The 57,671-nt window shown below is 45.8% G+C and carries 48 protein-coding genes (2 of these 48 running past the window's edge); 21 read left to right on the forward strand and 27 right to left on the reverse strand.

Annotated elements, in window-relative coordinates:
* The 5 genes in view from BEL04_RS16545 to mtaB are tightly spaced (at most 40 nt apart) and all read right to left on the reverse strand, a layout consistent with a single transcriptional unit that may run on beyond the window.
* Positions 1-378, reverse strand: the 5' portion of a protein-coding gene (locus BEL04_RS16545; protein ID WP_066005896.1) for an FISUMP domain-containing protein. 306 nt of this gene lie to the left of the window's left edge; only the first 378 of its 684 coding nucleotides appear in the window; it begins with the start codon at positions 376-378; its stop codon lies beyond the left edge, outside the window.
* A gap of 40 nt (positions 379-418) precedes the next feature.
* Complete coding sequence (locus BEL04_RS16550; RefSeq protein ID WP_066005897.1) at positions 419-1,222, reverse strand: inositol monophosphatase family protein; 804 nt, start codon at positions 1,220-1,222, stop codon at positions 419-421.
* Complete coding sequence (locus tag BEL04_RS16555) at positions 1,212-1,679, reverse strand: GtrA family protein (RefSeq protein ID WP_066005898.1); 468 nt, start codon at positions 1,677-1,679, stop codon at positions 1,212-1,214. The genes BEL04_RS16550 and BEL04_RS16555 overlap by 11 nt, the downstream gene beginning before the upstream one ends.
* Positions 1,672-2,853 carry a prolipoprotein diacylglyceryl transferase gene (locus BEL04_RS16560; RefSeq protein ID WP_066005899.1) on the reverse strand — a complete coding sequence of 394 codons (1,182 nt, stop codon included), beginning with the start codon at positions 2,851-2,853 and terminating at the stop codon, positions 1,672-1,674. Before BEL04_RS16560 ends, BEL04_RS16555 begins: the two co-directional genes overlap by 8 nt.
* A gap of 30 nt (positions 2,854-2,883) precedes the next feature.
* Positions 2,884-4,203, reverse strand: coding sequence for a tRNA (N(6)-L-threonylcarbamoyladenosine(37)-C(2))-methylthiotransferase MtaB (gene mtaB, locus BEL04_RS16565; protein WP_066005900.1), 1,320 nt, complete (start codon positions 4,201-4,203; stop codon positions 2,884-2,886).
* 210 nt (positions 4,204-4,413) lie between these two features.
* On the opposite strand from mtaB, the gene BEL04_RS16570 reads away from it, so the two are divergent.
* The gene (locus BEL04_RS16570; RefSeq protein WP_066005901.1) at positions 4,414-5,199 is read left to right on the forward strand and encodes a tetratricopeptide repeat protein; all 786 of its coding nucleotides are present in this window, start codon (positions 4,414-4,416) and stop codon (positions 5,197-5,199) included.
* Between the two features lie 69 nt (positions 5,200-5,268).
* Here BEL04_RS16570 and BEL04_RS16575 read toward each other — a convergent pair whose 3' ends face one another.
* From BEL04_RS16575 to BEL04_RS16590, 4 genes are all read right to left on the reverse strand, one after another.
* Positions 5,269-5,853, reverse strand: a complete 585-nt coding sequence (locus BEL04_RS16575) for a UbiX family flavin prenyltransferase (RefSeq protein ID WP_066005902.1) — start codon at positions 5,851-5,853, stop codon at positions 5,269-5,271.
* A 192-nt stretch (positions 5,854-6,045) separates the two neighbouring features.
* Positions 6,046-6,930, reverse strand: coding sequence for a hypothetical protein (locus tag BEL04_RS16580; RefSeq protein ID WP_066005903.1), 885 nt, complete (start codon positions 6,928-6,930; stop codon positions 6,046-6,048).
* A gap of 5 nt (positions 6,931-6,935) precedes the next feature.
* Positions 6,936-8,981, reverse strand: a complete 2,046-nt coding sequence (gene ppk1, locus BEL04_RS16585) for a polyphosphate kinase 1 (protein WP_066005904.1) — start codon at positions 8,979-8,981, stop codon at positions 6,936-6,938.
* Positions 8,982-9,074: 93 nt separating this feature from the next.
* Positions 9,075-9,632: a hypothetical protein gene (locus BEL04_RS16590; RefSeq protein WP_066005905.1), complete on the reverse strand. Its 558-nt coding sequence runs from the start codon at positions 9,630-9,632 to the stop codon at positions 9,075-9,077.
* A gap of 162 nt (positions 9,633-9,794) precedes the next feature.
* On the opposite strand from BEL04_RS16590, the gene BEL04_RS16595 reads away from it, so the two are divergent.
* From BEL04_RS16595 to BEL04_RS16605, 3 genes are read left to right on the forward strand one after another with little or no spacing between them, the layout of a single operon-like run.
* Positions 9,795-10,286: a YajQ family cyclic di-GMP-binding protein gene (locus tag BEL04_RS16595; protein WP_066005906.1), complete on the forward strand. Its 492-nt coding sequence runs from the start codon at positions 9,795-9,797 to the stop codon at positions 10,284-10,286.
* Positions 10,287-10,335: 49 nt separating this feature from the next.
* Positions 10,336-11,313, forward strand: a complete 978-nt coding sequence (locus BEL04_RS16600; protein WP_066005907.1) for a hypothetical protein — start codon at positions 10,336-10,338, stop codon at positions 11,311-11,313.
* A gap of 10 nt (positions 11,314-11,323) precedes the next feature.
* The gene (locus BEL04_RS16605) at positions 11,324-11,839 is read left to right on the forward strand and encodes a hypothetical protein (RefSeq protein ID WP_066005908.1); all 516 of its coding nucleotides are present in this window, start codon (positions 11,324-11,326) and stop codon (positions 11,837-11,839) included.
* Positions 11,840-12,110: 271 nt separating this feature from the next.
* Here the strand turns inward: BEL04_RS16605 and BEL04_RS16610 are convergent, their stop codons facing one another.
* Positions 12,111-12,548, reverse strand: a complete 438-nt coding sequence (locus BEL04_RS16610; RefSeq protein WP_066005909.1) for an Hsp20/alpha crystallin family protein — start codon at positions 12,546-12,548, stop codon at positions 12,111-12,113.
* Between the two features lie 158 nt (positions 12,549-12,706).
* Here BEL04_RS16610 and BEL04_RS16615 point away from each other — a divergent pair, with 158 nt between their 5' ends.
* A complete protein-coding gene (locus tag BEL04_RS16615) occupies positions 12,707-13,150 on the forward strand; it encodes a thioesterase family protein (protein ID WP_066005910.1) in 444 nt (147 codons plus the stop codon).
* Positions 13,151-13,237: 87 nt separating this feature from the next.
* On the opposite strand, the gene BEL04_RS16620 is transcribed toward BEL04_RS16615, so the two are convergent.
* From BEL04_RS16620 to dnaE, 3 genes are all read right to left on the reverse strand, one after another.
* Entirely contained in the window at positions 13,238-14,635 is a 1,398-nt protein-coding gene (locus tag BEL04_RS16620) for an FAD-binding oxidoreductase (protein ID WP_066005911.1), read from the reverse strand.
* The gene (gene folB, locus BEL04_RS16625; protein ID WP_066005912.1) at positions 14,625-14,993 is read right to left on the reverse strand and encodes a dihydroneopterin aldolase; all 369 of its coding nucleotides are present in this window, start codon (positions 14,991-14,993) and stop codon (positions 14,625-14,627) included. The genes BEL04_RS16620 and folB overlap by 11 nt, the downstream gene beginning before the upstream one ends.
* 108 nt (positions 14,994-15,101) lie before the next feature.
* Positions 15,102-18,692, reverse strand: coding sequence for a DNA polymerase III subunit alpha (dnaE, locus tag BEL04_RS16630; protein WP_066005913.1), 3,591 nt, complete (start codon positions 18,690-18,692; stop codon positions 15,102-15,104).
* Between the two features lie 573 nt (positions 18,693-19,265).
* On the opposite strand from dnaE, the gene BEL04_RS16635 reads away from it, so the two are divergent.
* Positions 19,266-19,955, forward strand: coding sequence for a hypothetical protein (locus BEL04_RS16635; protein ID WP_139113079.1), 690 nt, complete (start codon positions 19,266-19,268; stop codon positions 19,953-19,955).
* 75 nt (positions 19,956-20,030) lie between these two features.
* Here the strand turns inward: BEL04_RS16635 and BEL04_RS16640 are convergent, their stop codons facing one another.
* Together BEL04_RS16640 and BEL04_RS16645 are read right to left on the reverse strand one after the other, a co-directional pair.
* Positions 20,031-22,049, reverse strand: coding sequence for a tetratricopeptide repeat-containing sensor histidine kinase (locus BEL04_RS16640; RefSeq protein ID WP_175404101.1), 2,019 nt, complete (start codon positions 22,047-22,049; stop codon positions 20,031-20,033).
* 194 nt (positions 22,050-22,243) lie between these two features.
* The gene (locus BEL04_RS16645) at positions 22,244-23,410 is read right to left on the reverse strand and encodes an acyl-CoA dehydrogenase family protein (protein ID WP_371327591.1); all 1,167 of its coding nucleotides are present in this window, start codon (positions 23,408-23,410) and stop codon (positions 22,244-22,246) included.
* A 217-nt stretch (positions 23,411-23,627) separates the two neighbouring features.
* Between BEL04_RS16645 and BEL04_RS16650 the strand changes: the two genes are divergently transcribed.
* Genes BEL04_RS16650 through BEL04_RS16680 form a run of 7 tightly spaced genes read left to right on the forward strand, consistent with a single transcriptional unit; the run spans position 23,628 to position 29,041 of the window.
* Complete coding sequence (locus BEL04_RS16650; protein ID WP_066006246.1) at positions 23,628-23,966, forward strand: PadR family transcriptional regulator; 339 nt, start codon at positions 23,628-23,630, stop codon at positions 23,964-23,966.
* A complete protein-coding gene (locus BEL04_RS16655) occupies positions 23,963-24,613 on the forward strand; it encodes a hypothetical protein (RefSeq protein WP_066005917.1) in 651 nt (216 codons plus the stop codon). Before BEL04_RS16650 ends, BEL04_RS16655 begins: the two co-directional genes overlap by 4 nt.
* Positions 24,613-25,314, forward strand: coding sequence for a hypothetical protein (locus BEL04_RS16660; RefSeq protein ID WP_066005918.1), 702 nt, complete (start codon positions 24,613-24,615; stop codon positions 25,312-25,314). The genes BEL04_RS16655 and BEL04_RS16660 overlap by 1 nt, the downstream gene beginning before the upstream one ends.
* A 53-nt stretch (positions 25,315-25,367) precedes the next feature.
* Entirely contained in the window at positions 25,368-26,099 is a 732-nt protein-coding gene (gene pxpB, locus BEL04_RS16665; RefSeq protein ID WP_066006247.1) for a 5-oxoprolinase subunit PxpB, read from the forward strand.
* The gene (locus BEL04_RS16670) at positions 26,096-27,085 is read left to right on the forward strand and encodes a biotin-dependent carboxyltransferase family protein (protein WP_066005919.1); all 990 of its coding nucleotides are present in this window, start codon (positions 26,096-26,098) and stop codon (positions 27,083-27,085) included. Before pxpB ends, BEL04_RS16670 begins: the two co-directional genes overlap by 4 nt.
* Positions 27,086-27,092: 7 nt before the next feature.
* Positions 27,093-27,854, forward strand: a complete 762-nt coding sequence (locus BEL04_RS16675) for a LamB/YcsF family protein (protein ID WP_066005920.1) — start codon at positions 27,093-27,095, stop codon at positions 27,852-27,854.
* Positions 27,854-29,041 carry an NRAMP family divalent metal transporter gene (locus BEL04_RS16680; protein ID WP_066005921.1) on the forward strand — a complete coding sequence of 396 codons (1,188 nt, stop codon included), beginning with the start codon at positions 27,854-27,856 and terminating at the stop codon, positions 29,039-29,041. The genes BEL04_RS16675 and BEL04_RS16680 overlap by 1 nt, the downstream gene beginning before the upstream one ends.
* On the opposite strand, the gene BEL04_RS16685 is transcribed toward BEL04_RS16680, so the two are convergent.
* The 5 genes from BEL04_RS16685 to BEL04_RS16710 all read right to left on the reverse strand — a co-directional run bounded on the left by BEL04_RS16685 (position 29,042) and on the right by BEL04_RS16710 (position 39,012).
* Entirely contained in the window at positions 29,042-29,467 is a 426-nt protein-coding gene (locus BEL04_RS16685; protein WP_066005922.1) for an aspartyl protease family protein, read from the reverse strand. It lies immediately after the preceding gene.
* 265 nt (positions 29,468-29,732) lie between these two features.
* On the reverse strand, positions 29,733-30,671 hold the full coding sequence (gene mdh / locus BEL04_RS16695) for a malate dehydrogenase (RefSeq protein ID WP_066005924.1): 939 nt from the start codon (positions 30,669-30,671) through the stop codon (positions 29,733-29,735).
* Positions 30,672-30,840: 169 nt separating this feature from the next.
* Positions 30,841-33,141 (reverse strand): BamA/TamA family outer membrane protein, encoded by a 2,301-nt coding sequence (locus BEL04_RS16700; RefSeq protein WP_066005925.1) that lies wholly within the window; start codon positions 33,139-33,141, stop codon positions 30,841-30,843.
* Between the two features lie 3 nt (positions 33,142-33,144).
* Positions 33,145-38,238, reverse strand: a complete 5,094-nt coding sequence (locus BEL04_RS16705) for a translocation/assembly module TamB (RefSeq protein WP_083227963.1) — start codon at positions 38,236-38,238, stop codon at positions 33,145-33,147.
* Between the two features lie 321 nt (positions 38,239-38,559).
* Positions 38,560-39,012 carry a hypothetical protein gene (locus BEL04_RS16710; RefSeq protein ID WP_066005926.1) on the reverse strand — a complete coding sequence of 151 codons (453 nt, stop codon included), beginning with the start codon at positions 39,010-39,012 and terminating at the stop codon, positions 38,560-38,562.
* A 140-nt stretch (positions 39,013-39,152) separates the two neighbouring features.
* Here BEL04_RS16710 and BEL04_RS16715 point away from each other — a divergent pair, with 140 nt between their 5' ends.
* A complete protein-coding gene (locus BEL04_RS16715) occupies positions 39,153-41,084 on the forward strand; it encodes a heparinase II/III family protein (protein ID WP_066005927.1) in 1,932 nt (643 codons plus the stop codon).
* An 8-nt stretch (positions 41,085-41,092) separates the two neighbouring features.
* Positions 41,093-41,503 carry a hypothetical protein gene (locus BEL04_RS16720; protein WP_066005928.1) on the forward strand — a complete coding sequence of 137 codons (411 nt, stop codon included), beginning with the start codon at positions 41,093-41,095 and terminating at the stop codon, positions 41,501-41,503.
* Between the two features lie 31 nt (positions 41,504-41,534).
* Here BEL04_RS16720 and BEL04_RS16725 read toward each other — a convergent pair whose 3' ends face one another.
* Positions 41,535-42,056 (reverse strand): hypothetical protein, encoded by a 522-nt coding sequence (locus tag BEL04_RS16725; protein WP_066005929.1) that lies wholly within the window; start codon positions 42,054-42,056, stop codon positions 41,535-41,537.
* 341 nt (positions 42,057-42,397) lie between these two features.
* Between BEL04_RS16725 and BEL04_RS16730 the strand changes: the two genes are divergently transcribed.
* The gene (locus BEL04_RS16730; protein ID WP_066005930.1) at positions 42,398-42,778 is read left to right on the forward strand and encodes a VOC family protein; all 381 of its coding nucleotides are present in this window, start codon (positions 42,398-42,400) and stop codon (positions 42,776-42,778) included.
* A 167-nt stretch (positions 42,779-42,945) separates the two neighbouring features.
* Complete coding sequence (locus BEL04_RS16740; protein ID WP_139113080.1) at positions 42,946-44,583, forward strand: kelch repeat-containing protein; 1,638 nt, start codon at positions 42,946-42,948, stop codon at positions 44,581-44,583.
* Positions 44,584-44,615: 32 nt separating this feature from the next.
* On the opposite strand, the gene recQ is transcribed toward BEL04_RS16740, so the two are convergent.
* Positions 44,616-46,811 carry a DNA helicase RecQ gene (recQ, locus tag BEL04_RS16745; RefSeq protein WP_066006249.1) on the reverse strand — a complete coding sequence of 732 codons (2,196 nt, stop codon included), beginning with the start codon at positions 46,809-46,811 and terminating at the stop codon, positions 44,616-44,618.
* Positions 46,812-47,053: 242 nt separating this feature from the next.
* On the opposite strand from recQ, the gene BEL04_RS16750 reads away from it, so the two are divergent.
* The gene (locus BEL04_RS16750; protein ID WP_066005933.1) at positions 47,054-48,139 is read left to right on the forward strand and encodes a mannose-1-phosphate guanylyltransferase; all 1,086 of its coding nucleotides are present in this window, start codon (positions 47,054-47,056) and stop codon (positions 48,137-48,139) included.
* Positions 48,140-48,217: 78 nt separating this feature from the next.
* On the opposite strand, the gene rlmB is transcribed toward BEL04_RS16750, so the two are convergent.
* Together rlmB and BEL04_RS16760 are read right to left on the reverse strand one after the other, a co-directional pair.
* On the reverse strand, positions 48,218-48,979 hold the full coding sequence (gene rlmB, locus BEL04_RS16755; protein WP_066005934.1) for a 23S rRNA (guanosine(2251)-2'-O)-methyltransferase RlmB: 762 nt from the start codon (positions 48,977-48,979) through the stop codon (positions 48,218-48,220).
* Between the two features lie 85 nt (positions 48,980-49,064).
* Entirely contained in the window at positions 49,065-49,763 is a 699-nt protein-coding gene (locus BEL04_RS16760) for a hypothetical protein (protein WP_066005935.1), read from the reverse strand.
* A gap of 1,041 nt (positions 49,764-50,804) precedes the next feature.
* On the opposite strand from BEL04_RS16760, the gene dnaB reads away from it, so the two are divergent.
* Positions 50,805-52,373 (forward strand): replicative DNA helicase, encoded by a 1,569-nt coding sequence (gene dnaB, locus BEL04_RS16770; RefSeq protein WP_066005937.1) that lies wholly within the window; start codon positions 50,805-50,807, stop codon positions 52,371-52,373.
* A 45-nt stretch (positions 52,374-52,418) separates the two neighbouring features.
* On the opposite strand, the gene BEL04_RS16775 is transcribed toward dnaB, so the two are convergent.
* Together BEL04_RS16775 and BEL04_RS16780 are read right to left on the reverse strand one after the other, a co-directional pair.
* Entirely contained in the window at positions 52,419-52,970 is a 552-nt protein-coding gene (locus BEL04_RS16775; protein ID WP_066005938.1) for a cupin domain-containing protein, read from the reverse strand.
* A 79-nt stretch (positions 52,971-53,049) separates the two neighbouring features.
* The gene (locus tag BEL04_RS16780; protein ID WP_066005939.1) at positions 53,050-54,225 is read right to left on the reverse strand and encodes a GAF domain-containing sensor histidine kinase; all 1,176 of its coding nucleotides are present in this window, start codon (positions 54,223-54,225) and stop codon (positions 53,050-53,052) included.
* Positions 54,226-54,378: 153 nt separating this feature from the next.
* Here BEL04_RS16780 and BEL04_RS16785 point away from each other — a divergent pair, with 153 nt between their 5' ends.
* Both BEL04_RS16785 and BEL04_RS16790 read left to right on the forward strand, forming a co-directional pair.
* On the forward strand, positions 54,379-55,062 hold the full coding sequence (locus BEL04_RS16785; protein ID WP_066005940.1) for an HAD family hydrolase: 684 nt from the start codon (positions 54,379-54,381) through the stop codon (positions 55,060-55,062).
* Between the two features lie 91 nt (positions 55,063-55,153).
* Positions 55,154-57,433, forward strand: coding sequence for a serine hydrolase (locus tag BEL04_RS16790; protein WP_066005941.1), 2,280 nt, complete (start codon positions 55,154-55,156; stop codon positions 57,431-57,433).
* On the opposite strand, the gene BEL04_RS16795 is transcribed toward BEL04_RS16790, so the two are convergent.
* Positions 57,411-57,671 carry the 3' portion of a DoxX family protein gene (locus BEL04_RS16795; protein ID WP_066005942.1) on the reverse strand. The gene runs 120 nt beyond the window's last position, so 261 of the gene's 381 nt are visible here — the last part of the coding sequence; the start codon falls outside the window, past its right edge — the gene reads right to left on this strand; the stop codon is at positions 57,411-57,413. The two genes, BEL04_RS16790 and BEL04_RS16795, sit on opposite strands and share 23 nt — an antisense overlap.

Consider the following 57,671-nt stretch of genomic DNA (forward strand, 5'->3'; position numbering starts at 1 on the left):
GGTATCGGTAGGTACATGCCAGCCTTTAGGGCAAGCCTTAAGCAAAGCGCTAAAGGTGTAAAGCCTGCCGTAAATTTGTGCGTTATATTGGTCGTTATTGTAAGCTACCGAGCCTGTTTCGGTCTGATAATTCAGGTTTTGCGCCATCCACACCTGTGAGCCTACTTTAACCCATTTATAGGTTTGTTTGTCGCGCTCATCGGTAAACTGGCCGGTGGTAACTGCAGGGAAAGAGGCGGCAGGGGCTCTATTTTGACCATTGAGGTATATTTCGGTAGTAAAGGGTGTGGAGCCGATCTTTTTGGCTTTAATAACGGCCGGATTGGTTGCACAACCGGGTATAAACAGGACAATAAGCAAAAAGATACGCTTATTCAAACCGGGAGATAATTAATTATACTAATATAAATATTCCCGGCTAATTGCTCCCGCCCGGGAAATACTTCTGTATCATATCCAGCAGTTCACTGGTAATGAGGCCATTGGTTGCCACAACTTCGCGGGTATTGAAATTATCCGGACCGCCGGAGAAATTTACAACTTCTCCGCCAGCCTGGCGTACGATCACAATACCTGCTGCCATATCGTAAGAGTTGAGGTTATACTCGTAGTAGGCATCGAACCTGCCACAAGCCGTGTAAGCCAGGTCGACAGCCGCCGAACCCAGCCTGCGGATGCCATGGCAGCTGCGCATCAGCTCGGCAAACATTTCGATATACGCACGCTGTTTTTCGAAATCATAATACGGAAAGCCGGTGGCTAACAGGGTATCGGCAATTTTTGGCGCTTTGCTCACCTTAATTTCTTTACCGTTCAAATAGGCCGGTGAGCCTTTGCAGGCGTAAAAGCATTCGTCCTGGTTAATTTCGTACACTACACCCATTACCAGTTCGTCGTATTCCTGCAAAGCAATACTTACCGAAAATACGGGCAGGCCGTGGATAAAATTGGTGGTGCCATCCAGCGGATCGATAATCCAGGTATAGCGCGGGCCGATATTGGTTCTTGTTTTTTCTTCGGTGATGAAACCTGCTTCGGGCAGTATCTTTTCCAAACCGGCAACGATCTGCTCTTCGGCGCCTTTATCAACGTAGGATACCAGGTCGTTAGTGCCTTTATATTCGATGGCATCGGCACTGAACTTTTTCCGCTCCTGGCGGATAAAATCGCCTACTTGTTTAGCTAACTCAACTACCTGACCGGTTATATCTTCAAGATGCATGATGACGTAATGATAGATTAAATGAGAACAGTTTGTGAATAAAAAAGCTTGCAAAAAACAGACTTAGAGCAGCACCCGGGCGAGCCACCGCCGGGGCTATTTTGAAATGATTGATCAATATTGCTAAAATGCCAAGATTGGCGAAATAACCGAGGATAGCAACACCAACAAAGCGAAAGAATTGCTTGCCTGGCGAAAGAGTAGAAGATGAGAAAACTAAAAATCTGGTAATTAAAAAATTAACTATGACACCCATTGCGAATGCTATAGTAAAAGCCAGCACATATTTCGAGACATCGATGCCTAAAATACTAAAGCTTTTTTGTTTAAGGATAGCATAAAAAAGGATATCAAAGGCAGCCATATCAACGGCAAAACCGACACCCGCCGAGAGTACGAAACGAACAACCTGGTTATCTAACAGTTTATGGCCCGTGGTCGGATTTGCTTTAGCCATTTTTTGCTGCTTTAGCCTTGAAAGGGTGCTTTAAGGCGTAGCTTGTTAAACCTATACCGGCGGCAATTAATATGAGTGAGATGAGTTCGGCCTGGGTGAACGAGATACCGGCAACCACATAACGCGTGTTCACACGGATCAGCTCGATTAAAAACCTTTCTGCGCCGGTCACGATGAGGTAGATACCAAACATTAAACCGGGTGCGTGCAGTTTTTTGCGTATGCTCCATAAAAAAAAGAAAAGCACCAGGCACATCAGCGTTTCGTAAAACGGCGTCGGGAAAACCGGTATGGCCAATTCGTGGCAGTATTTGCCCACACAGTTAGGTATCAGTGTATGCGGGTCGCTCATGTTTACATTATGCGGGTATTTAAAACTCCACATCCAGTCGGGCGCCCAGCTTAACCAATGTGGTTTTGGTGCGGGGTTGTTGATACCCCAATCGCCATCACCGGCCATCTGGCAGCCAATACGACCAACTGCGTAGCTCAACATCATACCGGGCCCGCCGATATCCAGCATAGTTAAAGGCTTAACACCGTTCTTATTGGCTACGTATAACACCGCCGCACCGCCGCAGATCAAGCCACCATAAAACGTTAAACCGCTAAACCCAATGAGCATACCAACCGGATCTGCCATAAATTCGCCCCAGTTCTCTAAAGCGTTGAATACCTTGGCGCCTGCAAATCCCGCAACAGCAGCCCAAAGCAAAATAACGCCCATCAGTTCGTGCGGGTGTACGATAACCTGCTTTTGTTGGGGTTCGGGATATTCGTCGGCAACTTTTTTCTTTTCGATATAGCTCCAGTAGGTCAAACCGATGGCGCCAATGATACCACCAATCCAGTTACCGCGACCTGACAACAGAAAATCCTGCGGGCTATCTACTAACGCCGAGTAATGCATCGCTGCATCGACTAATTTATAACCGATAATGAATCCGAATACGCCGTTCAGCAATACTTCGGTATAGTTTACCGGTCCGCCAATGGTAACCATTCTCTTGAAAGAATGTACGTAACCCAACTCTTCCTTACGTTTAAATTCTTTCTCAAATGCCCAGAAAGCGCACATAAATGCTATCGCCACAAAAAAACCAAAGGTTTGCACAGGCAACGGGAAATTCCAACCGGTAAGGTATCTGATAAGTTCGGTTATGGTAGGGAACATGGATGATGTTTTGTTGGCGAATATAAAGATTTAATGAACCAATGTTTCCTGAACCTCGGTTATTTCAACATCACCATCAGGTGAAATTTGGGTTAACTGCACCATTTTTAGCTCATTAACCAATACCGGATCGTATTTGGCTCTCACCTTAACGTAATTACGGCTAAAACCGTGCATATAACCATCTTTTATATCAGCTTCAAATAATATTTCTTCAAACTTGCCTAACTGGCTCTCGTAAAAAGCACGGCGCTTCTTGTCGGACAAGATGTGCAGCATTTTACTCCTGTCGGCACGCGTTGAACCGGGCACGCTTCCGGGCAATTCGGCTGCGATGGTATTTTCGCGCTCCGAATAGGTAAATACGTGCAGGTAGGAAATATCCAGCCCGTTCAGGAAATTATAGGTATCTATAAAATCCTCGCGGGTTTCGCCCGGGAAGCCAACGATGACATCCACACCGATGCAGCAATCGGGCATCAGTTGTTTTATTTTGGCCACGCGATCAGCATACAGGTCGCGGCGATAGCGGCGGCGCATCAAACCTAATATTTTATCACTGCCCGATTGCAGCGGGATATGGAAATGCGGAACGAAACGTTTTGAGCGCGATACAAATTCGATGATCTCGTCGGTCAATAGATTTGGCTCAATAGAGGAGATGCGGTAGCGGTCGATCCCTTCAACTTCATCCAAAGCTTTTACCAGGTCGAAAAACTTATCCTGGCGCTTGCCATCGCGGATACCGAAATCGCCTAAGTTAACACCCGTTAATACGATCTCTTTCACACTCGAAGCTGCTATTTGCTTAGCCTGCTCTATCACGCTTTCGATGGTATCGCTGCGGCTTGCGCCACGTGCTAACGGTATAGTACAGAAAGTACAAGAATAATCGCAGCCATCCTGTACTTTCAAAAAAGTACGGGTACGATCGCCAAAGGAATAAGAAGAGACGAACTGGTTGGCTTCGCTCACCGGCTTGTTAAATACCAGTGTTTTGGGCTGTTTGGTGAGATCGGTGATATGCTCAACGATGTTAAATTTTTCGGCAGCACCTAAAACCATGTCCACACCTTCAATTTCGGCAATCTCCTGCGGTTTTAGCTGCGCATAACAACCTACAATGGTTACATAGGCGTTAGGCGATATTTTCAATGCCTCCTTAACTACCTTTTTGCACTTTTTGTCGGCATTTTCGGTAACGGAGCAGGTGTTGATCACAAACACATCGGGCGCGTCCGTAAAATCAACCGTATCAAAACCGGCCTGGTTAAACAGGCGGCCGATGGTTGAGGTTTCGGAGTAGTTGAGCTTGCAGCCCAGCGTGTAAAATGCGACCTTCTTATTCATTTTTTTACAAGCTGCAAAGATACGAAATTGAAGTGGAGGTTAAAATAACTGTCGTTAATTGAAATTAGTATGACCAAGCAACCATTTCTCGCTGATTTATAGTATAATATCCAAAAGAAAATCACATATTTGTTTCCCCAAAATGTATAAGGCATACATTTTGCATGGATATTAACGTGCTGAACTACTAACAGTTGTACACCGTGTAATATGAAGAATTTAACCTTTACCTTATTATTATTTTTTAGTGTTTCAGCTTTCGCACAAAACGCCGATGATCTGCAAAAACAGCTGGATACGGCTAAAAACCCGTGTGTAAAGGTCAATCTATATACTGCGATAGCAGCGAATCTCATCCAGTTCGCACAGCCTAAAACGCGCGAAGTTACCTATGCCGATGCCGGTAAAGCTGTGGATTATGTATTAAAAGCCATACACATCAACTCGGGCGATGGCGACTATTTTGCCCTGCGCACCGATTACGACATGCTGAGCCAGGCTTATTTTATCCAGAAAAAATATACCCAGGCCAAATGGTTCGCCCTGCAATCCAGCAATACCTCGCGCAACCTGGGCGAAAAGGCCAATATTATTAACTCGCTGCTGCAATTGGCCACCATTAAAATGGCTATCAAAGATTATAAACTGGCCCAGCAGGACCTTGACGAGGCTATGCAAATTGCCAAGGACTCGTACAACCTCCTCTTACAGATCGAAATAGAACATAGTATGGCTGTTTTGTACGATAAGAGCGGCAATGTAAAACAGGCCATAGCCATGCAAAAGCATTACAGTATGCTCATCGCCAACCTGAAAAAGGCACAAATGCCGAGCATTACCGTTGTTGCTGCTGCCAAGACAAAACAGCAGCCTAAGCCTAAAGTTAAGGCGCAGATTGTTGCTAACACGCCAAGAAAAACACTCAGTATGCAGTACTCCAACCCTTTGGAAAGCAAGCTGAATATCGAGAATGGTATTTGGGTGGTAAAGGATTGACAGCCCCCCTCTAAATCTCCCCCGGAAGGGGAGACTTTTAGTTTATGGCCGTATAGAAAAAAGCCCTCCCTATCGGAGAGGGTTTGGGAGTGGCTCCTCTCCCCATCTATAACTTTCATTTTCCAGGCCCATCAGGTCGGTCACCCTATTTACCACAGTCAAAGCAACTTCTTCAACTGTTTGGGGTTTGCTGTAAAACGAGGGTATTGCCGGGCAGATGATGCCGCCGGCCTCGGTAACGGTTTGCATGTTGCGTAAGTGGATAAGGTTGAAAGGCGTATCGCGGGCAACCAATATCAGCTTGCGGCGCTCTTTCAATATCACATCTGCCGCGCGGGTCGTGAGGTCGTTTGATATGCCACCGGCTATGCGCCCAAGCGTGCCCATCGAGCAGGGAACAATGACCATGGTATCGTACTTTGCTGAGCCCGAAGCAAAGGGCGCCATAAAATCATTCTTATCATAAAACTTAAACGGATAATTGTTATAATCCTCATTATCAAGCTCCAGATTCCAAACCTGGCGGGCGTTGTCGCTCATAACCACCCCTATTTGGGCTACCTGGCTATGCAATTGTTGCAGCTTATTTAATAACAATTGGGCGTAAATGGCTCCGCTGGCGCCGGTAACGGCAACAACAATCTTTCGTTTCATGAAAAGCAAAGTTAGGCTAAACGATGAGGAATGCAATAAAAAAGGGTCGAATACGAATATCCGACCCTACATCTACCTATGAAAAACATGCTCTTACGAGCACTACAAATATAAATACAGATTATTTAAAATTAAACTATTTGTTAACAATTATTTTTAGCAGGATTAATAGTGCCAAACTTTGTTTGGCGGCTACTGCTGTTCCAGGTTTTTTTCGATCAAAGTTTGGACTATCCCATCCACCAGGCCCACCTTGGGTACATACATGTTTTTGATGGATGCCCACTTCATAATAGTAAGGTATATTTCGCAGGCGGGTATGATCACGTCGGCGCGGTCGTTATTGAGGCCGAGCACATTGATCCTGTCCTTTAACGAGAAGGAATTGAGATAGTTATATAATGATTTAAGTTTACCGAAGGTTAAGGGTGTATTCTCCTTTTCCTCTGATATTTTGAATATTTTATTGATGTTACCGCCTGTACCGATGGCGGTTATCGACTTGTATATCCTGGTATTTTCCTTTACAAAATCTTGCATCTCGGTCCAGGTTTCTTCTTTATCCTGGTTATCCAGTATCCTGATAGTACCGATATTGAACGATTGTGATGCCACCATTTTGCTATCCGAAAACACCGAAAGCTCGGTGCTGCCACCGCCCACGTCGATATACAGGTAGTTTTTATTCTTCTCGAGATTGCGCTCAATGTGGCTCGAATAGATAATATTGGCTTCTTTTTGCCCGTGCACGATCTCCAATTCGATATCGGCCTGGGCCAGCACTTTTTTCACAATTTCGGGGCCATTTTTTGCTTCGCGCATTGCCGAAGTAGCATAAGCCAGGTAATCGCTGCATTTGTAAACGTCCATCAGGTTGCGGAAAGCCTGCATGGTTTTTACCAGGTCGGTTATCTTTTTATCCGAAATCTGCTGATCCAGAAAGGCGTCATCGCCCAAACGCAAAGGGACACGGATAAGCGTGTTCTTTTTGAACGAATAGGTATGATCGTTTTCAACAATATCGGCTATAAGCAACCTTACAGCGTTTGATCCTATGTCAATGGCGGCGTATCTCAAGGTGATTAATTTTTATATTTTAAGTAGCTATAAATGTCGATTTGTGCGCGATAGGGTATCTTTTCGCGGGTTTTAACATATTTATTATTGTTGTGCCCGTTAATTTCGCGGGCCTTGGTATTGTCCTGCAACTGGATGTTGACGATATCGCGAACTTCTTTATGAAGCGCCTCATCGTATACCGGGAATCCAACCTCAACACGATGATCCAGGTTACGGGTCAGAAAATCGGCCGAAGTTAAAAACAACAGCTCTTTGCCCCCGTTGCAGAAGATGTGTACGCGCGCATGTTCGAGATATTTGTCAACAATGCTGATCACTTCGATATTTTCGCTGTAACCTTTAACACCTGGCACCAGGCAGCACATACCACGCACAATGAGCTGTATTTTAACACCGGCATTGCTGGCCGCGTATAATTTCAGGATCATTTGTTCGTCGGCAAGGCTGTTCATTTTCAAGATGATATAAGCCTTTTTACCTGCACGTGCGGCTTTGATCTCGGCATCGATCATTTTTAAATAAAACGGCCTTGAATCAACCGGCGACACTACGAGGTTTTTTAAATTGCTGGGCACAGTATTTTTTACCAAAGCCTTAAATACGTTCACCAGGTCGGCAGTGATGCGTTTGTCGGCAGTGAGCAGGCTGTGATCCGCGTAAAGCGAAGCTGTTTTCTCGTTAAAGTTACCGGTAGAAAGGCAGGCGTAATATTGCGTTTTGCCTTTTTCGGTACGGGCCACCAGTATAATTTTCGAATGCACCTTGTAGCCCGAAATACCATAGATCACATTAACCCCTTCTTCGGCCAGACGCCGGCTCCAGCCGATGTTTGCCTGCTCATCAAACCGCGCTTTAAGTTCGACCAGGCAATTCACCTTTTTACCATTCTTAGCGGCGTTGATAAGAGCATGGATTACCCGGGAGTTTTTTGCCAAACGATATAAAGTAATGTTAATCTCCTTAACCTTTGGGTCGATGGCTGCCTCGCGCAGGAAGTGGATCACATAGTCAAACGACTGATAAGGCGTATTGATGAGGTAATCTTTTTTTGCGATGAGCGCTATTAAACTCTTGCCGAAAGACAAGCCTTCAACCGGCAAAAAATCGTATTTAGGATATTCCAGCTCGGCACGGCCAACATTGGGGAAGGCGATAAAATCCTTAAAGTTATGGTAGCGGTTACCCGGGATGAGGCTTTCGGAGTTAACGCCCATTTTTGTAACCAGGTACGCCAGCATATCCATCGACATTTCGGTGTCGTACAGCAAACGCATAGGCCTGCCCTTCTTACGTTTTAACAAACTCCGCGAAAGCGATTCGATAAATTTATCGCTCACCTCCTTATCCAGGTCGAGCTCGGCATCGCGCGTAAGCTGTATGGAATAAGCTTCAATATTATCATGATCAAAAATGAAGAAGATATCTTCCAGGTTGTATCGAATAATATCATCAACTAAAATAATAAACTTCAGATCGTTGGTTTGGGGCAGAACGACAAAGCGCGAAAGGTTCTCAGGTATCTCGATCAGTGCGAGCTTGGTTTTGTTGTTTTTGGTAAGCTTTACAAAAAAGTAAATACCCCGGTCGCGCAGTTCGGGCAATGGCTCATTATCATTCAGCATGATGGGCACCAGTGTGGCCAGTATATTTTCGCGAAAGTAATTTTTGACGAAGGCGCCTCGTGTAACATTCAACTGCTTGTCGTTCAGGATAAAGATCTTTTCTTCGGCAAGCTGTTTAATGATAATATTTTCATACAGGTTGTTGAATTTGCGTTCCTGTTTTACCACCAGGTTACGTATCTGGTTCAACAGCTTTTTAGGATTATAGCCGAAAACCTGCTTAGCCTTTTCATTCAGATTGGATAAGCGGCTCAAGGTAGCCACACGCACCCGGTAAAATTCATCGAGGTTTGATGAGAATATAGCCAGAAACTTGATCCTGTCAATCAGCGGTACGGTCGGGTCGGCAGCTTCCTGCAAAACCCTGTCGTTAAAATAAAGCCAGCTTATTTCTCTGTTAATTAACGGGATGCGTTTGATATCCATATAATGAAAAAGTCTCCCGGCGGATGCCCGGAGACCACAAATCTGCCTATTTTATTGTTAATGTTATGTTAACAAATTAATTTATGTTCACCTTTATTTAGCCTCGCCATTATTTTTTGCAGCAGGGGCAGTTTTAGGTTTAGCCTGGGTTTTAGGTTTAGGCGTGGTTGCCGCCTTTGCCGCTACTTTTTTTACCGGGGCGGCAACCGCTGCTTTGGTATCTGTTATGGCTTTTTCAACCACGACTGGTTTGGCGGCGACCTTTTTAATGGTAGCTTTTACACCGGCTGTAGTCGTCTCTAATTTTTCTGCTGCGTTTTCTACCGGTTTGCGGATGCGCTTTTCGGCAACCTTAGCGGCTTTGGCAATGACCTTTTCAACCTTCGCAGCCTTTTTGGCGATATCCTTTTTTGCTCCGGACGCTGATTTTTCGGCTTTTTTAACAGGTTCGGCCTCCAGCTTTTGCTCAACTGCTTTCTTTACCTCTTTAAACTTGCGCTCTATCTTTTTAGCAACAAATTTGCTCGCTTTTTTTATCTCGCGTTTCAGTTTGTCTGCATCATGCCCCAGTTCGTGAACGGCAGCCATAAATTTTTCGGTTATACTTAGCTCGAGCTGTTTTTTTGCGTTTTTTTTATCCGGGTCTTTCATAATGGGAAACGGTGATGATTGAATAAATCTCAAACTAACTAAATGCGATTAGCACCCTAATTGTTTGCACTATATAAAGTTAAATAAAATCCTCAGGGTTTGATATTTAATTAAACAAATAAATAGAATAAGTTTGTAGTGTATAAACCAAATACTCCGAACATGCCTTCATTTGATATTGTTAGTAAAATTGACGCGCAAACCCTTGATAATGCCATCAATAACGCAAAAAAGGAAATTTTGAACCGCTATGATTTTCACGGCTCAAAAAGCAGCATCGAACTGGATAAAAAAACCAACATGGTGACTGTGGTTACCGAAGACGATATGCGTCTGAAAGCCATCGAAGGATCGATCATCAGCCGCATGGTTAAACAAAACCTGGACCCTAAAGCCTTGGATTTTGGCGAAGAGCAATATGCGTCGGGTAATATGATCCGCAAAGAGATCAAAATAAAAGAAGGCCTGGATAAAGAAGCTGCTAAAAAGGTGGTAAAAAAAATTAAAGACAGTGGTTTAAAGGTTGAGGCTTCGATCATGAACGACCAGGTACGCGTTACCGGTAAAAAGATCGACGATTTGCAGGCAGTAATCAGCCTGTGCCGTGGCGAAGATTTTGGCCAACCGCTGCAATATATTAACATGCGGAACTAACAGGTGTTTCCGCAGCAATGCATTAACCTGTACCCTAATTATTGAAATTATGATAAACCCTTACAAATCGTTTTTAACACGAGTTATTGCGTTTTGTTCACTGGCCATTGCGTTCGAGGCTTGTATGCCGCCCGCTCCGGGTTTCTGGAAGAACGACAAGATATCATCTGGTAAACGCGATGACTTTCACGATCTGAACAAACAACTGTTCAAGGCCATCCTATCCGGCCATGAAAAAGAAGTCGACCTGTTACTTTCGGCCGAACTGCTCGCAAGCAACTACAATGCAGATAAGGCGGCATATTATCTAAAATCGCAGGAATATAGCCTGCGCGACGAATATTACATCGTACACAAATACCGTGGCCATCAGCACCTGAAAGCCGATGCCCAATACAACCTGGACTATGCAGTTGATACTGAGGAAATGTATGCTGCCTTTTTTTTACCCAAAGGCGGCGCCGATCAACAGATGATCACTGTGGTTTATGGCAAATATAAGTACGGATGGCGGGTGAGCCAGATAGAGATCGACCCTTATACCATTAATGGCAAAACTGCCCCGCAATTATACCTGCAGGCCAGGGCCGATTATAACAAAGGTTATTTTATTAATGCTGTAACCACAATGGAGCTGGCCGTTAAATGTTTGCGGCCTGCAGAGATGTGGCAGTGGGTAGACGAAGATGAGATCAGCAAGTTTTATACAACCGCTATGGATGGCGCCAACGGGCATTGCCATTTTCCGATTAAGGTAAACGAGGTGCCTACGACGCCGGTGATATTCAGGGTATTTAACCAAAACATTGCCGAAGGTACCTACCCCGCCATCTATTACCGCTCCAAAATAAACCTGAAAGATACGGCGGCGTTAAGAAAGGAAAATACAGCCCTTAGAAAAACTATCGGGCATATTTTTCCGGGCATTACACAAAATAACAAATACCTGCTGTACTCGGCCTTTAATGAATTACCGACCGCCGCGAAATATGTAAAATCGTATGATGTGACCGACAGATTGCACTAATTGAATAACTATGAAACAGGCTCAGAACAACAAGGCTGCTAATAAGACCAAACAGACGGCTCTTGTAACTATAAGCGATGTATTGACACTGATTTTAGGTATAACCGGGTTGCTGTATGCCTACTTTGCTTATGATATAACCCTGGTTGATTATAAGTTATGCTTTGGGAGTATAATCATAACGGGTTTACTTTTCGGTTTGTTATTTAAACGGAAACACAAATTATTGCCGGCTTATGTTTTATTGTATGGCGGCATAGTGCTGGGTGCTTTATTCTTCCTGAACAATAATTTTACCGAAGGTACCACTGCCAAAATACGGCCGCGCATTATCGAGCGATCGGCATCAACTTTTAATTTATCAAAGCCGAGTGTTACTATCGATATGGATAGCTATACCAAATCGGTAAGCATCGGCGAAAGCCAGGACCGCTATATTGCGGGGGCGGCCAATATTGTACTGACAGTTGACAAGGGCCTGTTGGGCTACCAGATCATTATTGATAAGAGGTTGACGGACGATTAGTTTTTGATTTCGGATGTCGAATGTTCAATTTCGAATTTATTTTTAAAACTCTCCCCTTCCGGATAGGGTTGGAGTGGAGCTAAAAAAGGGGCACCACTTACGCGGCGCCCCTTTTCAACTAAACTAACAACCTATATATGAAAACACTCTACATTTGAGTCTCTTTTATTCATAATGTGCCTATGTGCGAATATCCTGCTCTCACGTTATTCCTGCGCTCACATTCGCACATTTAAAAACTGCACATTATTTTCAACCTGCTTATTTGCAATTATTTAACCTCAATTTCGCGTGTTTGAATTTTAGCTTCTTCCTTTTTAGCAACGTTAACCGTTAAAATACCATCAGCATATTCGGCGCTGATGTTTGCCTGATCAGCACTTTGAGGCAAGGTAAAGTTCCTTACAAAAGATGAGTAGCTGTATTCGCGTTTGCTGTATTTTTTGGTTTCTTCGGCGTTTTCGCTTTTCTTTTCAACAGCGATGCTCAAAACGTTTTTCTCAACGCTGATTTTAAAATCTTCTTTCTTTAAACCAGGGGCTGCCAGCTCAATACCATAACCGTTTTCGTTTTCGGCAATGTTTACGGCGGGGGTTTTAGCTACCAGTTTATCGCTTAAAAATGTATCGTTCAATATCGAATCAAATACATCTGTAAATAATGGGTTGAAACCATTTTTGTGTCCGTTTGCAAATTTCACAAGTGTCATTTTTATATTCTCCTTATTTTTTGTTTTTTATTAACTTCGTCGAGATATATTCAATGTGCATACCAATTAGGTATTGGTGCATATCCGGCAGGGAAATCGCAAACAAAGCAGACAAATTGACGGATTGATTTATTCCACGCAGACAACCTGACATATTAATGACTCCAAACATCGCTAACTTCAAATATTTCACTCCGATACACATCCGCTTTTCGGATATGGATGCTTTCGGCCATGTAAACAACGCAGTATATTTAACCTATTTCGAGATAGCCCGCGGCGATTACTGGCGTAACATCATTAAATGGGACTGGAACGAGATGGGCATCATCCTCGGCCGCTCTGAGATAGACTATAAAAAACCGATCACTTTAGACGATCAGATCAAGTGTTACGTGCGCACCTCGCGCGTGGGTAACAGCAGCTTTGATGTGGAGTATATTTTGGTGCGGATAAAGGATGATAAAGAAGAGATATGCACCACCGGAAAAACGGTTTGCATCAGCTACGATTACAAGGCCGGAAAATCGAGCCCGATACCCGAAAAACAGCGCACGGCCATGATCACCTATGATGAGCCAAGGCTGATTATGAATATATAAGATCAGGATCAAGAGGCAAGAATCAGGAGGCAAGACATAGTGCTGATAATTTCTTGGTTCCTGGCTCCTGATTCCTGAATCTACCGCCTAAAATATCTTCCCCGGGTTCAATATACCATTAGGATCAAATACTGCTTTAATACCCCTCATCAGGTTGAGGTTGATGTCACTGTATTTTAAAGGCATATAGTCCTTTTGTACCAAGCCAATGCCGTGCTCACCGCTGATGGTGCCGCCGAGGGCAACAGTTAATTCGAATATTTCGGTGATGCCAAGTTTCAATTTATTATTCCAGTCGTCATCACTCATACCCGCTTTAATAATATTGACGTGCAGGTTACCATCACCGGCATGGCCGTAGCAAACCGATTCGAAACCATACTTCGCCCCTGCTTCCTTAATACCTTTGATCAATTTGGGCAACTCGGCGCGTGGCACCACGGTATCTTCTTCCTTATAAACTGAGTTGGATTTTACCGATACGGCCATGGTGCGGCGCATCGTCCAAAGCTCTTCTTTCTGTGCTGATGAATCGGCGAAAAGCACATCCTGGCATTCAAACTCTTCAAGCACCATATTGATCTTTTCGCACTCGCCAAAGATCACATCCTGGTTGGTACCATCCACCTCGATCAGCAAATAAGCCTCTATGCCCGGCTTGATATCGAAGCTGATACCATCGTGCTCAACCACCCATTCTACTCCCCTGCGCTCCATAAACTCTAATGCCGATGGAATAACTCCGGCGCGAAATATTGCCGAAACAGCGCCGCAGGCCTGCTCGTTGGTATTGAACGAGGCCAGCATCAGTACATTTTGTGTTGGTTTGGGTATCAGCTTAACCACTATTTTGGTAATGATACCTAAAGTACCTTCAGACCCAATTAATAATTGCGTAAGGTTGTAACCCGAGGCATATTTGAGGGTATTGGCACCTGTCCATATCACATTGCCATTAGGCAAAACCACTTCAAAATTTAATACATACTCGCGGATGGTGCCGTATTTAACCACGCGCGGCCCCCCGCTGCAATTGGCCATATTACCCCCGATAAAGCAGCTGCCTTTGCTGGCCGGGTCGACAGGGTAAAGCAAACCTTTTTCTTCAACTGCGTTCATAAACACCTCGGTAATTACGCCGGGTTCAACAGTAGCCTGCAGGTTACGCTCGTCGATATCGATGATATTATTAAAATTCTCCATCGAGATGATGAGCCCGCCATATACGGGTAAAGCACCTCCTGCCAAACCTGTACCTGCGCCGCGCGGCGTAACCGGGATGTGATTTTCGTTACACAGCTTCATCAAGGCTGATACCTGCTTCGTGTTTTGGGCACGAGCGGCAACCTCGGGATAATAATGCAGGTCTTCGGTTTCGTCGTGACTATATTTTTCAAGGTCGTCGTTAGCAGTGTAAACAAATTTTTCGCCTACTATAGCTTTGATTTGCTGTAGCACAGCACCGGTAATTTTATTAAACGTCATCAGGTTTATGATAGGTGATTTCGATAAATGAATGTTCAACAATGCCCGGCAAGGGCGGACTGAGTTTTTTTAGCCCGACGCGGATGGTCTCGACAAACGGGTAAGTGGTTTTCAGTTCGTCGATAATGGCCTGCACTACCGTTTCGAGCAGTTTGCGCGGCTGTTTCATATGTTTGGCTACGATGATGTAAAGCTGTTCGTAGTTTACGGTATGGGCAATCTCGTCGTTAGTAAAATGGTGCTGCTGTAAAAACTCGACATCCACATCCACTATAAAATGATTGCCCAGCACCCGCTCTTCGGGATAAAACCCGTGGAAAGCGAAGAAACGAACACCTTGTAATGCTACCCTAACCATGCGCCAAAGTTATGGATTTGTTGGCATGGCGCATAGCGGAGTTTGCGGGGAGCACCGGAAACATTTCCCATTTTTAATTTTAACTTTAACGTTTTGACTCAGGAAAATCTACGCCAGCACCGGTTGTTCTTTCGTCAGCATCTTGATCTCCTCCATCAGCTCATCGCTGGGGTTTACCCTGATGGTTTTTGATGGCATATCCACCAAAATAGAATCTTCTTTATCGCGAATTTTAAAACGCAGGGTACAATTTTTTACGGCGTTCTTTTCGTTGTTGGCGGCCACCAGTTGCTGCAGATTGTTGAGCATATTATCGTCAAGCTCATTTAAATTGAGGATCACCGTAAGCGATTTGGTAAGCTTCTCCCGCATTTCGGATAATAGCCCCATCGTGGTGATGCGCAGATCCCAGTTACCTGCCTGTCGGAATTTTTCTTCTATGGTTCCTTTAACATGGATAAAGCAATCCTCCATCAATATATTGCGGAACTTGATGTAGTCGTCGCCAAACAGGGCAAACTCGTACGAATCAAGATAATCTTCCAAAAAGAAGGTACCGAAAGGCTTCCCTGTTTTGGTGGTTTTGTGCTGAACGCGCGACATGATGCCACCGATGCTCAGCTCACCGCCCGATGATTTGCGCAGGGCATTGAAAGCCATTTCGGTTTCTTCGCCGCCTTCGCGGTTCTTCATTTTTTGCAGCAGTTTAAGGTCGGCAACCGTATGCTTACAGAATTTTTCGAGTTCGATCTTATAATTATCCAGCGGGTGGCCGGTGAGGTAAATACCGATTACCTCTTTCTCGTATTTCAGCTTTTCGATCAGCGCGAACTCTTCGGCATCAGGCATGGTAGGCTCTGGAATGTAGGAAGCCACCGAACCACCGAACAGCGATGACTGCGACGAGCTTTGGGTATTTTGATAGTCGTTGGCGTATTTGATGAGGCGTTCGATACCGCTCAACAAACCGTTTTCGGTTTTGGCGAAGAACTGGGCGCGTTTCAGGTTGAAGCTATCAAAGGCGCCGCTGTAAACCAGGTTTTCGTACGATTTACGGTTGACAGCGCGCACATTCGACCGCTGCGCAAAATCGTAAACCGAGTTAAAACGGCCGTTAGCCACACGCTCTTCGATAATGCTCTCAACCGCCTTCTCGCCCACACCTTTGATGCCCGAGAGCCCGAAACGGATGTTGCCGTCTTTCGTAGCCGTAAACGCCATGGCCGACTCGTTAACATCGGGCCCCAGAACCAGGGTGCCCATGCGGCGGCACTCTTCCATAAAGAAAGATATTTTTTCGATGCTGTTCTGGTTATTCAATACGGCAGCCATATACTCGGCTGGGTAATGTGCCTTTAAATAAGCAGTCTGGTAAGCTACCAGCGCATAGCAGGTAGAGTGCGATTTATTGAACGCGTATTGAGCAAAAGCTTTCCAGTCGTTCCATATCTTGGTGAGCTTATCTTTAGGATGGCCCTTTTCGGTAGCTCCGGCTACAAACTGGGCCTCCATTTTATTTAACACCTCGATCTGCTTTTTACCCATAGCCTTACGCAGCACATCGGCATCGCCCTTGCTAAAACCGGCCAGCTTCTGCGATAAAAGCATCACCTGCTCCTGGTAAACAGTAATACCGTAGGTTTCGGACAGGTACTCCTCCATATCGGGCAAATCGTAAGTAATCGGCTCCAGGCCGTGCTTACGTTTGATAAAGTTAGGTATATACTCTATCGGCCCGGGGCGGTAAAGGGCGTTCATAGCGATCAGATCCTCAAACTTATCGGGCTTCAAATCGCGCAGGTACATTTGCATACCGTCGCTTTCAAACTGGAACGTTCCGTTGGTATCGCCGCGCTGGTACAGCTCGTAGGTTTTCTGGTCATCGAGTTCGATATAATCGATATCGATTTCAACACCGTGATTTTGTTTGATCATTTGCAGGGCGCCTTTGATGATAGTCAAAGTTTTCAGGCCCAAAAAGTCCATCTTGATAACACCCGCATCTTCAATCACGCGGCCATCGTATTGGGTAACCAGCAAGTCGGAGTCTTTAGCTACAGCTACGGGAACGATGGTCGTTAAATCATCGGGCGCGATGATAACACCCGCGGCATGTACGCCGGTATTGCGTACCGATCCTTCGAGCTTTTCGGCTGCTTTTAACACCTGAGAGCGCAGGTCGTTGCCCTCCATAATGGCTTTGAGCTCGGGTACCTGGTCAATGGCATCCTTTAAGGTGATGCCTAAAGTTTCGGGTACCAGCTTTTTCATGGCGTTCACTTCGGATAAGGGCATATCCAGCACCCGGCCCACATCCTGTATACTGGTACGGGCAGCCATCGAACCATAAGTAATGATCTGCGCTACCTGGTTTTTACCATATTTATCAACCACATAGTCGATCACCTTCTGGCGGCCCTCGTCATCGAAATCGGTATCGATATCGGGCATCGACTTACGATCGGGGTTCAAAAACCTTTCGAACAGCAGGTTGTACTTCATCGGGTCGATATTGGTAATGCCTGTACAATAGGCCACCACCGAACCCGCCGCCGAACCCCGGCCCGGGCCAATGAACACGCCGATATCGCGGCCGTGTTTAATGAAATCGGCCACAATTAGAAAGTAACCGGCAAAACCCATGGTTCGGATGGTGAACAGTTCGAAGTTGATACGCTCTTCGGTAGCGGCATCGATATCCTTATAACGCGCCTTAGCGCCGGTGAAAGTTAAGTGCTTAAGGTACTCCCACTGGTTCATGGTATCGGCATCGGCGCCATCGTGTATCTTAAACTCGGGCGGTATCGGGAAGTTGGGCAGCATGATATCGCGCTTCAGCTTCAATACTTCTACCTTGTCGACGATTTCGTTGGTGTTATCGAGCGACTCGGGCAGATCATGAAACAGCTGCCCCATCTCGGCCTGGGTTTTAAAATAAAACTGGTCGTTAGGGAAACCGAAGCGATAGCCCTTGCCCCCTTCTTCATCGGTAGCAATGGGCGTGCTCTGCATATCGCCGGTGTTTACGCACAGCAAAATATCGTGGGCGTTGCTGTCCTGCTGATCCACGTAGTGCGAATCGTTGGAGCAGATGACCTTAACGTTATATTTTTTTGAGAACTGAACCAGCTTGTTGTTGATGATGGTTTGCTCGGGGATATCGTGTCGTTGTAGCTCGATGTAATAATCCTCACCGAAAATATCCAGCCACCATTTGAATTCGGTCTCGGCTTCGTCTTCAGTTCCTTTCAGGATTGTTTGTGGTACCGACGCGCCGATACAGCAGGTGGTAGCGATCAATCCCTTATGATATTTCAGGATCAGCTCTTTATCGATACGCGGCCATTTACTGTACAAGCCTTCCATATAGCCCAGCGAGCAAAGCTTGATGAGGTTTCGGTAACCTTCGGGGTTCTTCGCTAAAAAAAGCTGGTGGCGGCGTACGTCTTTATTCTCTTTGGTGAATTGTTTTTTATGCCTGTCTTCCACAACGTAAAATTCGCAGCCTACAATTGGTTTTACGTTGTGCTTGCCCGCTTCGGCTACAAATTTGAACACGCCGAACATATTACCATGGTCGGTAATGGCAAGGGCTTTCATCCCATCGGCCGCGGCTTTTTTATACAGCTTGGATATATCGGCGGCGCCGTCGAGCAATGAAAACTGGGTATGGACGTGGAGGTGCGAAAAATCGGGCATGGCAAAAAAATCTGGTACACTAATATCCTGTGCGGATAGCAAATTTATTAAAAATTGCGGGGGATTGTTGGGCTGTGGATAATTTGATGACGATGTGCAAACATGTAAATGTGCAGATGTGCAAATGACGTTTTGCGGGAAGGTTGAAAAGTTTGAAAGTCGTGTTTTAGCTCCAGGCTTCAAAAAGGGTGTTGCCTACAGCCCGGACTTTCCACTCATACCGCACGACCTGTCGCGATACCCACCGGGAGGCCTTAGCGTCCTGACTGTTCTTCATCTCTTTTTCATCAATCTTTTAAAACCAGTATAACATTTCAAACGAGGGCCCGCAGGGGAAATTTAATTCGTCTGTTTTTCTTACATCTTAATAAAAACAAATTATATTTTAAATTATATAAATTTAAAGATGTAATATTTTGATTAAAACAACATAATCAAAAATATATTTTTAAATCCAGATTAAACTATTATGCACGCATAGTGTCTTAACTATAAAACAAACAATAACACAGATAGCAAAAGCGCAATAAAAATTAAAAGGCAATAGCATCTGTAACTAAAAAAATAAACACCATGAAGAAGTTCATCATTTTATCAGCAATGGCAGTTAGCGGTTTAATAGCTCAATCGGCTAAGGCCCAGATAGGTATCCATATCAGCTTGCATTTAGGCGGCTCGCCTGCTTATGTTGCCCCCGAACCTGCGCCGGTTTGTGCCGACGATTATTACTACCTGCCTGATGTAGAGGCTTATTACTCAGTGCGCGAAAACTGTTATTATTATAACGATGGTTACAACTGGGTATCGGCAGCTTACCTGCCCGGCGCTTACCGTAATTACGACTGGCATTATGCCCGCCGCATCGAAATACGCGAGCCACGCCCATACCTGCACAGCGAAGTTTACCGCTCGCGCTATAATGGTTGGGAGCACCGTAACTGGAACTACCGCGACGAACACGATTACCACATGTATGCCGACCGCGATCATGATTACCGCGAGCATAACTTTGATCGTGGTTACGCTCGCCCCGACGATCACTTCGACCATGGCAATTATGGCCGTGGTGTAGAACCACAGCACGATGATCATAATTTTAACCGCGGCCAGCAATATCAGCAACAAAATGATAACCGTGGCAACTGGAATAACCGCGGCCAGCAATATCAGCAACAACAGGCACAGCCACAACAAAACAACAACCGTTTTGGCGCTAATGGCTCACAAGAACGCTTTGCACAGAACCGCCCGACAAGATTTTAACTGTTGATTGTTTGTTTTCCATGATACCATCCCGGTTGCGATACCGGGGTGGTTTTTTCATTTAAAGAGCGAACGTTATGATACTGCTTTCTTCAACCGTATGTAAAACGTAGTTCCGTTGCCGGGCTCGCTCTTGAACCATATTTCGCCGCCGTGGCTTTCGACAATCTGCTTGCTGATGGACAGGCCCAGCCCGAACGACGGCTCACCGGCTGTGCCGGCACGTTTGGCCTGGGTGAACATATTGAATACCTGGTTTTTGATATTATCGGGTATACCGATGCCGTGATCAGTAACCGAAATAAGTATGTTATCGCCCTCGTTAATAACTTTTACGTAAATATCCGAGCCTTGCGGACTGAATTTAATGGCATTACTGATGAGGTTACTCATCACCCGCCATATTTTTTCGCGGTTAATGAACAGCTCTTCAGGTGTTTCCAGTGTCTCGAGCTTGATCTTCTGGTTCTTCTCAGCGGCCTTAAAACGCAGCAGCTCTATACTGTTGCTCAGCAGGGTATTGATATCTACCATTTGCTTTTTACCGGTATTAAGGGAGGTATTGCCGGTAACTTCCAATATCTCGTTGATCAGTTCGAGCGAATTGTTCGTGGCGCTTTGTATCAGTTCAAGCAATTCCTTTTGTTCGGTGTCCATTTCCTCCATTAGCATAAGCGCCGTAAGCGAAGCAATGCCACCTATCGGGTTACGTAAATCGTGGGCAACGGCACGCAATATCCTGTCCTTCTCTTTATCGGCAACTTCCAGCTCTTTAAAGGCCTGCTCTAAAATGTCCTTCTGCTGTAATACCTGGGCATTTAATCTGCTTAGGTCTTTAATACTGGCTTTTGACCGGCGCCAGTTTAAAAATATCAGCAAGATAATGATCAGCGCCATCACCGAATAGATCAGTGCCACGGTTAAATAATTTTGCTTGAGCTGGTTATCAGTTTTCAGATTGTTTATCGTCGACTGGTTCTCAAGATCCTTAAACTGCTGGTTAACATCGCTCTCCTTTAGCTTTTGGGTTGTTTTGGCAACCGAATCTTTTAAAAGGTCGTATTCGTCGAAGTAGTGCAAGGCTTTTTTTAGCTCGTTTTGCCTTTCGTAATAATTGGCCATCAAATGATTCCATTCTACTTCGGCATCGGGGTTTTTTACACTATCAAGTTGTGCGCGTATATCTGTAAGAAGATCTAATAACCCGGGATCATTATTTTTTGTATAGATATTGGCCAATTTCAATTCGCTCAACTCTGCATCGCGGTTATCGTTACCTTTTTTAAGGTTAATAGCGATACTCTTTTTGAGGAGGTCCTCGGCCTTAATGTAGTCGCCTTTTGCGATATACAATTGCCCCAGGTTGCCATAAACTACAGCCTTGGCCACCTCTATCAAGTCGGCTCTTTCGTTATACTTTGGCCCTTCATGCTTAAGATAAACCAGTGTACGGTCAAAGTAAACCAGTGCGCTATCACTAAGTCCCGCCTTATTATAGCTAATGGCCGTATTATCCAACAGCTCCTGCATCCGATAAAAAGTCACGAAGTTCATGGTGCAGTTGGTGCTTTCTGCAAAACTTTCCTTAAAATAATTGGCAGCAATACTAAAGTGGGCCTGTTTGTACATGATCATACCCATACGGTAGCTGTAGTCGGCCAGGGTACAGTTATCAAAATTATTTTTGCCTGTTACTTTGCCCAGGTAGTAGTTTTGATAAGCCTCGGGGAAATGGCCTGTGGCAAAATAAATATCACCTTTTGAAAAATAGCATATACCTAATTGCTTGGCGTATGCCTTTATATTACCACTCTTTTGGATGATATTAAGCATGCTGTCGGCATAGCGCATAGCCTTGTCATAATTAACATGCACGCGATAGTAATAAGTGCAGTATAATTCGTAAGCCTCAAAAAGATTTGCTGTGCCGATGTTTTTGTGTTGCGCTAAAACCGAATCTAAATAATGGATGCCTTTAGCGGGATTATTATTATAAATATCTCTCCCTTTATCTATCTCTTTGCTATAGTAGTTTGTTGTTGAAGCATCTTCGCTTTGGTTTTTACTACACGAACCCAAAAGTATAAGAGACACGCAACTTATAACATAAAACAGGGTTTGACGCCTATATTTGTCAATATGCGTTTTGAAGGGGGGCATTGCTGATATCAAGAGCGATTTGCTACCAAATATAGTTAAAATATTTGCTTAGAATATCAAAAACGCAAATTATCCGGCTTTATATTAAAAAAACGATCACGAAAATTGGCCTGGGGTAAACCCCCTGTTTACTTAAAGGCATCTTCGCCGGTAACATCCATACCGGTGATCAGCAGGTGAATATCGTGCGTGCCTTCATAAGTAATTACCGATTCGAGGTTCATCATATGCCGCATAATCGAGTACTCGCCTGTGATACCCATGCCGCCAAGCATCTGCCGCGCTTCGCGGGCAATATTGATAGCAATTTCGACACTGTTACGTTTAGCCATTGATATCTGCGCGGCTGTAGCCCGGTTCTCACTCTTTAAAACACCTAAACGCCAAACCAACAATTGTGCCTTGGTGATCTCGGTGATCATTTCGGCCAGTTTTTTTTGCTGCAACTGAAACCCAGCTATAGGTTTGCCAAATTGCACCCTTTGTTTAGAGTAGCGCAGCGCCGTATCGTAACAATCCATCGCCGCGCCTATGGCGCCCCAGGCGATACCGTAGCGCGCCTGGTTTAAGCATCCCAGCGGCCCTTTTAAACCAGATGCTCCGGGCAGCAGGTTCTCTTTGGGCACCTTAACGTTATCGAACACCAGTTCGCCGGTTGCCGATGCCCGCAACGACCATTTATTATGCGTTTCGGGTGTGCTGAAACCTTCCATGCCACGCTCTACGATAAGGCCATGGATTTTACCGGCTTCGCTTTTTGCCCAAACCACGGCAATGTCGGCAAAAGGTGCGTTCGATATCCACATCTTAGCGCCGTTCAGCAGGTAATGATCGCCTGCGTCCTTAAAGTTAGTGGTCATGCCGCCAGGGTTCGAGCCATGATCGGGCTCGGTTAAGCCAAAGCAGCCCATTAACTCGCCGGATGCCAGTTTAGGCAGGTATTTCTTTTTCTGCTCTTCGCTGCCGTATGCATATATCGGGTACATCACCAGTGAGCCCTGAACCGATGCCGTCGACCGTATACCCGAATCGCCGCGCTCCAGTTCCTGCATCAGAATGCCGTAAGCTATATAATCCAAACCTGCGCCGCCGTACTCCTCCGGAATTGTGGGCCCGAAAGCGCCTATCCCGGCCAGGCCTTTGATTACTTGTTTGGGGAACTCAGCCCGTTGTGCATAGTCTTCAATGATCGGGCTCAATTCTCTTTTTACCCAATCGCGGGCGCTCGCGCGGATCAGTTTATGCTCTTCGCTTAACAGTTCGTCTATCCAGTAATAATCGGGCGCTTCGTACATGTCGGTCTTAGCCATAACAGTATTTTGATGTGTGGCTAATTTCGGCAAATAAGGCGCATTTGGCAATAGCGTTTAAATGCACTAAAGTAAGAATGGGGTATTTTACGCGGAATTATTTGCCTGTAAATGGGTTGAAATTAAGGGCTGTTTTGGTCGCTTTAAAAATTATATGCATAATTTTCTTATGTATATAAGAAAATTTTATACCTTTGTTTCTATGAGTACAAACCCTATGCTGAAAGGCACTATTCAGACGATCATCCTCAAATTGCTTGAAGATAACCGGCAGATGTACGGTTACGAGATCACCCAAAAAGTGAAAGAGCTCACCGCCGGCGAGATCAAGCTTACCGAGGGTGCCCTTTACCCGGCTTTGCATAAGCTGGAAGCCGACGGCCTGCTCGAAACCAGTACCGAGATAGTGGACAACCGTGTGCGCAAATATTACCGCCTGACTGAAGAGGGCGGCCACGAAGTAACCAGCAAGGTAAACGAAGCGGGGGCTTTTATTGAACAGTTGCAGGCATTATTAAGTTTAAAACCGGCTATTCGATGAACCTGACCGACGAGCAAAAGCTGGATATACAGCAAAAGCTGAACTACGCCGTAAAATACCGCGAAACTTTCGACGAGGTGTACGATCACATTCTGCAAAGTATTGACTGCCTGCCCGGTACAGGTGTGTATACAGATGAACTGTTCGGCCAGATCATCGAAACCGAATTCGGCGGGATTGAAAAACTGAAACAGATGGAGAAAGATAGCGCCGGCTATGCTTTTAAAGCGATGCAAAAAAAGCATGGGCAAAACATGGCTTATTTCTTCAGGTGGCCCACGCTTGTGTTTACCATTGCCCTAACGGTAGCAGGCTATATTATCGATAAAAACCCGGCCACGCACAAATCGCTCATGCTGGTTGCCATGGTAACCGGGGTATTGCCACTGTCATTGATCTTTCTAAAAAAAATGCGGGCGAAATATATAGGCTGGCACACTGGTATTTATATAAAGCCTTCTGTAAAAGAGGGTTATATTTTTTCGGTATCGTCGCTATCGTGCAACGCAGTCAATATCCTTTCTTTCGTAACCCGCCATTTCGATTATTACGGCATCACAACTTTGCTTGTTTTTGTAGCTTACAGCATATTTGTTTTAAGCTTTTTTAAACTATACCGCCAGGAATACCAGATACAGCTCATCTGATGAAACTTACCGCCGGACAGATCGCCCATATCAAAGCCTTTATCTCCAAACGCGGCTTTACCTATCCCGATGTGCAATTGGAGATCATCGATCACGTAGCCAGCAGGGTAGAGGAATTGATGACCGCCAATCCGGCTTTGAGTTTAGACGAAGCCATACAAATCACCCACGGCGAGTTCGGTGTAATGGGTTTTGGTGTTATTGAGGATGCCATCACGGCGGGTTTACAGAAAAGGTACCTCCGGTTGTTCGGCGCGGCTTTCGTATCCTATTTCAGGCTAAAATATATACCCCTGATGGTGCTGTTTATTTGCCTGGTGTATATCCCTTTCGTAGCTGTAGCCAAACCCGAACTATTTTTTATCGCCGGCTTTATATTAGTTATCGCCGCGCTAATAGCTCTTAGATATACTGACTACAAAAAGTATAAACGCTATAACCAATTGCTCACCATGAAAATGGGTAACCTATACCTTATCTTTGCTATGCTAATCTTCCAGGTGTGGAATGTTTTCGGCGTCCAGATACGCATTTATGAGCATTTGAGCCTCAACCTGGTTGGCATAATTTATGGCTTACTGGTCGTCGTGGTTATTGTACTTTTTGTTACTATTAACACAGTGCGCAAAAAAGCATTACAAAGCTGCATCGAGCTCGACAAAAAATATCATTTGTTAGAACCGGTTACGATTGCAGCGTAAACAGGCTTTTGTTTGATGCCGATTATTGTAAATTTGGCTATCAAACCCTGCCAATGAGCACCATAGCCGAACAGCCTCAGTTTACCATCTATCCCATCAGCGAAAAGGCGGTAACTGTTGAGTTCGGCAACAAAATCAGCCCCGATCTGCTTTACACCATCACCGCGTTTGGCAACCTGCTCAAAGAAAATCCCTTTGCGGGGATGACCGGCATGGTACCGGCTTACTGTACCCTAACGGTATTTTTCGATGCGTTGGCGGTAGCCAAAGCCGATATGCCCGGCAATACAGCCATCGAAAAAGTAAGCACTTATCTCGATGGCTTAAAGCAACACCCCGTCCAAACAACCATCCGCGAAAGCGATACCATTACCATCCCGGTTTGCTACGGCGAAGACTTTGGCCCCGACCTGCAAGAGGTAGCCCGCATAAACGACCTGACGACCGACGAAGTGATCCGTCTGCACGGCTCGGTTACTTACCTGGTGCATATGATAGGCTTTATGCCCGGTTTTGCCTACCTCGGCGGTATGCCGCAAGCCATTATGGCTCCGCGAAAAGCAAAGCCGCGGGCAAATGTACCCGCCGGTGCGGTGGGGATTGCGGGTTTGCAAACGGGCATTTATCCTTTACTATCGCCCGGTGGCTGGCAGATCATCGGGCAAACGCCACTGAAAATGTTCGACGTAACAATTACCCAACCATCGCTGCTCAAAGCGGGCGACAGAGTACGATTCGAACCCATCAACCTGTCCGAATTCAAGAAGATCGCGAAAGCCAGATGAAGATACAGATCACAAAACCCGGTTTGCTGAGCACCGTGCAGGATTTGGGCCGCCACGGCTACCAACACCTGGCAGTACCGGTTTCGGGCGCTATGGATACGCTTTCGGCGCGCACTGCCAACATGTGTGTAGGTAACGATGCCAACGATGCGGTAATCGAATTTACCTACGGCGATGCCGGGTTTAAAACAGAAACCGGCGCCTTGATAGCCGCATCGGGCTACGGGGCAAGGCTGAGCGTCGGTGCGCGGCCCATTCCGCTAAATAAACCTGTCTATTTACCTGCCGGCTTGAACGTGAGTCTGAACACTGTGAACCAGGGTTGTCGCACATATCTCTCCGTTGCCGGGGGCTGGGATGTACCCGAAGTTTTAGGCAGCCGGAGCACATTCCTGGCAGCAGGTTTCGGTGGTTTTGAAGGTCGTAAATTAGCTGCAAATGACGTTTTAAATAATACCGGCCAGCTATCCGCTACAGCGAAAAACATATTGGATGAGCTGAGCGGCGCAAATATCTGTTATCCTAAATGGAGCATCCCGCAAAGGGATTTACCAAAGATCAAAACTATCCGCGTTATCCCCGCAAGGGAATTCAACTGGTTCAATGGCTTATCAATCACCAATTTTTTGACCGAGCCTTATTCCCTGAGTCAGAAAAGTAACCGCATGGGTTATCAGTTAAACGGACCGTTAATGCAAAGGCTAAACCAGCAGGAACTGCTCTCCACAGCCGTAATACCCGGTACCATACAGGTTACTGGCGATGGTTCGCTGATTATGCTCATGGCCGATTGCCAGGTTACCGGCGGCTACCCGCGGATAGCACAGGTTGCCCTGGCAGATATGCCCCTGTGCGCCCAGCTTAAGCCCGGCGACACTATCTATTTTAAAGAGATTAGCTGGAATGAAGCCGAAATGCTGTATATTGAACAGGAAAAGGATATACAGAAACTGGCCGCGAGTATTGGGCATAAGTATGCATTTTAAATAAAATATGGCTTTTATAGATATCAATTGCGATATGGGCGAGGCATTTGGTAATTATCCGATGCCGAATGACATTGTTTTGCTCGATTATGTTTCATCGGCCAATATTGCCTGCGGTTACCATGCCGGCGATCCGCAGGTAATGCAGGATACCGTGAACGCCGCCATCAAAAAAGGTGTTGCCATAGGCGCGCACCCCGGCTTACCCGACCTGCAGGGTTTTGGTCGCCGCGAAATGAAGATATCACCCAACGAAGCCTACCAGATGACATTATATCAAATCGGCGCTTTATACGGTTTTGTAAAGGCCGCCCGGGGTAAATTGAACCATGTCAAACCACATGGAGCATTATACAATATGGCCGCTAAGGACCCTGCGCTGGCCCGGGCCATAGTAAACGCCGTACACGATTTCGACCCTATGCTTATTTTATTCGCCCTTGCCGGAAGCGAGATGGTAACCGAAGCTAAAAATATAGGCTTGGCAACAGCATCCGAAGTATTTGCCGACCGTACCTACCAGGATGATGGCTCGCTTACCCCGCGCATCCAAAGCAACGCCATGATCACCGACGATGAACAATCGCTCGGCCAGGTGTTGCTCATGGTGAAAAACAAACAGGTTGTATCGGTCAATAAAAAAGTGATACCCCTGCAGGCGGATACCTTGTGCATACACGGCGACGGCGCACACGCTGTTGAGTTTGCCAAAACCATCCACCAAACCCTGAAGGCAGAAGGCATCACCATCAAAGCTCCCACCCGCTGATGCAGAAAAAACTAAATTGGAGCATTTTACTGGGCGCCGCCTTTTTGATGGCGTCGTCGGCCATTGGTCCGGGTTTTTTAACGCAAACGGCTGTTTTTACCCAACAACTCGGCGCAAGCTTTGCTTTTGTTATTTTGCTTTCGGTATTGCTCGATGCCATTGCCCAGTTAAACGTATGGCGTATTATTGCCGTTGCCGATAAACCCGCGCAGGATATTGCCAACCAGGTGATGCCGGGCCTTGGTTATTTTATTTCGTTCCTGGTGTTTTTGGGCGGCATGGCTTTTAACATCGGCAATATTGCCGGTGCAGGGCTGGGCCTCAATGTATTGTTTGGCATAAGCGTGTGGCAGGGTGCTATCATCAGCGCTGTTTTAGCCATCGGCATTTTTATTTACAAAGAAGCCGGTAAGGCCATGGATGCCTTTGCCAAAACCATGGGCATGCTCAAAATTTTGCTGGCCCTGTATATTGCATGGATCAGTAAACCACCCTTAGCTGAAGCGGCCCTGCGGGCGGTTAACCCAACGCAATTTAGCTTTACAGCAGTATTGACCATTGTTGGCGGTACCGTTGGCGGTTATATTATGTTTGCCGGCGCACACCGTCTGCTCGATGCCCGCCAAACCGGCAAGGAAAATCTGCCGGCCATCAGCAAAGGTGCTTTGAGCGCTATTGGCCTGGCCTCGCTCATGCGTTTGTTGCTGTTTATAGCAGCTTTAGGCGTGGTAAGTGCAGGCAATAAGCTCGATCCTGCTAACCCGGCTGCCTCGGTATTCAGGTTAGCCAGCGGTATGGCGGGTTACAAATTATTTGGCGTAGTGATGTTTTCGGCGGGCATATCTTCGGTTGTCGGGTCGGCGTATACTTCCGTATCGTTTATCAAAACCTTTCACCCGCGTATCCTCAAATTTAACCGGCAGGTTATTATCGGCTTTATCAGCGTATCGTGTATTATTTTTCTGATCGTAGGCAAACCGGTAAAAACACTGCTTACAGTTGGCGCCATCAACGGTTTTATTTTGCCGCTTTCGCTCGGCGTAATGCTCATCGCGGCATACCGCTCAAAAATTGTAGCCGGTTATAAGCAACCACTTTGGCTAACCGTATTGGGTGTTATAGTGGTTGCCGCCATGACCTGGATGAGCGCCGGCGCCATTTTGCAAATGCTGAGCGGGGGGAAATAACTAAGTATTTAAGGTCAATACGCCTTCCCCGTAATCTATCACCGCGCGGTATCTCATCAAAATATCGCCGCCTAAAACGCCTAACACCAGCGGCTTTCCTAACTGGCTGTAAGCATTGTTAATGGTCGACAGGTCCAGCACGGCTACTTCCGCGTCGGGCATCCGAAACCCGCCGACATACAATTCGTCGAGCGTTAGCCTGAACGATGCCATTGTGCTGGTGCCCAACCCGGTCGACAGTTTGTCGGTCTCCATCAAAACGGCCGCGGCATTGGTTTCCAGTAGCATATTTTTATCAAAAGCCGTTTTCGAGGCGCCAGTATCCAGCACCACCAAAAACGGTTTGCCAAAAACAACAACTTCCACCAAGGGGTGGAAGCCGTCGCCTTCAAGGTCTATAATTTGTAATGGGATGGATATTGTCAAGATTTTTAAATTATGGGTTTTGGGTCACTTTAAATTTGATATTGATTTGGGCGTTGCCTGTGGCCCGCGCTTTCCCTGCCCGTCCGGCAGGCGGGCGCTCATACACCTGCAGGCCTTAGCCACAAGGCCGGTATCCCTGCCTGCCGGCAGGCGGGCGGGCGCTGCAATCGCTAACGCAAAGAACCTTCATAACTTATTAACTTAATAACCTACTTGCCGCTGCTGTTGCTATCACCTGGCCGTTGTTGGCTTTGTAGCCAACAACTTATATAAAATTCGAATCCTTCAGCACCTGGTTCATGTTTCTCACCGCATCGGCGCTCTTGTTGAACTCGGCCTGCTCGGCATCGCTCAGCTTAAAGTCCATAATTTTTTCCCATCCGTTTTTACCCAAAATAACCGGCACCACCAGCGAAATATCCTTCTGGCTGTATTCGCCGTCCAACGCCACCCCGCAGGAGATCAGTTTTTTCTCATCGCGCACAATGCTCTCCACCATAGCAGCCGTACCCGCGCCCGGCGCGTACCATGCCGAAGTGCCGATCAGTTTAGTCAGCGTAGCGCCGCCAACCATCGTTGCTGCAACAATTTTATCCTGTTGTTCCTGGTTTAAAAGCTGCGTTACCGGGATACTATTCCAGGTAGCATGTTTAATGAGCGGGATCATCGTCGTGTCGCCGTGGCCGCCTATCACAACCGCGTTCAGATCGGCAGGCGAGCAATCCAGTTCCTGGCTCAGGTAGTATTTAAAACGTGCCGAATCCAGCGCGCCGCCCATACCTATGATCTTGTTTTTAGGCAGGCCCGATGTTTTAAAAGTCAGGTAGTTCATGGTATCCATCGGGTTGGATACTACGATGATGATGGTATTTGGCGAGTATTTAACAATGTTTTCGGTCACACTTTTAACAATTCCGGCATTGGTGCCGATCAGTTCCTCACGGGTCATACCCGGTTTACGCGGCAGGCCCGAAGTAATGACTACTACTTCGCTATCCGCTGTAGCGGCATAATCGTTGGTAACGCCGGTAATCTTGGTGTCGAAACCCAGGTAAGAGGCGGTTTGCATCATATCGATAGCCTTGCCTTCGGCAAAACCTTCGCGGATGTCTAACAAGATCAATTCTTCGGCTAATTCCCTGCGGGCAATGTTATCGGCACAAGTTGCGCCAACGGCACCGGCACCAATTACTGTTATTTTCATGAGACTTTATAATTTAGATGGTTATTGATTACTGCCCTAAGGTAGTAAAAGGCAGTATTAAAAAAAATGATTTGCGCGAAGTTATTGTATGTATTTGATTACTTAATTTATTAGGTTAATTGTCGTGGCGGCAACTGGATAATCTAATAATAAACTATTCGCACACGACTCAGAACGGATACCCTATCGCCAAATTAAACACCAGGTTCTGACTGCGCCACCCGCCGTTTAAAAAGTTTATCTGGTCGATCACCCAGCGTTGGCCCCCGGGTAGCCAGGGTTTGCGGATGGGGAAGCCCAGATCGGTGCGCAGCACCAGAACAGTCAGGTCAAATCGTAAACCAAAGCCAGCATCGGCTGCCACCTGGCTCAAAAAGTTTTTACCAAAAGCGGCGCCCTCCAATCCATCGTGCGGACGGATGTTCCAAATGTTTCCGGCGTCGACAAACAGCGCCCCATGCACTATACTAAACAGTTTTGGCCGGTATTCTATATTGGCTTCCAGTTTAATGTCGCCCGACTGATCCGGGATAAAACCCGAGCCGCTGGTAATGGTTTGCGACGGGATATAGGTACCCGGCCCTATCGACCGCGCCCTGAAACCCCGTAAGCTGTTCGACCCGCCAATGAAGAATTGCTGGCTGTAAGGCATAATGGTCGAGTTGCCGTAAGGCAAGCCCGCGCCCGCATAAAAGCGCGCCGCCATCTGGTCGGTATTGGTGATCTTGTGGTAAAAGCGGTATTCGCCTTCCAGCTTTACATATTGGTTATAAATTGTGCCGAATAGCTTTTTTGCTTTGCCCGCAAGCGTATCTGCCCCGCTCACAATGCCCAATATGTTGGCCGAAAGGCCAAGTTTGGTATTGAAATAATGCGTATTGGTTTTATAATCCAACTGGGTATTGGTATGGGTGAAACTATAAGTCGGACCAAAAGTCAGCTGGTTGTCAATCACATGTTTCAGCGAGGGGTTTTGCGTATGCCTGATGCTATCGGTGTACAACTGTGTAACGCTTGCCGCTTTCACATAGGTAATGCTGATCACTTCCAGGTCGTGCTGAATAAAATCGGTTTGCTTCCACTGGTAACCAAATTGGGCGCGAAATGAGTTTAGCGAGTATAGCTGAGTGCGATTGGTCAGGTCGTACTCAAACTGTAGCGTAGTGTGCGGTAAAAAGTCGCTGTTGCTGTTCACACGCATCGGTGTGATAAATCTTGGCCAGCTCAGGCTTGTTTGGATGCCGGCCTGGTACACGTTAAACCCGTTGTTCTGCCCGCCAAACTGCACATCCCGGCTACCCATCAATGATACGGTGAGCAGCTCCGCGCCTCTAAATGTGTTACGGTTTCGCCAGGTGATATTGGCCTGAGTGCCCGTATAGTTGGCCGATGTGGTGCGACCGATCAGCTCAAACCGCAGCGATTTATTTCGATAGGGCGTCAAGTAATAAAATGCGTTCAGCTTCGGCGATCCCGGGTCGTTCACATCCTCAAACCTGTTCTTCACAAATTTATAGGGCCCAAGATCGATAAAGCGGTGTAATGCCTGGTTATGGTCGGCATGGTTATACGGTTCGCCCGGGTGGAACGACATCACGTTGCGGAACACATAAGGATGTATTGTGTTTTTCGGATCGATCACAAAATAATCGTCATAACGCAGTGCCGAGTCGAGCTTGATGGCTGTATCCTTGAGCGAATACCGTGGATATATGTAAATATTTTTAATGGTATAAATATCCCAGGCCTTATCGTTGGTTTCCTGTTTAATGGTCACATATTCGTTCACCCTGTTCTTACCCGCGTTGGTGCTGTCGATCTGCAGCAAAATATCATCCGGTGAAAAATAGTAAAAACCCTCTTCCTTCAGCCGTGCATCAATGCGCAGGCGTTCGGCTTTGATGGTGGCCAGGTTATATTTATCCCCAACCTTTAGCAGCGATTGTTTGGCTGTGCCAGCCACTGCCGTATCCAGACTGCCGGTGTCGGTAGGGAAATGTATACTGTTGATCTTGTATGCCGGCCCGGTTTGGATGTTATAAATGGCTTTGGCGGTGCGCCGTTTCTTCACCAGGCTATCCCCCTTTACCTGCGCCAAAAAATAGCTTTCATTCTGCAGCTGGCTTTGCAAAATGGTTGCATTCTGGTCCAGGTCTACCGTGCTCCACAACACAGGCGGCTCGCCGCGCTTATTGATAAAGCGCGACAGAAAGTTCTTCCTGCCTTTGCTGATGTTATACAGCCACAGTTTAAAACGCAATCCAAGGAATGAAGCATTAGGTTTTGGCCTTGTCAAGCCGGTAAGTTCGGTGGTCAGGTCCTTACGCTCACGCCGGGTAGTATTCGTATCCTTTTTGATGTTCACCTGCACACCAGTATACAGCTTCTCGTTGGCAGGCAGGTAACGGGTATTGCTGCAGGCGCTTATAAATAAAGCCAGTATTAACAGGTATGGTAAACGCTTGCTCATGTTTTAATTTGTTTTTACAGGGTCGGCCGTTGGGGTTGGTGTTTGTTTGTCCTGTATGGCTTTATCCTTGTCTTTATTGACCTTATCGTCGGCTTTTTGTTGTTTTAGCATCTCCTTTTCGCGTTTGGTTTTGTTGCTGAATATCTGCCCGAAGCGGTTATAATCCACCGTCAGCGAAAAACCTACGCCGGTTTCTATCACCTGCCCCTGTATCACAATAAACTGATCGCGACGGTAGGCACGTATCAGGTAACGCCCATCCTGCGTCAATTTATAACCGACCGAAATATCGCCTGCGATATTGGTGCCCTGCTCTCCCGGCTGCTGCCCTTCGAGGTTAAAGTTATTCCCCACGCTCACCGTCAGCCGGTCGTTCAAAAAACGTTTGGACAGGCCAACGTTCAGGTCCGTCCGGTTGGTGGCTGTCCCGCTGGCATAGTCTGTGCCCGATTGCAGGTTGAAGTTCACATCCACGCCTGCTATCAGGTTACCAGCCAGGTTGTTCAGCTGATCCGACAGGAGCGAGCTCACGCTGTTGCGGATGGTACCGTTCAGCCCGTCGCTGCCAGCCTGGCTCTGGAAAGGATTGTCACCGATAAAGTGATTGAGCAGCAGCACCGCAAAAACCTGTTTGTTCATTTCGTTAGGGTCCTGCCGCAGCTGATCGAGCTTGCCGTTCACAGTATTCACCACATCCGCGCCTACGGTATAAGTGCTGTCGGGCAGTACAATGTTAAAAGCAATATTGGGCTGCATCAGTTGGTCGGTCATTGTCAGGTCGACGTTAAAAGGCAGCTTTTCTTTATACAAAGCCTGCTCGCTCTCTCCGCCTAACTGGTTCCCGACCAAATCGATTGGAGCCACCTTGGCCACATAAATGGCCGTGATATTCAGTGTAGCGCTGGTTGGGTCGCCCTGCCAGGTGATGGTGCTGCCAGGCTTGAGCAGGAAACGGCGGTTAAACGTAGCATACGACAAATCGTACGATCCTGAATTCAGTGTGTAAGTACCCGTCAGGTTGGTCTTTCCGCTCGGGTCGATACCGCCGTTTAACTGCGCATCGCCCTTTACCCGTACAATATCGCCATTACGGTCGTCCACCACGATAATAAATTCGGCATTCTTATCAATGGTAATATTAGCCGAAACGTCCATCCCGCGGAAACCCGATTTACGTAACGAGTCGATCTGTCTCCTCATCAGCGAATCCAGCTTCGGCTCTTTTTTGTTCACAAACTCCACCACGCCTTTCCGGTCCTCTACGCTTGGGTCGGTTTGGGGCAATACTACCGTCAGACGCGTTTTATCATTTACTTTCAGTGTAGCATCAACAATTGGCAGGTGCGAATCGCCCCGTATCCTGATCTGGCTATCTAGGTAAATCTGCCCGTAATACAGTTTATTTTCGGCCGCTATACCATTGAATACCTTAAAATTATTGGTCGTCACATCAAGCCCGAACTTATAATCGGTATAATTCTGCGTGTAAACCGTTCCGGTCACTACGGCTTTGTTCCCCGCCGAATCGATCAGCGTAAAATTATTGAACATGATGCCGTCGCTGTTAAACGTGATCTTCTCGTTGGGTGCTTTGTAATACGAATTGATCATCGCGATGTTGAACGCTGCATTATTGAAATTCACATCCCCGCGGATGACAGGCGCCCCAGGCGTTCCGGTAATCTTTAACCGGCCTGCTATGTTCCCGCTCGATTTTCTCAGGTTACCGAAGGTAAAACCTTCGATGCTCTTCAGGCCCAGGTTAATAATGTTCAGATCCAGGTCGATATTGCCCTTATCCGTATAGTAAAAACCATTGAGCGTTACCTGGTTACCCTTTCCGGTGATGGTCATGTTAGCTGCCAGGGTATTGGCCTGCAGGTTGTTTATTTTAAGTGCGATATTACCGACCGTATCGCCGTTAAAATTAAAGTCGGCGACGTTGATATCGCTGGTAAATTCGGCCGTTTTGTCCAGGTTTTTAACGGTAGCATTGCCATTAATAGTGCCGCCAACCAGCAAGCCATTCTGCTGTGCCAGTTTGGTGAGGGTCTCGATCTTAAAATTCTTAAAATCGATATTGAGCGGACCGTTTGCCTGCGGCGGTGAAGTGTTAATGCTTAACGACTGCCCCGCGTTGCTGATGGTGAAATCCTTCGCTAAAATACCCGCACCGCCAAACTGCAGCGAGTTGCTGCTGCTCACCGTCCACGGCGTATAATCCAACAGTAAACCGGTCGGTAAAAAGCTAAACTGGTAAGCCTTATCCAATGCGGTAAAAGTTCCGGCGATGCGGTAACGCTCTTTTTTGTTGACGTCGCGCACCTGCAAGCTTATACCCAGCTTGTTGTTTTGTGCGCTCCCGCTGATGCTGGTATTCAGCAGATCAACCTGCGAGGCCTTCACCTCATCCGCGGTAATGCTATAATTCAGCGCATTGTTATTGGTGTTGATGGCGAGCTTCACATTGTTAATCACATTGGTACCATAAGTAACTTTCGGCATACTGCCGTTTACTATCAAAGTACCTTGTTCGCTGTCAAAACTACCTTTCAGCGATACCGGGTCCATCTGTTTCAGATCGGGCACGAACTCTTTGAACAGCGGCGTTTTTACAACAGATGCCGTAAACGTAAACCGTTCGGGGCTGTATCTCACTTTCGTTGGAGTGCCCATCGCGAAATATTTGTTCACCTCGTCCTGCAAGGCAGTTCCTATCTCGGTCAGTTTGTATTTGCCGGCCAACCGGGCATTTACCATTTGCGATGATAATTTCAGTGTGCTGCTGTCGGCGTTGGCCGTAGCCGTAACATTGGCGCTGTCCAGCCGGATACGTTGTTTACCGTTAATCACCAGCAGGTCGGTCAGGTCTATAGTCCCGTTCAGATAATCCGGGTCGGCAGTCGGCAAATGCGCCACCAGTTTGCCATGCGCCCGCATCGGCGTTTTCGAAAAGCCCAGCTTCTGCACATCCGCACTATCCAGGTTCAGCGTCACATCCACCGAAGGATACTTTTTGTTCGTGTTGGCTTTGGCATCCAGCGCGAAGTTCAGGTTCGGGTCTTTCATCTTGGCCATGGCAGCGATTGCTCCATTAGTAGCCGTGCCGCTCACCGCCAGGTTCTGGTAAGTATAACCCCGGATATTCGCCTTCACAATATCCCCGCTGAATGTCGCAGTAATGGCCTTAGGGTCGATTCCCGTGCCTTTTACCTTAGCGTTCATCGTTACATAACCCACGTTTTTTGACTGCCCTGTCAGCTTACCTACGTTCACATCATTGGCTTTGATATCGGCAGTATAGCTCATAGTCTTCATGCCTTTGCTCATATCCACCGAAGCGATCGCATCAACCGCGCCATCGCTTGTCCGCAGGTTCAGGTTGGTATTAAAAGCTTTCATTCCGCCTTTAAACGTCCCCTTTACATTCAATGCGTCCGGCAGGTTTATGTTGGATGGGATAGCACCCGGATGTACCAGTTTAGCAACATCTGCTTTAGTCGTATTAAAATCGTTAATCCGGATATTGAAATAGGCCTTGTTCACGTCCGGTAAACCTTTCACTTCGCCAGATGCCTTGATATGCGTGCGGCTCAAACCGGTCAGGTCCAGATTAGGTATCGACAGGTCATTCAGTTTCCCGATCACCCGGCTGTTGATGCTGAACACGGCATTCGGCGAACTCTTAAACGGCTCCATCGAAGCCATATCCGGCATTAATAGTAAAACATCTTTCAGTCCGATCCGGCTGTTCACCACATTGGCGTTCACCCTGATCGAGCCCAAATCATTGCTCAAAGCCGACAGCGAACGGTAACTTACCTGCACATGGTTCTGTATCACGCTGCGCGGCGTTTCCAGGTACAGGTTATCCAGATGCGATTCCTTTTCGCCGTAAAAAAAAGCCGTGCGGAAATGCTTTATTTGCAGTCCACTCTTCTCGCTGAAATAGAAATCGTTGATATTACCCTGCGCGGCTGTCGCCGTATAAACCAGGTTACCGGCATCCAGATTCAGATTATGGATATCCATGTGCCCAAAATCCAAACCTCTGCCTGTAGGTTTCACCGCCTCATTATCAAACTTCAGATCGTTATGTATAAAACTTACTTTAGCCAAAGTGAGCTGCCATGGTTTGCCGGTTTGCGGCGCAGCAACTATGGTATCAAGCTTTTTGATGGTCTTCACCACCACTTTTTTAACCGTTTCGGGTTTCAGGAAGGTCAGCACAGTTTTGGTATCGTAAAGCTGTATGGCATTCAGTTTTACGTTTTGGTTTTTAAAGTCGAGCTTATCTACATCAACCAATAGCTTGCCCAGCGTAACATTGCTTTTCATTTCCTTGCCGGTATAATCCACGTGGATCTTCGACAAATCGATAATGCCTAAGTTCAGATTAAGTGCGATAGGGGTAGACGCGGTATCTGGCTTAGTCGATTCCAGCGTACCTGATGGTGTCTGGATAATGCGTGCATCAAATCCCGATAAGGTAATTTTCGGTATGGTAAACTTCATTTGAGCCATATCAAAATCCTTAATGCGGGTATCAAAATGGTTCAGGGTAAACTTTACATCGTTACCGCTCTGATCGTCTTTATACAAAATATTGATCTTATCGAGCGCGATCTTATTCACTGAAAATTTCATGGTCGAAACCGTGTCCGCAGGCTGCGGCGTTTTTTGCTGATCGGTGTTAAAAGCTTTAATAATATAGTCGAAATTAAATACCCCGGCCCTGGTGCGTTTTACGTTTGCTGCGATGTTCTGCAGGTCTATTTCATTGATCTCCACGTTGTGGTGCAATAACTTGAACATCGAGATATCCACCTTCAGCTTATCGCCGGCCAAAAGGGTATCGCCATGCTGATCGGCAAAGTAAACGCCTTGCAACACCACCAGCTTCGGAAATTCCACGCTCAGCTTATTGATCTGAACTTTGGTGTGGATTTTATTCTGCAGAAAGGTAACCGCCTTATTTTTAGCAAAATTCTGTACCGCAGGTACCTGTATCAGCACCAGCACAAGCACCACCACGAATATCACTACCCCGGTGATCCACAATAAGGTTTTAAGTACTATGCGACCAAATCTTTTCAAAGTACAGATGTGTTTTTAGCCAATAGAATGTGTTTTCAGAAATATAAATGAGAAAGGCTGCGCTTTTGTTTGAAATAAATGCGCGTTACGATTGATTTTATTGGTATGATCCGGTGCTTTGGCTGTGAAAGAGGTTTCTAAACGGTATCTTCTAACATGGGCAGACTGGATACCTGGCCTGTGGCTACGGCAACCGTATGAATATGAGAAAGAGTACGTAAGTGCAAGCGTAAAGCATGGTTACGACGGGCAAAGCCTAACAAACAAAATCAAGGGGCAAGTATTAAAGAGCAGGAAACGGCAATATATTAACCTAACCCGTCACCCCTCACTAAAAGGGCGCATATAAGGTACCGGGATATTGCGTACATAGTGCTGCCACAAAACCATGCCGCCGCTGATGATAATGATATTCTTCATAATATACTGGCCCAGCAAGGTAAAGCCCATATGGCTAAAGGTTTGTTGTGGAAAAAATACAAACGGGGTAAAAGTAAAGGCCATGTGGATGAACATAAACCATAGAACGGTTTTCATGAAACGGCAACTGATGAGCATGATGCCCAGCAGGCATTCCCAAACGGCGAGGATTTGAATGGCCAAATGATCGGGCAATAAGCCGAAAGTAAGCTGATGTATGGTTTGCGACGCTACCTGCTCGGCCGGGCTCAGCCCGTAAAAAAACTTCAATACGCCAAACCAAAGGTAAATTACGCCGATGCTGATCCGCAGGACGCGGAACGGGTTGAGCGGGTTTGATTTAACTTCGGTCATTGCTTATTTAGTGCTGTTTGCATTTAACCTTTTGAACGATTATTTGTCGAATGGTTTAAATTATAAATGAATTAAGTTAATTATCTTGCCGGGGCCAATTAATCCCGGCACCATTGCAATGACGCTGTAATCACTAAAACATGAGAAACATCTTCCGTTTATTACTTTTATTAACCATCCCCTTCACAGCCAACGCCCAGCTCACCCACCGCGAACTGTTGCAAAGATCGTCGGCACAACTGGCACAACAACTGATCCCGCAAAACCAGTTCAAACCATTCCCGCAAACACCCGAAGGCTGGCGCGCCCTATTGCCCGATACCGTGATCGCCAAACTGATCAGATTGGGTGAAACTGCCTTAAAACCTGAGTTTAAAGGCATACCCGCAACCGTGATGCTGGAGTTTGTGCGCAACGGGAATCGGACGGATTACGAAAAACTCTCCTTTGCCAAGCGTAACCAGCTCTGGGATTTGGTACTGGCCGAATCAGTTGAGGGCAAGGGCCGCTTTACGGATAAGATCGTAGATGGGATATGGTCGATAAGCGAAGAGAGCTTCTGGGGCATCAGTGCACATGTAGGCGCGCAAAAGGCCGGCGCAGGCCTGCCTGATGTGCAGGACCCTATTGTCGACCTGTTCGATGCCGAGACCAGCGCCCTGATGGCATGGACAGATTATTTCATTGGCCCTCAACTGGATAAAGTAAGCAAGCTGGTGCGCCAGCGGATTAGATATGAGATTGAACGGCGCACTTTAAACCCCATGCTTACTGCCAGGTATGGCTGGATGGGCGGCGGCAACACCGAAGCCAAGCTCAACAATTGGGCGCCATGGATAGCATCGAACTACCTGGCTGCCGATCTGCTGATCGAAAAAGACGAAGCCAAACGCCTGAACGCTGTAAAAATTGCCAGCAAGATACTTGACCAGTACATCGACGGCCTGGGCACCGATGGCGGTTGCGAAGAAGGCCCAAGCTATTGGACCGCTGCCGGAGGTGCTGTTTATGATGCCCTGAACCTGTTAAATGACGCTACGGGCGGCAAACTAAATATTTATAAAGACCCGTTTATCCAGAAAATGGGCTCGTACATTTACAAAACCCACATTGCAGGTACTTACTTTATCAATGTGGCCGACGCGCACCCGACCCTAAAACCCGATGGCCTGATGATCTACCGTTTTGGCAAGGATATGGATTACCAGCCTATGATGAACTTTGGCAGTTGGGCGTATCACAGCTTTGCAAGCGAGGATGTAGGTTATGAGCAGTTTCACCGCACACGCGGCCTATACAACATGGTTGCCCTTAAAGCCTGCGCTGCGTATCCTGCCAAGGAAAACGATGTTGCCGATATGTGGTATAGCGATGTGCAGCTGATGGCTTCACGATCAAACAACGGGTTGTTCTTATCGTCGCATGGCGGCACAAACGGCGAGAGCCATAACCATAACGACGTAGGCGATTTTACTGTTTATGCCGACGGTTACCCGGTAATCATCGATGTGGGTTCGGGCACGTACACCGCCCGCACGTTTGGTAAAGACCGGTATAAACTCTGGTTCAACACCTCGCCTTTTCATAACCTGCCTACCATTAACGGGCAGGAACAAGCGGCAGGGTTAAAATATGAAGCTACCGGTGTAAAATACAATCAGAACGGCAATATAAGCGAATTAAGTATGAACATCGCGAAAGCCTACCCTGCCGAAGCTGGTATTAAAAGCTGGCAGCGTGTGGTGAAAATGGATAAGACCAAAGGTGTTGAGGTTGACGATAACTTTGAAACCGTGGCCCCGGTAAGTAGCCTGACCCAGTCGTTCATGACGGTTTGTGAAGCCGATGTGAATACCTCTGGAAAAATTACGTTTACGCTACCTAACCATACCAAAATTTATTTAGACTATGATGCATCAGTGTGGACAGCGTCGAAAGATAAAATGGTGTTAGACTCTCCCGAGGATCAGGGCCTGAAACACAGTTGGGAAGGCAAAGATATCTGGCGGGTATTACTGACTTTTAAAGGACATGAGGTCAACAAAGCTGTGAAATATGTGTTGCATAAGTAAACGTGGCTATGAAACGGAGTACAATCATTATCATAACTATAATAGTCATAACAGCCCTATCCATAGGCGGTTATTTTATGAACGGTTATTCGCAGCGCTCAACCTTAAAAACCGCACTTAATATCGACGAGTTGCCCGCTAGCTTAAAGATATTGGATTACAGCGACCAGGGCGTGAGCAGTTTCAGGGCCGAGTACGAATTGTCGGTAGATCCCGGTCAGTTTAACCGGCTTATTCAGGGGCGCAAATATGAATTGCGCGCAGCATCGAATGATGACCTGGTGCGCTATGCTACCCATCCGCCGGGAGCCTCGTTTGTCCCTGTTGCCCTTTGTATATGGGGCACAGCAAAAAACCGGGTGATCATTTACACCAATATCTCTAAATCGCTTGTATATGTGATCTGGGATGAGAACTGAAAACGACAAAGGCGCCTTGCAGGCGCCTTTGTTAACCCGAAAAGTGGTAGTTATACGTTTTCTTTTTTTCGGTTTTAAAACGGATACGGCTGATGTTCTCTTCGATCTCGTTCTTCCTGTCGTTACTGGTAACCAGCATTAAGCCTTCCCGGTAAAAAAGCAGCGCCTCGTTAAACTTCAGGTTCTTTTCGGCGCAAAGCCCCTGCATATTATAAATAGCAGCAGCGTTAACTCCAGGAACCGTAATGGCTTTTTGGGCCACCGCATTCAACTGGCGTTCCATGTTCAGAAACAGCAGCAGGTTCACGTAGTGATAATACACATCCGGGAATGTAGGGTCGAGCTCGGTGCATAGCTTAAAATGGTAACCTGCCGCGTTATAATCGTTCAGGTCGTAATAATATAGCTTGCCTATCTGGTAATGCGCCCTCACAAACTGCGGATCTTCGGCCAGTATCTGATTCAATAACTGTAACGAGAGCGGGGTTTCGCCATAGTGCATTTCCGCTACCGCCTGCAGGTATTTCTCTTCAATAGTGTAATAAGTGTCCATAAAATGTGGTATAAAGCAGCTTTCGCCATAAAGGCAAAAAACTTTGTAATAAAAATAATTTGGTGATGAAGACTGTTATAGTGCTACACTAAACAGCGGCGGAGGAAAAGCATGCCATATCCCCCTGAAGCATCCACATGGGCTGCTTTACGAATTTTTTCAGGTTATGTAGGATAAGCATTTTTTGCAGTATTTTTTTGTAAAGGTAAGAGTTTGAGGGCGAAAGTGCAAGGGAAAAATTCTTCAGGGCCCTCATACGGGAGACTCTGAAGGGACGAAAAGGTATTTTATGAGTATCGTTTTTTATTTAACTTGCTGAAAATTTAAACCGGTATTTAATCATGAAAAAAGTAACAGGAATAGGCGGCATATTTTTTAAATGCGACGATCCAGGCAAAATACGCGAATGGTACGAAAAAAACCTCGGCATTAAAAACAGCCAGTACGGCAGTACTTTCGACTGGCGCGAAATGGACGATCCTGAAAAAACCGGTTCGACCACCTGGAGTCCTTTCGCGAAAGACACCAAGTATTTCAACCCGTCGACCAAAGATTTCATGATCAATTACCGGGTTGAGAATATCGAAGCATTGGTAGAAGAACTTAAGGGCGCGGGTGTGCAGATCGTTGACGAACTGGCTACTTACGAGTGGGGTAAATTCATCCATATCATCGACCCTGAAGGCAACGCGATAGAGCTTTGGGAACCGGCCGCAGAATAGGTGTGTTGTTGACAACACCAACATTGGGCTGGCAAATCTCGATTCATCGGTGTACATGCCGTGAGATACGGAGTGACCGGGCTTACAAACGAGTTTAACTACTATTAAACAATAGTTTATTATAATTATCTGCTGATTACTTTTTGTTCATAATTAACTACCTTTCTATGAGATATTTCTACATGTTTATTTTTATACTTTTTTTGGCATCTTGTAAAAAAGATAAAAACGCGAACAGTGTAGTTAATGATAACTTTTCGGTATCCATAACATCGGCTACTATTGTAAATATTGGCGAGTTTTCGTTGAACGCAACTTTAAATATATCTACAACGAGTGAGGCAGTTGAATATGGGTTTATCATAAGCGATTCTGCAACGCCTATGATTAATAACGGCACTGTACAAGCTGTTGGAAAATCCGGATCGGGCTTAGCTTATAGCTGGAAGCTATCAAATCAGGACGCAAATAAATTACAGTATTTTAGAGCATATGCAAAAACAACCAATGCAATAGTATATTCCAGTATTCTTTCATCAACCCCAAATACTCCATACCAAATTTTATCAGCTGAAGATACAATGAGCAACGTTTTTAAAGGCGGCGCGCTTAGTTCAGTACTTTATACCAACATTAAAAATGTACCCGATAACGCTGTCATCAGTCTTTTCTTTGACAGTTTTGAAGTACCGATAATTGGTAAACAATTAGCCACCCCGCCTAACTTCGATCCTAAAATTGGTTGGATATATAACTACGCGTATCCGGAACAACTTCCGCCGGGCAGTTATACATTGTCATTAAAAATAAATCAAACCCAAATTGTCTACAAAACAAAAGTAGTGTTACTGGAAGGTAAATGGCGCAAAACGGGCGAGATGCCATCAACCAATCCTTTAGCAAACAGTTTGGCAAGTGGTTTTGTATATAATGACTTTGTATATGGCTATCGAATGGTTACAGAACAAGGTCCCCCTTTGTTTACAACCTTTACTGCATATAATTACAAAACCAACCAAAGTACTGTTTTAAAAGGATTTAACGCCATTGAATTGCCAGTTGGAGCAGTAACAATCCAGCAAGGCAATTTAATTCATTATATTGGCGGGCAATACAGAACCTCCTCGGGCGACAACTGTGTAAATTCTCATTATATCTTCAATACTGCAACAAATCAATGGTCCAAAGGCCCGGATTTTCCCGGACATGTCCGAAGAAATGCTGCGAATATGCTTTACAATAACAAAATTTATTATGGACTGGGTTATGACATTCCTGATTATGTTCACTATACACATGGTACAACTGCGTACAATGATCTGTGGGCCTATGATCTGAGCACCCAAACCTGGCAGCAACTAGCAGATTTTCCTCAGCAAGGTGGTAGATATATGAACGCCATTTTTTCTATAAACTCTAAACTATACGTGGTTGCGGGCACTACGGCCTCTGGAAGTAGTTTTGTTCCGACGAAAGAAACATGGTGCTATGACGCAAATGCCGACTCATGGAACAAAAAGACTGATTTTCCTGGCGTAGCTCAAATCAATTTTACAAACTTCCAGTTAAACAATTATGGCTATGTCGGGCTGGGCGAATCGTCAACTTATGACTCCTACGTAGGACGAATTTTTTCCTCATATTTCTACAAATATGATCCTATCTATGATAAATGGCAGCGGGTGTGTAATCTTCCATATGCGGGTCCTGTATTAACTATGGGAGTTACAAATCAATCAGGGCTGATGATTGCAAGTTATGACAGCCCCGATCGGGTAATGGGTATATATACCTTCACCCCATAGCAAATAGCGTAATACCCATTAAGCAAACGCCATTAATTCCCCATCTCGCTCATAAACTTGATGCGCATCAGCTGTACTTCTTCCAAAGTATAATCGCCGGCGCCAAGTTCGGCAAGGGCATGCTCAACCGAATCGTCTTCGGCAGTGCGGAAATAATCGTATACTTCTTCCTGTTTATCTTCGTCGATCACCTCATCGATATAATAATTGAGGTTGAGCTTGGTACCGGAGTTCACGATGGATTCCACTTCGTGGATAACTTCTTCGAGGCTTAAACCTTTGGATGCAGCGATATCTTCGAGCGACAGGTGACGGTCGATATTCTGGATAATATACACCTTCATGGCCGATTTGTTGGCTGCGCTTTTGATCACCATATCTACCGGTCGGTCGATATCGTGCTCCTCTACATATTTGCTGATCAGATCGATAAACGGCGCGCCGAATTTCATGGCCTTACCCGCCCCTACGCCCGAGATCTGTTTCAGTTCGTCGATAGTGATCGGGTAATGTGTACACATCTCTTCTAAGGACGGATCCTGGAAGATAACGAAGGGGGGCAGGCTTTTTTGCTTGGCGATCTTTTTACGCAGATCGCGCAGCATTTGCAGCAGTACGGTATCCAAAGCACCACCACCGGCCTTGCCGCCTTCTTCTCCATCATCGCTGTCGTCGGTAGCACCCATCGGCCTGTTCAGGATGAATTTAATGCTGTATGGATTATCGATAAATGCATTGCCCGCTTTGGTGAGATGCAGCACGCCGTACTGGTCGATATCTTTCGAAATAAAGTTATTGAGCAAGGCCTGGCGCAGCAGCGATTTCCAAAGCAGTTCGCCGTCCTCTTTGCCCGAACCGAATACCGGGTCGAGGTGATGCTCGTAGTTATGCACCTGTGGGTTATCAATCCCCATCAGCACACTGATGAGATGATGATCGTCGAACTTTTCGCCCAGGTGCTTCATCATCGTCAGCAGCTTATGTAAAGGTGCTTCGGCATCAAAGTATTGTTTTTGCGCGGCGCAGTTATCGCACATGCAATTACAGCCGGCCTCGTTAAAATTTTCGCCGAAGTAATGCAGTATCTGCTTGCGGCGGCACACGGCCGACTCGGCATAATCAATTACCTCTTTTAATATCTGGGTACCTATTTCGCGTTCCGAAACAGGCTTGTCTTTCATGAATTTTTGCAGTTTATCGATATCCTTTTCCGAGTAGAAGGATACGCACACACCTTCGCCCCCATCGCGGCCGGCGCGACCGGTTTCCTGGTAATAACCTTCCATGCTCTTCGGCATATCGTGGTGGATCACATAGCGCACATCAGGTTTATCGATACCCATACCAAACGCAATGGTTGCCACAATCACTTCCACATCTTCCATCAGGAATTTATCCTGCGTTTCGGCACGTACTTTGGCATCCAGCCCGGCGTGGTAAGGCAAGGCTTTAATACCGTTCAGGTTCAATGCCTCGGCAACCTCTTCTACCTTTTTACGGCTCAGGCAATATACAATGCCCGATTTTCCCGGGTGCTGTTTTACAAAGCGAACGATCTCTTTCAAAACATTGCGCTTGGCGCGAACCTCGTAATATAAGTTGCCGCGGTTAAAGGATGATTTGTACACCGTGGCATTATTCATCTGCAGGTTTTTCTGAATATCCTGCTGAACTTTTGGCGTGGCGGTGGCGGTAAGGGCGATGATGGGAATATTCTCGCCGATATTGCTGATCACCTGGCGTATCTTACGGTATTCGGGGCGGAAATCGTGCCCCCACTCAGAGATACAGTGCGCTTCGTCGACAGCTACGAACGATACGTTGTTGAGACGAAGAAAATCGATATTTTCCTGCTTGGTTAACGATTCGGGAGCGACATACAATAACTTGGTACGTCCGGCAAGCACGTCTTCCTTAACCCGTGTTGTTTCTGATTTATTTAAGGATGAGTTTAAAAAGTGTGCGATACTGTCTGACCCGCCGAAGGCGCGGAGCTGGTCGACCTGGTTTTTCATCAGGGCTATCAGCGGAGAGATTACGATAGCCATTCCGTCGGTCATTAAGGCAGGCAGCTGATAGCACATGGATTTGCCTCCGCCGGTAGGCATAATCACAAAAGTATCGTTACCCGAAAGTATATTGGTGATTATTGCTTCCTGTTCACCCTTGAAGTTGTCAAATCCAAAAAAATTCTGAAGATTATCGAAAAGTGATTTCTTCGTTTCAATCATTACTATATGTTTTACTCGAGGTATGTGTTATAAATAAAAATCAAAATAACAAAAATTTTCAAAGAAATTAGGCCTAAAGTTTGTTTTTTTAGATAGCTGTGATAATTAGGAATAATGTACGATTAATTTTTGATATCTATGCACCTTTTAACGGATTTTTTTTCAAGATTATATCATAGGAATCAAATTATTTGCACAATTTCACGTCCGCAAATCGTTTTTTAAAAATATCGCACACAATGAACAGTAACAATTATGCCATTATTATGGCCGGAGGTATAGGGAGCAGGTTCTGGCCCATCAGCCGCACCGCTCACCCTAAACAGTTTATTGACATACTGGGTACCGGAAAAACCCTGATACAGCAAACTTACAACCGCTTTTTAACCATTTGCCCTAAAGAGAACATTTACGTTGTTACCAACGAAATATATACCGACCTGGTGAAAGAACAATTGCCAGACATGACCGACGGACAGATACTCACCGAACCGGTTATGCGCAACACAGCACCATGTATAGCCTACGGCTGTTTTAAGATCCAGAGCCTTAACCCCGACGCAGCCATCGTTGTTGCACCAAGCGACCACCTGATACTGGATGAGCCGGGTTTTGTAAGTGTGATAGAACGCTCGCTGGCCACGGCTACCAAACATGGTTGCCTGGTTACGCTGGGTATTAAACCGTCGCGCCCCGATACCGGCTACGGTTACATACAATTTACCGATACGGTGCTCGACGGCGAGTTTCACAAAGTAAAAACCTTTACCGAGAAGCCATCGCTGGAGATTGCCAAAACGTTCATACAGAGCGGCGACTTTTTGTGGAACGCGGGCATCTTTGTATGGAGCGCCAGGGCTATCCTGGATGCCTTCGGTAAATACCTGCCCGAGATCAACGATATTTTTGCCGATGCACGCCCGGTTTACAATACCGGAAATGAAAAGACATACATCCACAACGCTTACCAGCAATGTACCAATATCTCTATCGATTACGGTATTATGGAAAAAGCTGATAACGTTTATGTGTTGCCATCAGAGTTTGGCTGGAGCGACCTGGGCACCTGGGCTTCCATTTACCAGCTGGCTGAGAAGGATTATGTTGGCAACGCCGTGATACCGGCCGATAAGGTGATTATGTACGATTCATCAAACTGTATGGTAAACGTGCCCGAAGGCAAATTAGTCATCCTGAAAGGCCTGCATGATTTTATCGTGGTCGAATCGAACAACACACTGCTTATCAGCCCGCGCGACCAGGAGCAGGGCGTTAAGCAGATCGTGGCCGATGTGAAAGCTAAGTTCGGAACGAAATATATTTAACAGTTGTCAGTTATCAGTTGTGAGTTGTCAGTTTTTGAATAAATTTTTCACTGACTACTGAGAACTTACAACTGACAACTAATTCCCGCGCTGTCTTATCGCCTCATACAAAATAATCCCCGTCGAAACTGATACATTGAGCGATTCGATCTCGCCGAACATGGGTATCTTGGCCAGGTGATCGGAAATACGGATCAGCTCATTGCCGATGCCCTCGTCTTCCGAGCCCATGATGATAGCTGTTGGCGCGGTATAATCGGGTTTATAAATAAAATCATTCGTTTTTTCGGTGCAGCAAACCAGTTGCAGGCCCGAAGACTGTAAAAATTTTGCCGTTTGCAGCAGGCTGTTTTCGCGGCATACCGGGATATTGTACAGCGCTCCTGCCGAAGTTTTAATAGCATCGCCGTTGATCTGCGCCGAGCCCTTGGCAGGCACCACAATGGCATGCACCCCGGCGCACTCGGCCGTGCGGGCTATGGCGCCTATGTTACGGACATCGGTAATACCATCCAGAATTAATACCAGTGGCACCTCTCCTTTCTCAAATACCATAGGGATAATATCTTCAATACGCTGATAGGTTATCGGCGAAATGATAGCGATAATACCCTGATGGTTTTTAGGCGTAACACGGTTGAGCTTTTCAACCGGCACGTGCTGGCCTTCAATGCGGTATTCGGCCAGCAGTTCTTTCAGTTCGAGGAACAAGGGCCCGCCTAATCCACGCTGGATGTACAGGGACTCGATCTCCTTGCCCGACCGGATAGCTTCCATTACGGCACGGATGCCAAACACCATTTGATTACTTTCTCTTCTCGGGCGATCATTATAGCTCATGTTATGCTGAATAGGCTGCCAAAATTAGCCAATATTATTGATTGCCCAAGATTGATAGCTTATAAAGCTGTTTCGGGCGATAGCATCACAGGCTTAAACTATACGATGTACCACTGTTTAGGACGATACTGGCCATACGGTTGCCCATGAATTTTACTGTACCCGAGTAGTTGTAGTAGGAAATATGAATAGCTACCTGTATCTGGCCCGAGGTAACGGTGCCCGAGTTTTTTTCGACCAATATATCGCTACCCTGCATGGTAATATTGGTTTTGAGGGTATTGGCGTCGACCGTTTTTTTAATATCAGTACCGTCGATCGTGAAATTAAACGCTATTTTATACGTGGGTGTTTGCTGCGGCGTGCAGGTTAAAGTACCTGAGCAGGTATTATCGGCCGAAAAATGCTGGCCACTATAGCTGATACTCCCTGTATACGTGCCTGTAAACGATTTATCCTGGCAGTTAAGCTGATAGTGCCATTGCAGGTTGTTTTTTGCAGTTATCGAGGTCGGCCCTGGTTGCGCCGTCAGCGTGGTAGTGGTATCGCAGGTAACGCCGCAACCTGGGCGTTGGGCAAACTGCACTCCGTTATTGATATGATTAAGTACGCCGCCAAATTGGCTAAGTACACCATTTGAAATTATTTCGGCGGCGTCCTCTTCGGTAACGGGATAGTTTGGCGTACCGGAATTAGTTTTACAAGATGTAATAGTAAGGATGATGATCAGAATGCTGATCACTAAAATAATGTTAAATATCAGTTTAAATCCAGGCTTCTCCATTTTCTCGGGTGTTAACTCAAAACTCATACATGTATATCGTGGCATAACTCAGTTTTCCACGACAGTTTGTAGTCTTAAAAATTAAAAACGCATCATAGGCGATGCAAATGAAGATCAGATACGCCAGCAGCAATTAACCGAATAATGGCGGTTTACTGCCTGCCTTGCCTTTAAATTGTAAGCGGTTAGTAGTTTGAGCCCGGCAGCATCAGGATTTATGCAGCGCGCGCAGGCAAGCAAAGCGGGATTTGAATGGCTATCACGAACAAAAAACTTCCGACCGTATGGGGAAATTTTATCGGTACGTCTTAAAAAGTTCTGATAGCGGTTTTTACTAAACTGCGCATGGGTTTTGATCTTGCTAAAGCGATGAAAATACCTTTGACCGCCCCTGGGTAAAAAGAATATTACCGCCAGAGACATAAAAAGATACAATACAGATAGTGCTATAATCTGCAGTCTTTTTTTAGTATGGTATATTTCAATCAGCACAGATCGGGGGATTAAAGTGCAATTACAATTTAAATATAACGTTAAATACAATATTAGTCAAAATTTATTGGGTTGACAATACTAAAATGTAATAAAAATTAAACTAAGGCCCACGGGTGGCGTCGTCAGATACCTGCCTGATTTTTTTTAATAAATACAACCTGATCTTAACTTTCTTAGTAGTAAAAAAACAGGTTTTTAGGAAACGATAATTTATAGAACGTGATGGCAATGATTAACAAGATATAGAGGTCAAAATTTGTCAAAGCCATAATTTTCATGACGTTTAGGTTAGACTTTTAAGCCTGCCGTTCCCGGAATGCAAGCACCTGCAATTTAAGTTTTGCAGAAATACTTAACACCAAAAAACTTTGTTAACACTGTATATAAACACCTGACTATGAATATCAATTAATTTTTACCAACATCATATCAACAATTACTGTTTAAAATAATTGCCGGTAAAAATATCATTTTCAACGATTTTCTTTTGAGGTAAATTTGCTCTGTGGATTGAGGCGAACCTTTTTTGTATACTTTTGTACTTGTATGATTTTTGAGAACGATAACCCCGCCGGGAAGACCGGAACATCTGCCGACAGACGTAACAGATTCAGTACCACCCCTACAAGCGGCTTAGGGAAATTGCCCCCCCAGGCAATTGACCTTGAGGAGGCCGTTTTAGGTGCATTGATGCTGGAGAAGGATGCCCTGTCTTCGGTTATCGATATCCTGAAACCCGAAGTTTTTTATCGCGACAGTCATCAAAAGATATTTCAGGCTATCAGGGTGCTGTTCGAGAAAACCTCGCCGGTTGATATATTGACCGTTACTGCCCAGCTGCGCCTGCAGGGCGAGCTGGAAATGATAGGCGGTGCCTATTATATTACCGAGCTGACCAACCGGGTGGCATCGGCTGCCAATATCGAATACCACAGCCGTATCATCATACAAAAATATCTCCAGCGCGAACTGATCCGGATTTCGACTGAAGTGATCGCCAGCGCTTACGAAGATACTACCGACGTGCTCGATCTGTTAGATAAAGCCGAAAAGAACCTTTTTGACATTGCCCAGAACAACCTGCGCCGCGATTCGCGCAAGATGGATGATATCGTACGCGAATCTCTTGCCGAAATTGAAGCACTGCGCGATAAAAAAGACGGGTTGACCGGGGTAGCTTCGGGCTTTACCGATCTTGACAGGATAACTTCGGGCTGGCAAAAATCTGACCTGGTGATTATTGCGGCCCGCCCGGCAATGGGTAAAACGGCGTTTGTATTAAGCTGCGCACGTAACGCCGCGGTCGACTTTAACAAACCGGTAGTGGTGTTCTCGCTCGAGATGTCGTCCGTTCAGTTGGTTAATCGTTTGATATCCGGCGAAACCGAAATAGAGCAGGAAAAAATACGCAAGGGCCGGCTGGAGCAATGGGAATGGGAGCAGATTCACGGCAAGATCGGACGGCTGGAGGCGGCGCCATTAATCATCGACGACACGCCGGGACTGAACATTTTTGAGTTCAGGGCCAAGTGCCGCCGTTTAAAATCGCAGCACGATATCCAGCTCATCATTATCGACTACTTACAGCTGATGACCGGTAAAGCCGATGGTAAGAACGGTAATCGCGAGCAGGAAATCGGTAGCATCTCGCGTGCCTTAAAATCGGTAGCTAAAGAGCTGAACGTACCGGTTATCGCACTTTCGCAATTAAGCCGCGCTGTGGAAAGCAGGCCCGGCGGTTCAAAACGCCCTATGCTGAGCGATTTGCGCGAATCGGGTTCGATTGAACAGGATGCCGATATGGTGTTGTTCCTGTACCGCCCTGAATACTACGGTCTCGAAGTTGATGAAGACAATAACCCAACAGCGGGTGTAGGCGAGGTAATCATAGCCAAGCACCGTAACGGCGAAACCGGCCGTGTGAGGTTAAGGTTTGTGGGTAAATACGTTAAATTTGCCGACCTGGAAGATAATCTGGACAACTTTGGCGCTCCGGGCGGCGCTGCGATAAGCCCGTTCAGCGGGCTTACACCTAACCAGGACTTTGAGAAACCAAGCAATGTGATCATCCGCCCTTCGCGAATGAACGACCTGGACGATGACCCGCCGTTTTAAGCTTTAGAGTTGGAATGTTTAAGGTGGTAAGGTTTGAATGTTGTTCTAAAAGCGTACATACTTTGCAGTAAGTTGTTGATCAACACCTTTAGCACGGGCTTTTTTTGCCTGCCTGCGCAAAATAAATTCAAAAACGCTCATCCAGCCGGGCAGGTTGCTTTCGCTGATATCGAATAGCCAGGCTAATGCAAGTTTATCTTTCGGCAGACCTTTTTTGTCACACAGGCCGTCGCCGGCAAGCCCATAACCTATTTGTAACGATTGCTCAAAGCCCTTGCTGGCGGGCCTTAATTCAACCCTGAACTTACAGGGCTTACCGCTCCTGTTCCTGAACAAATGGTTTATGTTGATTTCGGCGGTTGCCGCCTGACCGGGTGCAAGGGTATACACCTGTTTACCCAAAACTATCTGTACCTCGCCTTCAAGGCAATCAAATTTTTCGCTATAAGTTTTATGGTAGTGCAGGCCAACTCCGCCGCCATCAGCCAGTTCAACTTCTACCAGGGTATATTCGCCGCCGGTTTCGGCCGATGTTTTTAAAAAAACTACCGAATCTTTTTGGATCGGGTTATAAATTCGCCTAAGGTCAGAGTCCATATCATCAATAACTTAAAAGTTTTTTAAGCGAATATACGAACCCTTCGAGCCTGTGGTTTTAGCGTAAAAAGACTTTTGATTACAGGGTAATGGTAAACTTTGTACCTTCCCCAGGCTTACTGCCAACGGCTATGGAGCCCTTTACCTGATCAACAAACTCTTTAACCAGCATCAGGCCCAGGCCGCTGCCTTTTTCGTTATTGGTGCCCAGGGTTGATGTCTTTTCGGTTTCCATAAACAGTTTTTTGGCTTTTTCGGCGCTCATGCCTACTCCGGTGTCGGTAACGGTTATGATGGTTTTTTTCCCGTCTTTTTTGGTGGCAACGCTTATGGAACCATCCTGTGTAAATTTATTTGAATTGCTCACCAGGTTGCGCAGAATGAACTTTAGCACCTGTTTATCTATCAACACGGTAGCAGCAGGATTAGCCTGGTTGATAAGCTTATTGTTCTTTTTGTTGGCTATTAATGCTTCGGCTGCAAGCACCTCGTTCACAACTTCGTGCACATTTAACTCGTCGAACACAGTATCAGCGTTGTTCAGTTGCAACTGCCCCCAGTTCACTACATTATCCACCATCTCTAAAGTACTATTCATCTGCACGCTAACCATCTCCAGCATTTCGGCCGAGGTCTGTTCATCAATATAATCGGCCTGCTTGAGGTCAATAACCGATTTAATGGCAGCCAGCGGGTTACGCACATCATGCGCTATGATAGATATAATCCGTTTCTGTGTTTCTGTAATCGTATGCAACTGCTTATTCTTCATGCGCAGTTCGGCTATCTTGATCACGTTGCCGGCCAAAACCCTAAGCGCAAAGCGTTGTTTTTCGGTTAAAGTACGTGGCATCCGGTCGATAACGCACAGGGTACCCAGGCGATTCCCATTGTGTGTTACCAATGGCATACCGGCATAGAAACGGATAGAAGGATCGTCGGCTACCAGCGGATTATCGCTGAAACGGATATCAAGCGAAGCATCGGGCACTTCAAAAATGTCATCCTGTAAAATGGCATGTCCGCAAAAAGAAACGTCACGGTTGGTTTCGGTAGTATCAAGCCCGACCCTTGCCTTAAACCACTGGCGGTTAACGTCAACCAATGTAATGAGTGATATAGGCATTTCACACACCTCCGAAGCCAGCATCACTATCTCGTTAAATTCCTTCTCTTCGGGCGTATCCAATAGTTTTGTGCGATACAGATCGAGTAAACGCTCGTTCTCGTTATCAGGTATGATAGGGGTAATCATTCGGTAAATTTAAATAAAACAACTTAATTAACTGATCATGATTGCAACACTATATGGTTTGACTACTAAATTTGTGTTTTTTTTATTATCCAACATTAAAAACAGATTAAATTTTTCAGTGGCATAATTACAAATACCTAATTTAGCTTCGCGATGGAAATAAAAGTTATTGCATTTGATGCCGACGATACATTATGGGTTAACGAACCTTACTTCAGAAAAACCGAGGAACGCTTTTATGCCTTGCTGGAAGGTTACCTCACTACGCATAACCTGGAGCGCGAATTACTGAAAACCGAGATTGATAATCTGACATTGTATGGTTACGGCGTAAAGGGTTTTATCCTGTCGATGATAGAAACTGCCCTTAAGGTATCCGACAAGAATATTACGGCAGAAATTGTAGAAAAGATCATCCGGATGGGTAAAGAATTACTGGAAGAACCCATTGAACTGTTAGACGATGTAGAGACCGTATTATCTGCTTTAAAGCCTAAATACCGCCTTGTGGTTGCTACCAAAGGCGATTTGCTGGACCAGGAACGCAAGCTGCGCAAATCTGGCCTGACGCATTACTTTCATCACATCGAGATCATGTCGGAAAAGGGCGAGGCCGATTATCTGAAACTGATTAAACACCTCGACATTAAACCCGAAGAGTTTCTGATGGTTGGTAATTCGCTCAAGTCGGATGTGCTGCCGGTGATCAAAATTGGCGGGCATGGTATCCACATCCCCTACCACACCACCTGGGCGCACGAGGTTGTAGATACCAATTTTGAACACGAAAACTTTAAAAGTGTAAAGCAGGTACTGGAAGTGCTGGAGCATGTGTAATCCTATTCATTATGTTAAAAATTGTTAATTAACAGGCTGATAACAATTTAGCGTTGTTTCTCCAAGTATTTTGCATTCAAATGCTTTTACCATGAGAATATTTGTCGCAACGTTTTTGTTAGGGTTCCTGCTCAACCAACCTGCTTTTGCGCAAAATAGTATCACTTTATCCGGGAAAGTTATTTCGGGCGATGATGGGCAGCCAGTGCCTTATGCCAATATCGGGATCCCCAAAAGAGGTGTAGGTACTGCCGCAAATGGAGTTGGAGATTTTGTCTTTACGATCCCGCCAGCAGCTGCTACAGATTCGCTGCAGATATCAAGCATCGGTTTCGAAACCAAAACCATCGCTATTACGGACCTGGTAAAGCCGGGACATTTGGCCTCGATCACTTTAATCAAAAGTAATCAACAACTCAAAGCCGTTAGCATTGAATATCGCGATCCGATCAAAATCATTCAAAGGGCGATAGACCGTATACCTGAAAACTACATCAACAAACCTCATGTTACCCGGGGCTTTTACCGCGAGTACACACATAACGGAGCCAAAGCCCTCGAACTATCAGAAGCTGTATTTGATGTTTATAATTGGGGTTATGGCGATAACCGGGAGAATCTGTTAAAACTCATTAAAGCTCGCGATGTAAAAAATCAGCACGATTTCCACGGATTGGAGGTTGGCCAAAAACCCAGGTCGATTTTTAGCGACGATATTGTAAAGGCTATTAACGACAATGCAATTTTTGGTACTGAAGGCAGAAAAAGACACATTTTTGACGTTGTAGGTATTGTTGACTTTAAAGGATCGCCGGCATACGAGATCGACTTTAATGAAAAGGAGGGTATTAAAGAGGTTACCTTTCGGGGAAAGGTCTTCATCGATACCAAAACTTACGCCTTCTTATATTTTGACTACAACACCAGTCCCAAGGGTTTAACTTATGTAAAAATCGGCGATTTTGCCGAACGTATGCTAATGAAATTAACGGGCACACAAATTGCACTTAAAAGCAACCGCACACAAATAGGATATCAAAAGATGGGGGATAAGTGGGTTTTGGGTCGCGTGGTTGATGATGCGGCGATATATATCAAAAGCCCCGGTTTTAATTATGACTTTACGGCAAAGCTTGACTTTAACTATGTGGTGACCTCTATTGATACTACTCAAATTGCACCGTTTGATAATAAATTAAGTAAAAACGATGGTATTGAGAACCACGACAGTAATGATGGCGAAGAGTTTTGGAAGGATTACAACATTATTTTGCCGGATTTTAATACCGAACAAGTCGTAGTCCAGATAAACGCTATTAACAACCAGGTGAACCTGAAAAATAAATTTGAGCAGCGCGAGCACGAACTGCCTAAAAACCCAGCCATCCGTATCGACTCGATGTTAGCGTATTACCATAATAATGGACAATTTAACGGCACCGCCCTGGTGAAGTACAAAGGCCAGGTAATTTTGAGCAAGAGTTATGGTTATGCCGATAAGGAAAACAAGTTATTAGCCAATGCACAAACCACTTATCGTATCGGTTCAACATCCAAAACCTTCACTTCAGTTATCATCAACCAGTTAGCTAACGAGGGGAAGATCGATCTGCACGCGCCCGTTAAATCTTATATTCCGTGGTATGTGCATGGCGATGTAACGATTGAGCAACTATTGACTCATCAATCGGGAATACCAGAGTACTTTAATAACAATGATTATAAGCTTCAAATCATTAGCCGGTCTTTTAGCCTAAAAGATATGGTTACAAAATTTTGCAGCGATTCGCTGGAGTTTAAACCAGGCAGCAGTTTTGAATACAGCAACTCAAATTTTACTTTACTGGCTTTAATCGCGGAGCAGGCTGGCGGAAAACCATTTGAAACTCTTTTGCAGGAACGCATCTTTACACCCGCGCAGATGATCAATACCTACTTTGGAATGCATAATGGAGCCAGCAGCCACAAAGCCACAGGTTACAGTGATGGAACTACAAAAGAGCCTGTTTACGATGTGACCAACGAATACGGTGCAGGCGGCATCTCCTCCTCGGCCGAAGACCTGTTAAAATACCATGATGCCTTGCAAAACGATAAGCTATTGCCCAAACCTACAAAGGCCGAAATGCTTAAACCGCGTGTTGAATTTAAAGACTATAATGCCTGGTATGATTATGGCTGGATGACTGATAAAAATGCTTTCGCCGCATCGCAAAAACATGTCATCACTTATCATCCAGGCACCGATCTTGGTTTCTTTACAATGTATGTAAGGCAGGAAGATACCGATAGTTGCATCATCCTTCTTAACAATACCGGCGGTTTCCCACGCTACGATATGACGGATATTATACTGAGCGTGCTGAATTAGCCTGCACCATTTTATGATAAGTTAAATAGGATACTGACAATAACACGCCAAACACCACCGGGCCGATACGGTTAGCCATCGGGTCGCCTGAAGCGGTATGTGCCACAAGTGCCGATATAAATACGATAGCAAATCCGGCATAAGCCCACTCTTTAAGCCGCGGCCAAACAGGGATCAATAGAAGGATCGCTCCTGTTACCTTGGCTATGGCGAGTTCTATCCTGAAATAATCGGGAAA

It is taken from the genome of Mucilaginibacter sp. PPCGB 2223, assembly GCF_001705515.1.
Taxonomy (GTDB): Bacteria; Bacteroidota; Bacteroidia; order Sphingobacteriales; family Sphingobacteriaceae; genus Mucilaginibacter.

What these genes read in the sequence shown, in the direction of transcription:
- BEL04_RS16550 (WP_066005897.1), bottom strand. Translation starts at nt 1,222, where the DNA reads ATGCATCTTGAAGATATAACCGGTCAGGTAGTTGAGTTAGCTAAACAA.
- BEL04_RS16555 (WP_066005898.1), bottom strand. Translation starts at nt 1,679, where the DNA reads ATGGCTAAAGCAAATCCGACCACGGGCCATAAACTGTTAGATAACCAG.
- BEL04_RS16560 (WP_066005899.1), bottom strand. Translation starts at nt 2,853, where the DNA reads ATGTTCCCTACCATAACCGAACTTATCAGATACCTTACCGGTTGGAAT.
- mtaB (WP_066005900.1), bottom strand. Translation starts at nt 4,203, where the DNA reads ATGAATAAGAAGGTCGCATTTTACACGCTGGGCTGCAAGCTCAACTAC.
- BEL04_RS16570 (WP_066005901.1), top strand. Translation starts at nt 4,414, where the DNA reads ATGAAGAATTTAACCTTTACCTTATTATTATTTTTTAGTGTTTCAGCT.
- BEL04_RS16575 (WP_066005902.1), bottom strand. Translation starts at nt 5,853, where the DNA reads ATGAAACGAAAGATTGTTGTTGCCGTTACCGGCGCCAGCGGAGCCATT.
- ppk1 (WP_066005904.1), bottom strand. Translation starts at nt 8,981, where the DNA reads ATGGATATCAAACGCATCCCGTTAATTAACAGAGAAATAAGCTGGCTT.
- BEL04_RS16590 (WP_066005905.1), bottom strand. Translation starts at nt 9,632, where the DNA reads ATGAAAGACCCGGATAAAAAAAACGCAAAAAAACAGCTCGAGCTAAGT.
- BEL04_RS16595 (WP_066005906.1), top strand. Translation starts at nt 9,795, where the DNA reads ATGCCTTCATTTGATATTGTTAGTAAAATTGACGCGCAAACCCTTGAT.
- BEL04_RS16600 (WP_066005907.1), top strand. Translation starts at nt 10,336, where the DNA reads ATGATAAACCCTTACAAATCGTTTTTAACACGAGTTATTGCGTTTTGT.
- BEL04_RS16605 (WP_066005908.1), top strand. Translation starts at nt 11,324, where the DNA reads ATGAAACAGGCTCAGAACAACAAGGCTGCTAATAAGACCAAACAGACG.
- BEL04_RS16610 (WP_066005909.1), bottom strand. Translation starts at nt 12,548, where the DNA reads ATGACACTTGTGAAATTTGCAAACGGACACAAAAATGGTTTCAACCCA.
- BEL04_RS16615 (WP_066005910.1), top strand. Translation starts at nt 12,707, where the DNA reads ATGACTCCAAACATCGCTAACTTCAAATATTTCACTCCGATACACATC.
- BEL04_RS16620 (WP_066005911.1), bottom strand. Translation starts at nt 14,635, where the DNA reads ATGACGTTTAATAAAATTACCGGTGCTGTGCTACAGCAAATCAAAGCT.
- folB (WP_066005912.1), bottom strand. Translation starts at nt 14,993, where the DNA reads ATGGTTAGGGTAGCATTACAAGGTGTTCGTTTCTTCGCTTTCCACGGG.
- dnaE (WP_066005913.1), bottom strand. Translation starts at nt 18,692, where the DNA reads ATGCCCGATTTTTCGCACCTCCACGTCCATACCCAGTTTTCATTGCTC.
- BEL04_RS16635 (WP_139113079.1), top strand. Translation starts at nt 19,266, where the DNA reads ATGAAGAAGTTCATCATTTTATCAGCAATGGCAGTTAGCGGTTTAATA.
- BEL04_RS16645 (WP_371327591.1), bottom strand. Translation starts at nt 23,410, where the DNA reads ATGTACGAAGCGCCCGATTATTACTGGATAGACGAACTGTTAAGCGAA.
- BEL04_RS16650 (WP_066006246.1), top strand. Translation starts at nt 23,628, where the DNA reads ATGAGTACAAACCCTATGCTGAAAGGCACTATTCAGACGATCATCCTC.
- BEL04_RS16655 (WP_066005917.1), top strand. Translation starts at nt 23,963, where the DNA reads ATGAACCTGACCGACGAGCAAAAGCTGGATATACAGCAAAAGCTGAAC.
- BEL04_RS16660 (WP_066005918.1), top strand. Translation starts at nt 24,613, where the DNA reads ATGAAACTTACCGCCGGACAGATCGCCCATATCAAAGCCTTTATCTCC.
- pxpB (WP_066006247.1), top strand. Translation starts at nt 25,368, where the DNA reads ATGAGCACCATAGCCGAACAGCCTCAGTTTACCATCTATCCCATCAGC.
- BEL04_RS16670 (WP_066005919.1), top strand. Translation starts at nt 26,096, where the DNA reads ATGAAGATACAGATCACAAAACCCGGTTTGCTGAGCACCGTGCAGGAT.
- BEL04_RS16675 (WP_066005920.1), top strand. Translation starts at nt 27,093, where the DNA reads ATGGCTTTTATAGATATCAATTGCGATATGGGCGAGGCATTTGGTAAT.
- BEL04_RS16680 (WP_066005921.1), top strand. Translation starts at nt 27,854, where the DNA reads ATGCAGAAAAAACTAAATTGGAGCATTTTACTGGGCGCCGCCTTTTTG.
- mdh (WP_066005924.1), bottom strand. Translation starts at nt 30,671, where the DNA reads ATGAAAATAACAGTAATTGGTGCCGGTGCCGTTGGCGCAACTTGTGCC.
- BEL04_RS16700 (WP_066005925.1), bottom strand. Translation starts at nt 33,141, where the DNA reads ATGAGCAAGCGTTTACCATACCTGTTAATACTGGCTTTATTTATAAGC.
- BEL04_RS16710 (WP_066005926.1), bottom strand. Translation starts at nt 39,012, where the DNA reads ATGACCGAAGTTAAATCAAACCCGCTCAACCCGTTCCGCGTCCTGCGG.
- BEL04_RS16715 (WP_066005927.1), top strand. Translation starts at nt 39,153, where the DNA reads ATGAGAAACATCTTCCGTTTATTACTTTTATTAACCATCCCCTTCACA.
- BEL04_RS16720 (WP_066005928.1), top strand. Translation starts at nt 41,093, where the DNA reads ATGAAACGGAGTACAATCATTATCATAACTATAATAGTCATAACAGCC.
- BEL04_RS16725 (WP_066005929.1), bottom strand. Translation starts at nt 42,056, where the DNA reads ATGGACACTTATTACACTATTGAAGAGAAATACCTGCAGGCGGTAGCG.
- BEL04_RS16730 (WP_066005930.1), top strand. Translation starts at nt 42,398, where the DNA reads ATGAAAAAAGTAACAGGAATAGGCGGCATATTTTTTAAATGCGACGAT.
- BEL04_RS16740 (WP_139113080.1), top strand. Translation starts at nt 42,946, where the DNA reads ATGAGATATTTCTACATGTTTATTTTTATACTTTTTTTGGCATCTTGT.
- BEL04_RS16750 (WP_066005933.1), top strand. Translation starts at nt 47,054, where the DNA reads ATGAACAGTAACAATTATGCCATTATTATGGCCGGAGGTATAGGGAGC.
- rlmB (WP_066005934.1), bottom strand. Translation starts at nt 48,979, where the DNA reads ATGAGCTATAATGATCGCCCGAGAAGAGAAAGTAATCAAATGGTGTTT.
- BEL04_RS16760 (WP_066005935.1), bottom strand. Translation starts at nt 49,763, where the DNA reads ATGGAGAAGCCTGGATTTAAACTGATATTTAACATTATTTTAGTGATC.
- dnaB (WP_066005937.1), top strand. Translation starts at nt 50,805, where the DNA reads ATGATTTTTGAGAACGATAACCCCGCCGGGAAGACCGGAACATCTGCC.
- BEL04_RS16775 (WP_066005938.1), bottom strand. Translation starts at nt 52,970, where the DNA reads ATGGACTCTGACCTTAGGCGAATTTATAACCCGATCCAAAAAGATTCG.
- BEL04_RS16780 (WP_066005939.1), bottom strand. Translation starts at nt 54,225, where the DNA reads ATGATTACCCCTATCATACCTGATAACGAGAACGAGCGTTTACTCGAT.
- BEL04_RS16785 (WP_066005940.1), top strand. Translation starts at nt 54,379, where the DNA reads ATGGAAATAAAAGTTATTGCATTTGATGCCGACGATACATTATGGGTT.
- BEL04_RS16790 (WP_066005941.1), top strand. Translation starts at nt 55,154, where the DNA reads ATGAGAATATTTGTCGCAACGTTTTTGTTAGGGTTCCTGCTCAACCAA.